The 57,671-nt window shown below is 33.1% G+C and carries 59 protein-coding genes and 1 other RNA gene (2 of these 60 cut by a window edge); 58 read left to right on the top strand and 2 right to left on the bottom strand.

Features of this window, described 5'->3' with window-relative positions; genetic code table 11:
* The 7 genes from BLS22_RS05720 to rpoD form a co-directional block, all read left to right on the top strand.
* Positions 1-680, top strand: partial view of a zinc metallopeptidase gene (locus tag BLS22_RS05720; protein WP_090551844.1) — the 3' portion only. It extends 22 nt beyond the left edge of the window; the window shows 680 of its 702 coding nt (coding positions 23-702); its start codon lies beyond the left edge, outside the window; the stop codon is at positions 678-680.
* 448 nt (positions 681-1,128) lie between these two features.
* Complete coding sequence (locus BLS22_RS05725; protein WP_090551847.1) at positions 1,129-2,364, top strand: MerR family transcriptional regulator; 1,236 nt, start codon at positions 1,129-1,131, stop codon at positions 2,362-2,364.
* Between the two features lie 229 nt (positions 2,365-2,593).
* Entirely contained in the window at positions 2,594-4,387 is a 1,794-nt protein-coding gene (locus tag BLS22_RS05730; RefSeq protein ID WP_090551852.1) for an FAD-dependent oxidoreductase, read from the top strand.
* Between the two features lie 200 nt (positions 4,388-4,587).
* On the top strand, positions 4,588-4,764 hold the full coding sequence (locus BLS22_RS15055) for a hypothetical protein (RefSeq protein ID WP_176762072.1): 177 nt from the start codon (positions 4,588-4,590) through the stop codon (positions 4,762-4,764).
* Between the two features lie 493 nt (positions 4,765-5,257).
* Positions 5,258-6,277, top strand: coding sequence for a deoxyguanosinetriphosphate triphosphohydrolase (locus tag BLS22_RS05735; protein ID WP_090551854.1), 1,020 nt, complete (start codon positions 5,258-5,260; stop codon positions 6,275-6,277).
* Between the two features lie 200 nt (positions 6,278-6,477).
* Complete coding sequence (gene dnaG / locus BLS22_RS05740) at positions 6,478-8,319, top strand: DNA primase (protein WP_090551857.1); 1,842 nt, start codon at positions 6,478-6,480, stop codon at positions 8,317-8,319.
* Positions 8,316-9,434, top strand: coding sequence for an RNA polymerase sigma factor RpoD (gene rpoD / locus BLS22_RS05745; RefSeq protein WP_090551860.1), 1,119 nt, complete (start codon positions 8,316-8,318; stop codon positions 9,432-9,434). The genes dnaG and rpoD overlap by 4 nt, the downstream gene beginning before the upstream one ends.
* Before the next feature lie 53 nt (positions 9,435-9,487).
* On the opposite strand, the gene BLS22_RS05750 is transcribed toward rpoD, so the two are convergent.
* Complete coding sequence (locus tag BLS22_RS05750; RefSeq protein WP_090551863.1) at positions 9,488-9,688, bottom strand: hypothetical protein; 201 nt, start codon at positions 9,686-9,688, stop codon at positions 9,488-9,490.
* Positions 9,689-9,806: 118 nt separating this feature from the next.
* On the opposite strand from BLS22_RS05750, the gene BLS22_RS05755 reads away from it, so the two are divergent.
* From BLS22_RS05755 to BLS22_RS05790, 9 genes are all read left to right on the top strand, one after another.
* Entirely contained in the window at positions 9,807-10,508 is a 702-nt protein-coding gene (locus BLS22_RS05755) for a tRNA (adenine(22)-N(1))-methyltransferase (RefSeq protein ID WP_090551865.1), read from the top strand.
* Positions 10,493-11,611, top strand: a complete 1,119-nt coding sequence (locus BLS22_RS05760) for a Nif3-like dinuclear metal center hexameric protein (RefSeq protein ID WP_090551871.1) — start codon at positions 10,493-10,495, stop codon at positions 11,609-11,611. The genes BLS22_RS05755 and BLS22_RS05760 overlap by 16 nt, the downstream gene beginning before the upstream one ends.
* Before the next feature lie 20 nt (positions 11,612-11,631).
* Positions 11,632-12,030 (top strand): ribonuclease HI family protein, encoded by a 399-nt coding sequence (locus BLS22_RS05765; protein WP_090551875.1) that lies wholly within the window; start codon positions 11,632-11,634, stop codon positions 12,028-12,030.
* Between the two features lie 77 nt (positions 12,031-12,107).
* An RNA gene (gene rnpB / locus BLS22_RS05770) (RNase P RNA component class A) lies at positions 12,108-12,499 on the top strand.
* A 322-nt stretch (positions 12,500-12,821) separates the two neighbouring features.
* Complete coding sequence (locus BLS22_RS05775; protein WP_090551879.1) at positions 12,822-14,948, top strand: ATP-dependent helicase; 2,127 nt, start codon at positions 12,822-12,824, stop codon at positions 14,946-14,948.
* Positions 14,949-15,070: 122 nt separating this feature from the next.
* Positions 15,071-15,577 (top strand): dUTP diphosphatase, encoded by a 507-nt coding sequence (locus BLS22_RS05780; RefSeq protein WP_176762073.1) that lies wholly within the window; start codon positions 15,071-15,073, stop codon positions 15,575-15,577.
* A 209-nt stretch (positions 15,578-15,786) separates the two neighbouring features.
* Positions 15,787-19,152 (top strand): BREX-1 system adenine-specific DNA-methyltransferase PglX, encoded by a 3,366-nt coding sequence (gene pglX / locus BLS22_RS05785; RefSeq protein WP_090551888.1) that lies wholly within the window; start codon positions 15,787-15,789, stop codon positions 19,150-19,152.
* A gap of 119 nt (positions 19,153-19,271) precedes the next feature.
* Entirely contained in the window at positions 19,272-19,424 is a 153-nt protein-coding gene (locus BLS22_RS15060; RefSeq protein WP_176762074.1) for a hypothetical protein, read from the top strand.
* Positions 19,425-19,496: 72 nt separating this feature from the next.
* Complete coding sequence (locus tag BLS22_RS05790; protein ID WP_090551892.1) at positions 19,497-19,997, top strand: PH domain-containing protein; 501 nt, start codon at positions 19,497-19,499, stop codon at positions 19,995-19,997.
* A gap of 20 nt (positions 19,998-20,017) precedes the next feature.
* Here the strand turns inward: BLS22_RS05790 and BLS22_RS05795 are convergent, their stop codons facing one another.
* The gene (locus BLS22_RS05795; protein ID WP_090551895.1) at positions 20,018-20,632 is read right to left on the bottom strand and encodes an NUDIX hydrolase; all 615 of its coding nucleotides are present in this window, start codon (positions 20,630-20,632) and stop codon (positions 20,018-20,020) included.
* Positions 20,633-20,885: 253 nt separating this feature from the next.
* On the opposite strand from BLS22_RS05795, the gene BLS22_RS05800 reads away from it, so the two are divergent.
* From BLS22_RS05800 to BLS22_RS06000, 42 genes are all read left to right on the top strand, one after another.
* Positions 20,886-21,302 (top strand): MaoC family dehydratase, encoded by a 417-nt coding sequence (locus BLS22_RS05800; protein ID WP_090551897.1) that lies wholly within the window; start codon positions 20,886-20,888, stop codon positions 21,300-21,302.
* 149 nt (positions 21,303-21,451) lie between these two features.
* Positions 21,452-21,985 carry a cob(I)yrinic acid a,c-diamide adenosyltransferase gene (locus tag BLS22_RS05805; RefSeq protein ID WP_090551902.1) on the top strand — a complete coding sequence of 178 codons (534 nt, stop codon included), beginning with the start codon at positions 21,452-21,454 and terminating at the stop codon, positions 21,983-21,985.
* Positions 21,986-22,020: 35 nt separating this feature from the next.
* Positions 22,021-22,560: a hypoxanthine phosphoribosyltransferase gene (hpt, locus tag BLS22_RS05810; RefSeq protein WP_334292612.1), complete on the top strand. Its 540-nt coding sequence runs from the start codon at positions 22,021-22,023 to the stop codon at positions 22,558-22,560.
* Between the two features lie 94 nt (positions 22,561-22,654).
* Entirely contained in the window at positions 22,655-22,819 is a 165-nt protein-coding gene (locus tag BLS22_RS15065; RefSeq protein ID WP_090551910.1) for a hypothetical protein, read from the top strand.
* 182 nt (positions 22,820-23,001) lie between these two features.
* Positions 23,002-23,265 carry a YkuS family protein gene (locus tag BLS22_RS05820; protein ID WP_090551913.1) on the top strand — a complete coding sequence of 88 codons (264 nt, stop codon included), beginning with the start codon at positions 23,002-23,004 and terminating at the stop codon, positions 23,263-23,265.
* Positions 23,266-23,458: 193 nt separating this feature from the next.
* Positions 23,459-24,463, top strand: coding sequence for a restriction endonuclease (locus BLS22_RS05825; RefSeq protein WP_176762075.1), 1,005 nt, complete (start codon positions 23,459-23,461; stop codon positions 24,461-24,463).
* A 131-nt stretch (positions 24,464-24,594) separates the two neighbouring features.
* Positions 24,595-25,173, top strand: coding sequence for a phosphate propanoyltransferase (gene pduL, locus BLS22_RS05830; RefSeq protein WP_090551919.1), 579 nt, complete (start codon positions 24,595-24,597; stop codon positions 25,171-25,173).
* A 208-nt stretch (positions 25,174-25,381) separates the two neighbouring features.
* Positions 25,382-25,945: a YhcN/YlaJ family sporulation lipoprotein gene (locus BLS22_RS05835; RefSeq protein ID WP_090551923.1), complete on the top strand. Its 564-nt coding sequence runs from the start codon at positions 25,382-25,384 to the stop codon at positions 25,943-25,945.
* Between the two features lie 103 nt (positions 25,946-26,048).
* Positions 26,049-27,203 carry a hypothetical protein gene (locus tag BLS22_RS05840; RefSeq protein WP_090551927.1) on the top strand — a complete coding sequence of 385 codons (1,155 nt, stop codon included), beginning with the start codon at positions 26,049-26,051 and terminating at the stop codon, positions 27,201-27,203.
* 87 nt (positions 27,204-27,290) lie between these two features.
* A complete protein-coding gene (gene lgt, locus BLS22_RS05845) occupies positions 27,291-28,031 on the top strand; it encodes a prolipoprotein diacylglyceryl transferase (RefSeq protein ID WP_090551930.1) in 741 nt (246 codons plus the stop codon).
* 252 nt (positions 28,032-28,283) lie between these two features.
* Positions 28,284-28,433 (top strand): hypothetical protein, encoded by a 150-nt coding sequence (locus BLS22_RS15070; RefSeq protein ID WP_176762076.1) that lies wholly within the window; start codon positions 28,284-28,286, stop codon positions 28,431-28,433.
* 216 nt (positions 28,434-28,649) lie between these two features.
* Positions 28,650-29,081, top strand: coding sequence for a division/cell wall cluster transcriptional repressor MraZ (gene mraZ, locus BLS22_RS05850; RefSeq protein ID WP_090551932.1), 432 nt, complete (start codon positions 28,650-28,652; stop codon positions 29,079-29,081).
* A 15-nt stretch (positions 29,082-29,096) separates the two neighbouring features.
* Complete coding sequence (gene rsmH / locus BLS22_RS05855) at positions 29,097-30,032, top strand: 16S rRNA (cytosine(1402)-N(4))-methyltransferase RsmH (protein WP_090551934.1); 936 nt, start codon at positions 29,097-29,099, stop codon at positions 30,030-30,032.
* A 39-nt stretch (positions 30,033-30,071) separates the two neighbouring features.
* Positions 30,072-30,557, top strand: coding sequence for a cell division protein FtsL (ftsL, locus tag BLS22_RS05860; RefSeq protein ID WP_090551938.1), 486 nt, complete (start codon positions 30,072-30,074; stop codon positions 30,555-30,557).
* A 14-nt stretch (positions 30,558-30,571) separates the two neighbouring features.
* Complete coding sequence (locus BLS22_RS05865; RefSeq protein ID WP_090551942.1) at positions 30,572-32,743, top strand: stage V sporulation protein D; 2,172 nt, start codon at positions 30,572-30,574, stop codon at positions 32,741-32,743.
* A 185-nt stretch (positions 32,744-32,928) separates the two neighbouring features.
* On the top strand, positions 32,929-34,392 hold the full coding sequence (locus BLS22_RS05870; RefSeq protein ID WP_090551946.1) for a UDP-N-acetylmuramoyl-L-alanyl-D-glutamate--2,6-diaminopimelate ligase: 1,464 nt from the start codon (positions 32,929-32,931) through the stop codon (positions 34,390-34,392).
* Complete coding sequence (locus BLS22_RS05875; RefSeq protein ID WP_090551949.1) at positions 34,389-35,774, top strand: UDP-N-acetylmuramoyl-tripeptide--D-alanyl-D-alanine ligase; 1,386 nt, start codon at positions 34,389-34,391, stop codon at positions 35,772-35,774. Before BLS22_RS05870 ends, BLS22_RS05875 begins: the two co-directional genes overlap by 4 nt.
* 4 nt (positions 35,775-35,778) lie before the next feature.
* The gene (mraY, locus tag BLS22_RS05880) at positions 35,779-36,774 is read left to right on the top strand and encodes a phospho-N-acetylmuramoyl-pentapeptide-transferase (RefSeq protein ID WP_090551953.1); all 996 of its coding nucleotides are present in this window, start codon (positions 35,779-35,781) and stop codon (positions 36,772-36,774) included.
* Between the two features lie 16 nt (positions 36,775-36,790).
* Positions 36,791-38,158 (top strand): UDP-N-acetylmuramoyl-L-alanine--D-glutamate ligase, encoded by a 1,368-nt coding sequence (gene murD / locus BLS22_RS05885; RefSeq protein WP_090551956.1) that lies wholly within the window; start codon positions 36,791-36,793, stop codon positions 38,156-38,158.
* 1 nt (position 38,159) lies between these two features.
* Positions 38,160-39,278, top strand: coding sequence for a stage V sporulation protein E (gene spoVE, locus BLS22_RS05890; protein WP_090551960.1), 1,119 nt, complete (start codon positions 38,160-38,162; stop codon positions 39,276-39,278).
* 5 nt (positions 39,279-39,283) lie between these two features.
* Positions 39,284-40,384, top strand: coding sequence for an undecaprenyldiphospho-muramoylpentapeptide beta-N-acetylglucosaminyltransferase (gene murG / locus BLS22_RS05895; protein WP_090551963.1), 1,101 nt, complete (start codon positions 39,284-39,286; stop codon positions 40,382-40,384).
* A 142-nt stretch (positions 40,385-40,526) separates the two neighbouring features.
* A complete protein-coding gene (gene murA, locus BLS22_RS05900) occupies positions 40,527-41,777 on the top strand; it encodes a UDP-N-acetylglucosamine 1-carboxyvinyltransferase (protein ID WP_090551966.1) in 1,251 nt (416 codons plus the stop codon).
* A gap of 226 nt (positions 41,778-42,003) precedes the next feature.
* Complete coding sequence (locus tag BLS22_RS05905; RefSeq protein ID WP_090551968.1) at positions 42,004-42,792, top strand: cell division protein FtsQ/DivIB; 789 nt, start codon at positions 42,004-42,006, stop codon at positions 42,790-42,792.
* On the top strand, positions 42,789-43,514 hold the full coding sequence (locus tag BLS22_RS05910) for a DUF881 domain-containing protein (RefSeq protein WP_090551971.1): 726 nt from the start codon (positions 42,789-42,791) through the stop codon (positions 43,512-43,514). Before BLS22_RS05905 ends, BLS22_RS05910 begins: the two co-directional genes overlap by 4 nt.
* A gap of 24 nt (positions 43,515-43,538) precedes the next feature.
* On the top strand, positions 43,539-44,261 hold the full coding sequence (locus BLS22_RS05915) for a DUF881 domain-containing protein (RefSeq protein WP_090551974.1): 723 nt from the start codon (positions 43,539-43,541) through the stop codon (positions 44,259-44,261).
* 3 nt (positions 44,262-44,264) lie between these two features.
* Positions 44,265-44,606, top strand: coding sequence for a small basic family protein (locus tag BLS22_RS05920; RefSeq protein ID WP_090551976.1), 342 nt, complete (start codon positions 44,265-44,267; stop codon positions 44,604-44,606).
* A gap of 296 nt (positions 44,607-44,902) precedes the next feature.
* Positions 44,903-45,997, top strand: coding sequence for a cell division protein FtsZ (ftsZ, locus tag BLS22_RS05925; RefSeq protein WP_090551979.1), 1,095 nt, complete (start codon positions 44,903-44,905; stop codon positions 45,995-45,997).
* Between the two features lie 235 nt (positions 45,998-46,232).
* The gene (spoIIGA, locus tag BLS22_RS05930) at positions 46,233-47,132 is read left to right on the top strand and encodes a sigma-E processing peptidase SpoIIGA (protein WP_090551983.1); all 900 of its coding nucleotides are present in this window, start codon (positions 46,233-46,235) and stop codon (positions 47,130-47,132) included.
* Between the two features lie 64 nt (positions 47,133-47,196).
* Positions 47,197-47,901, top strand: a complete 705-nt coding sequence (sigE, locus tag BLS22_RS05935; RefSeq protein WP_408633663.1) for an RNA polymerase sporulation sigma factor SigE — start codon at positions 47,197-47,199, stop codon at positions 47,899-47,901.
* 162 nt (positions 47,902-48,063) lie between these two features.
* A complete protein-coding gene (gene sigG / locus BLS22_RS05940; RefSeq protein WP_090551989.1) occupies positions 48,064-48,837 on the top strand; it encodes an RNA polymerase sporulation sigma factor SigG in 774 nt (257 codons plus the stop codon).
* Between the two features lie 104 nt (positions 48,838-48,941).
* Positions 48,942-49,274, top strand: a complete 333-nt coding sequence (locus BLS22_RS05945; protein WP_090551992.1) for a YlmC/YmxH family sporulation protein — start codon at positions 48,942-48,944, stop codon at positions 49,272-49,274.
* A 111-nt stretch (positions 49,275-49,385) separates the two neighbouring features.
* On the top strand, positions 49,386-49,853 hold the full coding sequence (gene nrdR / locus BLS22_RS05950; protein WP_090551995.1) for a transcriptional regulator NrdR: 468 nt from the start codon (positions 49,386-49,388) through the stop codon (positions 49,851-49,853).
* A gap of 237 nt (positions 49,854-50,090) precedes the next feature.
* Positions 50,091-50,912, top strand: a complete 822-nt coding sequence (gene pgeF, locus BLS22_RS05955; protein WP_244269479.1) for a peptidoglycan editing factor PgeF — start codon at positions 50,091-50,093, stop codon at positions 50,910-50,912.
* A 138-nt stretch (positions 50,913-51,050) separates the two neighbouring features.
* Complete coding sequence (locus BLS22_RS05960) at positions 51,051-51,740, top strand: response regulator (protein WP_090551998.1); 690 nt, start codon at positions 51,051-51,053, stop codon at positions 51,738-51,740.
* An 8-nt stretch (positions 51,741-51,748) separates the two neighbouring features.
* Positions 51,749-53,509: a two-component system histidine kinase PnpS gene (gene pnpS / locus BLS22_RS05965; RefSeq protein WP_090552000.1), complete on the top strand. Its 1,761-nt coding sequence runs from the start codon at positions 51,749-51,751 to the stop codon at positions 53,507-53,509.
* 175 nt (positions 53,510-53,684) lie between these two features.
* Complete coding sequence (locus tag BLS22_RS05970; protein WP_090552003.1) at positions 53,685-54,410, top strand: DUF1614 domain-containing protein; 726 nt, start codon at positions 53,685-53,687, stop codon at positions 54,408-54,410.
* Positions 54,400-55,575 carry a stage II sporulation protein P gene (gene spoIIP, locus BLS22_RS05975; protein WP_090552006.1) on the top strand — a complete coding sequence of 392 codons (1,176 nt, stop codon included), beginning with the start codon at positions 54,400-54,402 and terminating at the stop codon, positions 55,573-55,575. The genes BLS22_RS05970 and spoIIP overlap by 11 nt, the downstream gene beginning before the upstream one ends.
* A gap of 14 nt (positions 55,576-55,589) precedes the next feature.
* Complete coding sequence (locus BLS22_RS05980; protein ID WP_090552010.1) at positions 55,590-56,510, top strand: YIEGIA family protein; 921 nt, start codon at positions 55,590-55,592, stop codon at positions 56,508-56,510.
* Positions 56,511-56,548: 38 nt separating this feature from the next.
* The gene (locus BLS22_RS05985) at positions 56,549-56,743 is read left to right on the top strand and encodes a capping complex subunit for YIEGIA (protein ID WP_090552013.1); all 195 of its coding nucleotides are present in this window, start codon (positions 56,549-56,551) and stop codon (positions 56,741-56,743) included.
* A gap of 9 nt (positions 56,744-56,752) precedes the next feature.
* A complete protein-coding gene (locus BLS22_RS05990; protein WP_176762077.1) occupies positions 56,753-57,025 on the top strand; it encodes a DUF3189 family protein in 273 nt (90 codons plus the stop codon).
* Positions 57,026-57,053: 28 nt separating this feature from the next.
* On the top strand, positions 57,054-57,509 hold the full coding sequence (locus BLS22_RS05995; RefSeq protein ID WP_143011258.1) for a DUF3189 family protein: 456 nt from the start codon (positions 57,054-57,056) through the stop codon (positions 57,507-57,509).
* A 115-nt stretch (positions 57,510-57,624) separates the two neighbouring features.
* Positions 57,625-57,671 carry the start of a DUF512 domain-containing protein gene (locus BLS22_RS06000; protein WP_244269480.1) on the top strand. The gene runs 1,285 nt beyond the window's last position, so only the first 47 of its 1,332 coding nucleotides appear in the window; it begins with the start codon at positions 57,625-57,627; its stop codon lies beyond the right edge, outside the window.

Raw genomic sequence — 57,671 nt, forward strand, 5'->3', positions numbered from 1 at the left:
GGGGATTTGATCCAACAGTGATTATTTTAATTCCCGCCATTATTCTTACTCTCTATGCTCAAGGAAGGGTAAAATCCAATTTTACTAAATATTCGAGAGTTCCAACACGAAAGGGATACTCAGGAGTTCAAGTTGCTAGGGTGCTTTTAGATCAACATGGGTTACAAGATATACCTATTGAAGTGACAAGGGGACAACTGAGTGATCATTACGATCCAACTAAACGTGTCGTAAGGCTATCAGGAGAAGTTTACCAAGGAAACTCTATCGCCTCAATTAGTGTAGCTGCCCATGAGGTAGGACATGCAATTCAACATGCAAATGGATATGCCCCTCTATCTCTAAGAAACATGGTATTTCCTATTGCAAGATTTGGATCTTCTGCAGCTTGGGGGTTTATAATGGTAGGGTTACTGATTCCTAGCCTTGGTGGGCTAATGGATATTGGTATATTACTCTTTGGAGCTGCTGTAGCTTTTCAGTTGATCACCCTTCCGGTAGAATTTAATGCCAGTAGCCGGGCTTTACGATTACTTAATGCTAATGGTTTTATTGTTGGAGAAGAAGCAACAGGAGCACAAAATGTACTTCGAGCTGCAGCCTTAACCTATGTAGCCGCTATGGCAAGTGGAATCGCACAACTAATGAGATTGATTTTGATTAGAAATAGAAGAAGATAGAACAATATATGGTAGTAAAAAAATAATTATCAAATACACGATTAAAATACGTTCCATAATAGTAAAGATGGAGATTGGGCCTTAATGATAGAAGTACAGGCGCCTAAAAAACATCCAAGAGCAACTAAATAATAAAGCAAATAGTATATGATAGCTGAAAAATCCTGATAGAGTGGTACTTGAGACTATCTGTGCTATAAAAAGTATAGGGTATTGCACTTAATTTCATTAGTGACTTTAAGTGCAATATCCTGTTTTTATTTAAAATATACTATGGGTTTTTTACATATAAAAAATTAAGAATACATAGGAGATTTATTTCATATAAAATAAATAGGTTTTTTTGATTTTATAAGGGAAAACTGCTAAAATATTACCATGATTCATTTATAATCAAACTATAATTGTCAACAAATAGATATTTAATATATTGGGAGAAGAAGAGGAGATGAAGATGAGAATTGGTGAGTTTGCCAAAAAGCATGGAATCACTCAGGATACAATCCGGTATTATCTAGATATTGGCTTATTAGTTACAGAAAAAAAGGGTGGTCAGTATAAGTTTACTAAAGCGGATAGTGAGGATATAAAAAAAATAATAGAGTTAAAGTCAATAGATTTTTCATTAAATGAAATTCAAAGCATACTGATATTTCAGCGCTTAAGTGGCACAAATACAGATGTGTTTCGAAATTTATACCTACCATTTTTAGAATCCAAGAGAAATGAAATCACAAATGAACTTGCAAAATATAATAGAATGAATGATTATTTAAATTCTAAAATTAATGAGATAAAATCTGCAGAATTAAGAGCAAAGCAAAGGCTAGGTTTACCTATGGCGGCATTAAGTATATTAGTATGCCCAATCTGTAAAGCTTCTTTTAAAATATCCGATGGAAGCATAGAAGAAAGTATGATTATTGATGCAAATATAAATTGCAGCTGTGGCTATAATGCTATTATTCAAGAGGGGGTTTATATTGATAGAAGTGCTCCCCGCACAAAAATGATAAATGGGAAGAAAATGCCCACTAAAGAGGAATTTTTATCTGAATGCTCTTACACCTTTGTTAACTTTCTGTACAAGGGAATGGCTACAATAATAGAATATATAAACAAATATAAGGAAGAACCTAAATACATTATGGAGCTGGATAATTGTGTAGGATTTTTTCTTTTACAATATATAAAAGACCTACCCCCTACCTCCACCTATATAGTTATTGATTATGATAAAGAGAGAATACTTAAATTGAAAAATAATCTAGAGATGTATTATGATCATAAGAACTTTATATTTTTATGCTGCGATTTTCATAAACTACCAATTACACAATCATCCATGGATATTGTAGTTGATTTTGGTATGAGCAAAACCTATTTGGAGTCTGAAGGGAAGTTTTTACTTGATATGATATTACCACTATTAAAAGAAAAGGGTATTATTAGCGGCGCATATCAATATATAGGGCAAAATGAAAAAGCTAAGGAAAATATACAATTAAAAAATGAGGATCTATTTAGCAGAAGTAAAATCTTAAAAATATTAGATTCCCTAGACATTACAATATTGGATCTAATAGATATAGGGCCTGTTTTAAAGGATCTTCAACATAAGGGTCCAATGAAGAGTACTGAGGTATATAAACTAGCTTATGTAGGTAGGAAAACAAAAAAATGAGTAAAGGCTAGAGGTAATATATTTATATAAGGATAAAACATAAAAACCTTGAGTTAGCACAAGGTTTTTATGTTTTATTTTGCATATACATGGATTTTAGTATATTGACACAGTCCTAACTCAAGGAAGTACAATTAAATTAAATGCTATAGTTAGTCAATTAACAAACTTTAGATTGTTTTACTTCTATAGCATATCAAATGCAATAATAAAAATTAGGAGGTATAGTATGAAGGGAAAATCTATTAAAGTGTTAAGTGTTTTATTATGCTTAGCTATGATTGTTGGTTTAGTTGGATGTTCTCAGCCTAGCACAAATCAAGTAGATGCTATTTATAAAGCCGGTACTTATATAGGAACAGCTCAGGGGCACAATGGAGATGTGAAGGTGGAAGTAGAATTTAGTGATACAGCCATTGTATCTGTTAAGATTGTAGAGCACAGTGAGTCAGAGGGTATTAGTGACGTTTCAATTGAACGTATACCTCAAGAGGTTGTAGATGGCCAAACATTAGCTGTGGATTCAGTATCAGGAGCTACCGTTACCTCTAAAGCTATTCTTGCTGCTATAGAAGATGCTGTCAAGCAGGCGGGTGGTGATGTAGAAGCTCTAAAGGGCAATAAAGTTTCTAACAATAGCGGGCAAAATGCCATTGAAATGACAACTGATGTGGTAGTTGTAGGTGCTGGTGGAGCCGGTCTAGCAGCAGCAGCTTCAGCCCATGAGCATGGAGCAAAGGTTATTGTTTTAGAAAAGCAAGCAAATGTAGGTGGTTCTACAGCTTTATCTGGGGGAGGTATTTCTGCTACCGGAACAAGATTCCAAGAGGAGAGAGGTATTAAAGACAGTAAACAATCCTGGATGGACCTTTGGAAAGAGCGGCAGGCTACAAGTAACCCAGATGGCAAATATCCAGATTATAATTTTGTAGATAAGTTTATGGATGCGGCAGTTGTTACTACAGAGTGGCTAGTAGATTATATAGGTCATGCCTATGGAAGTATAGCAGGATTTGGACTTGATCCAGTAGAGAGACTACATTTCTCTGAGACGGATGGCAGTACAAATGGTGGAACTGCTTTAACCCGAAATATTGAGAATTTCATTTTAGGTGAAGGAATTGAAATATTGACAGAAACTCCAGCTAAGGAGTTAATGACTGATGAGAATGGTAATGTAATAGGTGTCATTGCAGAAGGAAAGAATGGAAAAGTAACTATTCATGCAAAAAAAGTTGTATTAGCAGCTGGAGGATATGCTAAGAGCGAAGAGCTATTGGAAAGATTTATCCCAGAGGCTGCTGGAACTGCAGATATAAGTGCAGCAGCAGCTGGTAGTACTGGTGACGGTATAATCATGGCAGAAGAAATAGGAGCAGCATTATATGAAGAGCCTTGGGTGATAGGTCTTGGTGTAGGAACTAAAGTTCCAGGAACCGAAGGTCTGATGATGGATTGGACTAAAGTTTATGTTAATGAGAAGGGCCAGCGTTTTACAAATGAAGAAATACATTATTCAATAGCAACAAATAAAATTTTAGAGCAAGAGTCACCATGGGTAATTTTAGATTCTAATGATGCAAATGCAAATATTGCTGGAGCTCTTGAAGATGCAATAGCATCGGATGAAGTAGTAAAGGCAGATACATTTGAAGCATTAGCAGAAGCTATGGGTGTACCAGTAGATGCTTTTGTTAAGACAATGGAAGCCTTCAATGAAGGGGTAAAAACTGGAAATGACCCAATGGGTAAGAGTAAGGATTATTTAGTTCCAGTTAATAATGCTCCTTACTATGCAATTAAACTATATGGCAAAACTATGGGAACTTTTGCAGGGGTTAAAACCAATGAAACCTACCAAGTTCTACGGGAAGATGGTTCAGTGATCAATAATTTATATGCTGCTGGGGAAAATGCAAATAAAGTATTATATAATCAAGTTTATATGTCTGGCAGTGCGGTACAGTTTGCGTTAACCAGTGGACGTATAGCTGGTGAACATGCAGCACAAAACCTGAAATAAAGGCAAAATAGATTAAAGATGAAGGTTCTTTTGAACTGTTAAAAAACATAAAAAACCCTCAATACACTGATAAGGTGAACTGTACCATAAATGACTGGGGTATTTTGTCTGCACTACCTTTAGCAAAAAATCACTACGAATATTATATAACTCTGTGGTAGATACTATTTTTGAATACATTATAAAAGGAGGTGCAACATATGCCAGGAAAAGCTAAACAGTATGTTGACCAAGGTATGTCATCAGTACAAAATACTGTTAACACATTACAACAAGCCCTTAATTCTGCAGAAAAACCAGACAATAAAAACAAGATTCAACAAGCAATAAACTCTCTTAATGCTGCACAGCAACAATTATCAGGATATCAAGATTAATAAATATTAAAAATATTACTATGAAAATCCAAAAAACACTTTACCCTGATGAATTCAGAGTAAAGTGTTTTTTAAATAGGATACCCATCTTATATCTTATATTAAGGATTCTATCAATAACTAATAATATTATTAACAGAGGAAATGCAGTGAACATAATTGGGTGTAATTAGAAGTGTTTCATAATAGTAAAAAATAGGAATTAGTCTATTATAATAGCAGTAGTTCAGATGGTTATTACTAATAAAAAACAATTTTCATAAAAAATGGAGAACCTCCCTCCATTTTTTATTTCCTCTAATCTACTTTTGGGTTATCTATTTTTTATAGGGTATAAGGGGTATATAGCAATAATATAATGTAGTGTATAGAAAATAGTTAAATGTCAAAATTACTTAATAGTGAACAATCCTTAGAAATAGGGAGAATTTTAGAGGAATTATAGAATAAATGTAGTATATATACATTAACAATATAAGGAAGGTTGGAAAATATGGGGGAAAAACTAAGACAAATCACAGAGGGTCTTGAGGAAAGATATTTATCATCCTTTGCTCAGTTAAGTGTAAATACTAGGGGTCGTAGTAATACAGAAGAAGAGTGTGATGTTCGAACCCCATATCAGCGGGATCGAGACAGAATTATCCACTGCGAATTCTTTAGAAAGCTAAAGGGCAAGACGCAGGTTTTTATTGTAAATAATGATACATTTAGAACAAGATTAACCCATACCTTAGAAGTCAGCCAAATATCTAGAACCATTGCGAGGGCATTGAGGCTAAACGAGGACCTTGTAGAAGCTATAGCTTTAGGCCATGATTTAGGACATACCTGCTTTGGTCATAGTGGTGAAGAAATACTTAATGACGTTGCAGAGTCCTTTAAACATAATGAGCAAAGTTTAAGAATAGTAGATAGGTTAGAAAGAAAAGGAAAGGGTTTGAATCTAACCTTTGAGGTAAGAGATGGTATATTACATCATACAGGAGAAGGAATTCCTGTAACAATGGAAGGAAAATTAGTAAAATTGGTGGATCGTATTACCTATCTTTGCCATGATATTCAGGATAGTATCACAGCTGGTATATTGAAAAGAGAAAATATTCCTAAAAACATTCTAAAAGTTTTGGGGGATGTTCATAGTCAAAGGGTTAATACCTTTGTAAAGGATGTTATCAATGAAACATTAAGGCAACTAGACCTAGGTAATGATAACAATATTTATCAAACAGATACTATTTATGAAACTATGATGGAATTAAGAGCTTTTATGTTTAAAAATGTTTATAATTCAGAATTGTGTATTAGAGAAAAAGAAAAAGCGACTTATATTGTAGAGTTTCTATTTGAATACTTGACTAAAAAACCAGAGGAAATGTCTTCGTTTTATCTTGATATAATAGAAAAAGAAGGATTATCAAGGGCAGTTGTAGATTATATAGCCGCCTGCACTGATAATGATGCCATTAAATTATTTCAAGGAAAGGTCATTCCTTCACCTAAATATTTCTAAAAGCATAGTATTAAAATAAAATTGTCAGAATTTATTTATTTTAATAGATAAGAAGGAATTAAAGAGATTTATGTCGAAATTACTTCGACAGTCCTTATGAGACAAATAAATTTCACTAGGAAGATGATGATTATAAGAAGGAAATTTAAAATTAAAAAAGAATTATATATTAAAAAGATATAATTAGCTAGGTGGTATAAATGGAAAACTACTTTCCTGATGAACTTATTCAAGAGGTAAAAGATAAAACTGATATTGTAAGCGTCATATCCCAATATGTAGATTTAAAAGCTTCTGGTACATCCTATAAAGCCCTATGTCCTTTTCATAACGAAAAAACACCATCCTTTATGGTAAATGGTGAAAAACAGGTATTTAAATGCTTTGGATGTGGTGAAGGTGGAGATGTGATTGGCTTTATCATGAAGAGGGAGAATTTAGACTTTGTTGAAGCTGTAAAATTATTGGCACAACGTGCCAATATATATATAAATCAAGCAACTACCTCAAATGAAATAAAGGAGAATCGGAAAAAACAAAACAGCTATTATGACATAAATAGACGTGCAGGAAGATGTTTTTATGATAACCTAGTACAAAGAAAAAATGAAGCCCTAGACTATTTAATAAAGAGGGGATTAACAATTAAAACAATTAGATCCTTTGGGTTGGGTTATGCTTTAAATGGTTGGAATCATTTAATGAATTATTTAATTAAGGAAGGTTTTAAAAAGGAAGATATAGAAAAATCAGGATTAATTGTTGAAAACAAGCAAAAGGATGGACACTATGACCGATTTAGAAATCGTATTATGTTTCCTATATTTGATATTCGTGGAAATGTAATAGGATTTGGAGGAAGGGTATTGGATGATTCTCTTCCCAAATATCTTAACTCTCCAGAAACATCCTATTTCAACAAAAGAGAAGTGTTGTATGGGTTGCATATAGCAAGAAAACACGCTGAAAATAAGCAAGGAATTTTAGTAGAAGGCTATATGGATGTTATTATTCTTCATCAATATGGCTTTAAAAATACTATAGCAACCTTAGGCACCTCCCTAACAAAAGATCATGCTATGCTACTAAAAAGATATTTTAATGAGGTTGTTATATGCTTTGATGGAGACAAGGCTGGCACAAAAGCAACCCTAAGAAGTATAGAAATACTGCAAAATGTCGATATAGATATTAAAGTAATAATATTACCAGAAAATATAGATCCTGATGATTTTATTAACAAAAATGGCAAAACTGCTTTTGAAGAAAAAATTCAACATGCTCTGAGCTTTATAGATTATAAAATTTATTTATCTGAACAAAAGTATGGTTCAGGAAGCTTAGAGGATCAGGTTAAATTTGGAAAGGCAATAGCAGCCATTATAAAGGAAATAAAAAGTCCAATTGAACAAGAAGCTTATATAAAAAAGATTGAGGAAAAATTTCATATCTCTAAAGACGCTATCCTCAGAGAAATATATGGTAGAAAGACTAACGTAAATAAAGGCAATAATACTAAGTATAGTTCCAATTACAAAAGAAATAATAAATATATAGAAGCAGTGCCGTTACCTGAACAGAAGGGTCAGATCATTGCTGAAAAGCAATTGTTAAACTATATGTTAACAAACTATGAAGTCATTCCAAATATTCTACAAAGAATTCAGGTAGATGATTTTGTGCTTGAGCACCACAGAACTGTTCTTCAATACATTATAGAGAATCATCATAACATAGTTCAGCTTCAACAAATAAAAGAGGATTTATCCTATATAGCTGAAGAAATAAATGATATATTGCATATGAGCACTCAGCAAATGGATATAAATAAATCATTAGAGAAGTATAAAGTGAATATGAAGAAATACAAACTCCTCTATCAAAGGAAAGAACTTAAAGAAGAACAAAGCGCTATTATGAAAAAGGAGAATTTAAATAAGGAAGAGGTTGAAAGACAATTGTTAAAGCTAGGTGTAAAAATGATGAAAATCAATATAGAACTACAAAAGCTGCAGTTGGAGGAAAGGAGGGAGCAAAATTGAGCAATCTTAAAGAAAATAAAGATAAACAAGAGTCAGTAAAAAAATTAATAGAAAAAGGTAAAAAGAGAGGTATGATTACCTATACAGAAATTATGGATGCTCTAGAGGATATTGATATAGATAAGGATCAAATTGATGAAATTTATGAGCATTTAGCTACGATGGGTATAGATATAGTGGGAGAAAAGGAAGATGATTTAGATATAGATGTGGACGACATCGAATTAGAAAGTGATATTGTAGTTGAGGAACCCATAGAAGATGATGTTGCCTTACTAAAGGGTGTTAATATAGATGATCCCGTAAGAATGTATTTAAAAGAAATTGGAAAAGTTGCGTTATTATCTGGCGACGAAGAAATCCAATTGGCTAAAAGAATGGAGCTTGGAGATGAAGAAGCTAAAAAACGGTTGGTGGAAGCTAACTTAAGGCTTGTTGTAAGTATTGCAAAAAGATATGTGGGTAGAGGGATGTTATTCCTGGATTTGATTCAAGAAGGAAATTTAGGTTTGATCAAAGCAGTAGAGAAATTTGACTACACAAAGGGATATAAATTCAGTACCTATGCTACATGGTGGATTCGTCAAGCTATCACTAGAGCCATTGCAGATCAAGCCCGTACCATAAGAATTCCTGTACATATGGTAGAAACTATTAACAAGCTAATCCGAGTTTCTAGACAATTATTACAGGAATTAGGCCGAGAACCAAGACCTGAGGAAATTGCAGAAGAGATGGATTTATCAGAAGATAAAGTTCGTGAAATACTAAAAATTGCTCAAGAACCTGTATCCTTGGAAACACCAATCGGTGAAGAAGAAGACAGTCACTTAGGAGATTTTATTCCTGATGATGATGCTCCAGCACCAGCTGAAGCAGCAGCCTTTTCCCTATTGAAGGAACAGCTAATTGAAGTGTTAGATACATTGACACCTAGGGAACAAAAAGTTTTGCGCCTACGTTTTGGTTTAGATGATGGAAGAGCTAGGACGCTAGAGGAAGTAGGTAAGAAGTTTGAAGTAACTAGGGAGCGTATACGACAAATAGAAGCCAAAGCCCTTAGGAAATTAAGACACCCTAGCCGTAGTAAGAAATTAAAGGATTATTTAGAATAAATAGAGTAAAGACAATAGATTCGCACATTGCGAATCTATTGTCTTATATAACACTACCAATATTGTTTTTGTTTACCATATTCTATTTTTTTCTTTAGTTCTTCTTTGCTTTCTTGGTTGTCTAGCTGGTCTTGTAGGGTATGCATAATTTGATCCGCCTCTTCCTCCCATTCTTGGGTACGACCACCCCAGCTAAAATGAACCATTTCACTAGGTGGTACAAGCTTTCTCTTTCTTTTATTTGTGTTAGACATAGCTATTCCTCCTTTTCCTTAGTGTAGGAGAAATTTCAAAAAATATGAGGTTATATTTTAAAAGAAAATAAATTTACTAAATGCAACAAATTTATAACAGGAAGGAGTGAATCCTATAATGAAGGTAAAATTAACTCCGAGATTAGAAAAAATAGCTGAGTTGGTATCAAAAAACAGCAGAGTAGCAGATATTGGCACTGACCATGGCTATATAAGTATTTATCTTTTGGAAAAAGGGGTATCCTCTCATATTATTGCCAGTGATGTTAATAAGGGACCACTGGAGACTGCCCGCAAGAATATAGAGGAGCATGGTTATAAACAGGAGGTAGACCTCCGTTTAGGAAGTGGCCTAGAGGTTTTAAGGCCTAAGGAGATAGATACGGCTATTATAGCAGGTATGGGGGGTATCCTTATAGGGGAACTACTCCAGGCTAACCCAGAGGTAACCAATAGTATAGATACCTTTATTCTACAGCCTATGCAGGCCCAGGAGGAACTAAGAAGATATCTAGTGACCAATGGCTTTAAGATACAGAAAGACCTATTGATAAAAGAAGATTTCCGTATATACGAAATTCTTGTAGCTAAGAAGGGTACACAGGAGGTAAAAGATAATATATTCTATGAAATAGGATTTTTCCTTAAAGACAATCCAACAGACTTGGCGACAGAATTTATAGAGGGAAAAATAAAGGTTCAACAAGAGATTATTAATCATGTAAAAAAACAACAGTCCTTAAGTGCTACCCAAAAGCATCAACAATCTAAAGATAAATTAAAGAAGCTAGAGGAGGTGCTACAATGGCTGAAAAAGTAAAAAACATTCTTGAAATTATGGAAGAACTTGCCCCTAAGGGATTGGCCATGAAATGGGATAATGTAGGATTATTAGTAGGAAGCTATGAAAACTCAGTGGATAAAATTATGGTATGTCTAGATATTACTGAAGAGGTACTACAGGAGGCTATAGAAAAAAAGGTTAATTTGATTATAGCCCATCATCCTATGATCTTCTCCCCCCTTAAAGTTGTAATAAGAGAAGATTATAAGGGAGCTTTAGTCTTTAAAGCAATTACCAACAACATCAATATTTATGCCACCCATACAAATATGGATATTGCACCAAGGGGACTAAATGATTTTGTGGCGGAGAAATTGAAACTACAAGATGTACATGTTTTAGATATAATCCATAGGGAGAAATTATATAAAATTGTCATATATGTACCTGTAGGACATGAAGATAAGGTGGCGGATGCCCTGAATCAGGCAGGAGCAGGACATATAGGAAACTACAGTCATTGTAGTTTTAGAACAAATGGAACAGGTACTTTTAAACCATTAGAAGGTACCAATCCATTTATTGGGACAATGGGGCAATTAGAGAAAGTACAAGAAATTCGTTTAGAAACAATTGCTTCCCAAAGTTGTCTACAGCAATCAATCAACAATATGATCCAGGCCCATCCCTATGAAGAGGTTGCCTATGATATTATTCCTCTTGATAATGAGAACAATCCAATGGGATTAGGGCGCGTAGGCAAATTGGAAAAACCTATAAAATTAGAAGAATTTATAGACAACATAAAGACTGTTCTTCAGTTGAAGCAAATAAAGTATTCTGGTAATCCTAAAACCTTGGTAAAAAAAATTGCTGTAGTTAACGGTAGTGGAGCCGACTATATAGAGATGGCTAAAAACAAAGGTTGCGATTGTCTTGTAACAGGAGATGTTAAATATCATGATGCCCAGAGGGCTATAGAGCTAGGCATTAATGTTATAGATGCTGGCCATTTTGAAACTGAAATTGTTTTTGTGGATTTGGTTACACAATATTTAAAGAAACAAATGAAGGAAAGAGACATAGATGTAGAAGTGATTTCATCTAGCACAAACATAAATCCATTTAATATACTATAATAGAAGGGTGTGGGATTTTGATGGAGGTAATTATTTATACAGATGGAGGCTCTAGGGGCAACCCTGGGGAAGCAGGAATAGGTATTGTTATAGAGGATGCTGAAGGCAATAGCATTAAAGAAATTAGCCAATATATAGGGACTCAAACTAACAATGTGGCTGAATATAAAGCATTGAGCAGGGCTTTAGAGGTGGCGGTGGACATGGGAGCAACAAATGTTACATGCTACTTAGACAGCGAACTGGTAACTAAACAGATTAAAGGAGAATATAAGGTAAAGAATGAAAGAATGATTCCCATGTACAATATGGTGATGCCATTAGTAAATAAATTTGATAAATTTCATATAGAACATATTAGAAGAGAAAAAAATAAAAAGGCAGATGCATTAGCAAATAGAGCAATGGACGAAAAGTAATTTACAAATATTAACTTTTGACAGGATAGAAAATTCATGGTATGATATTATTCTTGATTGAGAACAATAAAATATAGCGAGTAAGTCAGATGATCGCGGACACAGTTATCTGTGGACGAGGAAAGTCCGAGCTCCATAGGGCAGGGTGCTGGGTAATACCCAGTGGAGGTGACTCCAAGGAAAGTGCAACAGAGAGATACCGCCAGACCCCTTGTTCAGTAGCAATACTGAATTTGTGGTGAGAACAGCTTTTAAGCTGTCTGGTAAGGCTGGAAAGGTGAGGTAAGAGCTCACCAGCAGTTAGGCGACTAGCTGGCTATGTAAACCCCATCTGGAGCAAGACCAAGTAGGGACTAAAAAAACGGCGGCCCGTCGTGTCCCGTGGTAGGTTGCTTGAGCCGTCTGGTAACAGCCGGCCTAGATAGATGATCATCCACGACAGAACTCGGCTTACCGACCTACTCGCTTAAATTTAAGTATAACCATTACAAACACTAGTCTTGATGACTGGTGTTTTTGTATTAATTGTAGTTTTATGCTCATGTTAAATTTCATTATTGATTTTAGACTGAATTGTAACTTTAGTATAAGCCGTAGCGGTTTGTTATTCTTCGTTATCCCTCAGGATGACTGGGCCCTAGCATTTCCATATTTTTTTAAATATCAATATTTATCATTAATACAATCAAAATTAAAGCAAAATATCAAGGGAGAGGAAAAATCTAGCCATCAAATGTTATAATATAAAAGGACTAGCAATTATGTATATTTCTCTTAAAGGATGATGACACATGTTTGAAATTCAATTGAATGAACAGCAAAAAAACGCATCTTTACATAAGGATGGGCCAGCCATTGTTCTAGCTGTTGCCGGAGCAGGAAAAACCACCACTTTGTGTACTAGGATAGCTAATCTTATTATCAACTATAATGTAAATCCTAAAAAAATAAAAACAATGACCTTTTCACGGGCTGCTGCAAGGGATATGAAGGAAAGATTTATTAAATTGTTTGGGGGACAAATACCCAATATACATGATGTTGAATTTAGCACAATACACTCCTTTGCCTATTCTGTGATAAGGTACTATTATAGACAAAAAGACTTGCCTCTAATTATCATAGAGGATGAAAAGGAAGAAACCAATAAATACCGTATACTCAAGGATATCTTTAAAGAGACAAATAAGGAATATATAACCGAAGAACAGTTAGAGGAGCTTTTGGCCAATATAACCTATATAAAAAATATGATGTTAAAACCAAAGGAAATAGAAGAACTTAAAAATAGCATAAAAAATTTCAGTCTTATATTTGAAGCCTATGAGAAAATAAAAAGGGAAAATCATTATATAGATTATGATGATATGTTGACGGTGGCCTATCATATCCTCCTGAAGGAGCCCCAACTTTTAAGAGGACTGCAAAACAAATATGATTATTGGCAGGTTGATGAATTTCAAGATACCAGCAGGATACAATATGAAATACTTAAATTACTGGTAAAACCTAATAATAATCTGTTTTGCGTAGGAGATGATGATCAAACCCTGTATTCATGGAGGGGAAGCTATCCCAAAATATTATTGGAGTTTCCTAAGGAATTTAGGGGTGCTCAGGTATATTTTATGGAAGAAAACTTTAGGAGTACACAGGACATCATTAACCTGAGTAATAGGGTGATCTCTTTAAATAAGCAACGATATAAGAAAAATATTTTTACTAAAAAGGATAAAGGTTTACCGGTTTTCATTGAGGAATTTAATAATGAAAAAACTCAAATAGAGACAATTATACAAGAAATTAAGGCAAAGAGTCCATCCAATGAAGTGGCGATTTTATTCCGTAATAATTTCTCCGCCCTTCCCTTTATAGATAGTTTTCATGAAATGAACATTCCCTTTTATGTAAGAGAACACAAAATGTCTTTTTTCAAACACTGGATTGTAAAGGATATTATAGCTTTTATTAAATTTACCTATAGGCCCTGTAGCCTGGAGCTGTTCAATAATATTTATTATAAGTTAAACGCTTATCTATCAAAGCAATCAATTGGGTATGTTGCACAGCAATTAAAGGAAATGGATGCCAAAGAAAGAGAAAATATAAATATTTTTGACCTGTTACTTACCTATCCAGCCCTTAAGGAATACCAAAAGAATAGAATAATTCGGTTGAAATATGAATTTGACGTTTTTAAAAAAGAAAACACTAGTAACTTTATGGAGTTTATTAGAAGACGTTTAAGCTATGATGAATATTTAAAAAATCAAGATCTAACCTCTGAAGAAGTAGTAAATAATACTATGGGAGTTTTAGAACACTTAGCTAGAAATGTGACAACAGGATTACAATTTATCGATAAAGTAGAAGCATTAAGGCTTTTTACTGAAAAGGCAAGCCATAATAAAATCAAGACTATAGTTTTATCTACTATCCATGCTGCAAAAGGCTTAGAATTTGATGATGTTTATATTATTGATGTAATAGAGGATGTTTTACCTAGTGCTTCAAGTTTAAATCTATTACAAAAAAATCAAGATGTCTCTGAGCTTGAGGAAGAAAGACGAATTTTTTATGTGGCATTAACTAGGGCTAGGAGTCAGTTGAAAATATGCACAGTGAAAAAAAGGTTCAACAATAGCGTAGAGGAGTCTATGTTTATTAAAGAAGTTAAAAAATTCCTTAACATCACTTCACCCAAAACAAGGCCAATACCAAAATCCCAAAAACATAAAGTAAACCCCAGGGAATTAGATATAAGTATTTATAAAAAAGGTACATATCTAACCCATAAATTTTTTGGTAAAGGTTATATATCAATGGTAAATCAGGGGATTGCAACAGTTGACTTTAAGAGTTTTGGTGTTAAAAAAATAGATATAAAAACCTGTATGGAATATAAGCTATTGAGTTAATTATAAGAAGTTAAAAAGGTTGTAAGAATATAATATATTTACAAATCCTCAAAAATAGGTATAATTATATTATCAAGTATTATTACTAGGTACTAATAATATATTTTAGAGAGGGAATGATTATGGACTTACAGCATTTATTTAAAATACAAAGCATTATAGAAAATAGTATCATGCAAATAAGTGATATAAAAGAGGACGCGTTGGGCAAGGAAAATGTTTTTGACTTAAGATTTTTAGCCTTGCAAATAAAAACAGGAGAGATAGCAAACTTAACTAAGTGCTATAAATATTCTAAAGAACAAGAGAGTATTCCTAAAGATAAATTGTTTGTTAGGTATCTTGACGCCATGAAATTTTTATTATCTATAGGCAATGTTCATGAATTTAATATTATTGATAAATATGCCATTGAAGCTTTAGAAAGGGAAGAAAATATTATAAAATTATTCTCATCTATTTATGATGGTATAAGCAATCTCAAGGAAGAAATCCTTCAAAACAACTATATTGGTGCTTTGTCTATCTATACAAAGCTATTTGCAAAATATGTAAATTTAGGGGAAGTTCTTGGATTAAGCTTCGATGAAGTGTATGCTTATTATACAAAGAATTATATGGCCTCTTAAGATTAAAGAAATCTAAACTAAAGTATTAAGAAAATATAAGCCCTCCTTGTCTATTGACAGGCAGGGTTTTTGTATTACAAAGAAGGTTTATTTATCGATGTTTTTAAGCACTGGGATGGATCATTTACTGGAAAAACAAGTTTTGTTATAATAAGATAACAGAAAATCAGCATAGAGGTTTGATGACCTATATATCAGGGGGTAGGGAAATGGACAAAAACGTCTTAAAAAGCTTTGCCATAAGAGGAAGACAAAAAATGATAAATGGTATTATGAAAAGGGCCCAGCAGTTAGGGGTTACAAAAGATGAGATAAAAAAAATGAAACTTTCTGAAAATGGATTTATATTAGACGAAAAAGATAATAATATAGTTTTAAAACAATATCAATTTAAACAACGGCAACAACTAGTAGGGAGAATTAAGGAAAAGGGCTTTGAGGAAGTGATAGAAGAGGCGGCCTATATTTGGTTCAATGGCTTAATAGCTTTAAGGTTTATGGAGGTTAAAGGATACCTTCCTACAGGTGTGAGGGTGTTGTCTTCTATAGAAGAAGGTAAAAAAGAGCCGGATATTATTAGAGCGGCATTACATATTGATTTGGATTTAAATAGAGAAATAGTAACTAGCTTAATAAAAGAAAAGGACATTGAAGATCTATATAGGTATCTGTTAGTAAGGCAGTGTAATCAGTTAGGAAAAATCATACCAACTATATTTCAAAGGATAAGAGGGTATATAGAGCTTTTATTACCCGATGATTTACTTGCGAGGGGATCAATTATTGATGATCTAGTCTTTTCTGTTAAAGAAGAAGCCTTTAGAGAAGGGATTGAAGTTATTGGCTGGCTTTATCAATATTATATTTCTCAGGAAAAGGATGAGGTGTTTGCAGGAGTAAATAAAAATCAAAAAATTATGAAAGAAAACATTCCTGCTGCTACACAAATTTTTACACCAAAATGGATTGTACAATATATGGTGGAAAATTCCCTAGGAAAGCTTTGGAGGGATATTAATCCTGATACAAAGCTGATATCTAAGTGGAGGTATTATTTAGATGAAGGTCACCAGGGGATAGAAGTAAAACAACAACGATATGCTCCTGGTAATAAAAAATTAACCCCTGAGGACATAAAGTTACTAGATCCAGCAATGGGCTCTGGACATATACTGGTTTATGCATTTGACCTCCTCTACGACATCTACTTAGAAGCAGGGTATAGGGAAGAAGATATATCAAAGCTAATTTTAGAAAAAAACCTCTATGGATTAGATATTGATGATAAAGTAACTCCATTGACCTCTTTTGCTTTAATGATGCAGGCAAGAAGCAAAACCCCTGATATATTTGATAAAAAAGTATCGTTAAATATTTACGCTATACAGGAAAGTATCGACATTTCTCAAGAAGCAATGGATTTCTTTATAGCTCCACAAAAGGACTTGAAAGATGAAGTACAGTATCTAATGGACATATTTCAAAATGCTAAAGAATATGGTGCTATGCTAGAGGTAAAAAAGATAAATTTTGATGCAATTGAGGGAAGAATAGAAGAAATTCGAGAAGCTGACATAGAAGACCTTTTTATGCTGGAGTACAGAGAAGCTATATTAAAAACAATACCTCCATTAGTGAAACAAGGAAGGCTGATGAGTGACAAGTATGATGTGGTAGTGGCTAATCCCCCCTATGGAGGTTTAAGAAAATTAAATCCTAATCTTAAAAGGTTCCTAGAAGATAATTATAAGGATTATAAATATGATCTATTTTCGGTATTTATCATCAGAAACCTTAGCTTTACTAAAGAATATGGTTATACAGGTTTTATGACACCAAATGTATGGCAGTTTATTAATTCCTATGAAAAACTTAGAAGGGTGATAATGAATAACTATCAGTTGGATAGTTTGATTCAATTAGAGGATGAAGGCTTTCAAGATGCATCTGTATCCATAAGCACCTTTATTATCAACAAGTGTCCTTTGTTTAAAAAGGCTATTTTTATTAAGCTACAGGCCAGGGGAGATGTTCAAGCCCAAAGGGCTGAAGAGGCTATTAAAAGTAAGGATGGAAATAAATATGTGGTAGAGCCAACTATTTTTAACGATATACCCAATCACAAAATAGCTTTTTGGATATCCTCCAGTACCCTTGATACCTTTAAAAGGGGAGAGAAACTTGAGACTATTGGCAAGCCTCGACAAGGCATGGCTACTTCGGATAATAATAGATTTTTAAAATACTGGTACGAAGTAAGTTTTCCTACTATTAAATTTGGTGCCACAAGCTCAAATGATACAGCAGGCTATAAGTGGATTCCCTATAACAAGGGGGGCGGCCATAGAAAATGGTATGGTAACAATGACATGGTTATCAATTGGGAGAAAAATGGTTATGAAGTAAAAAAATATGCAGCACAGCTTTATGGTAACTATTCCCGAACCATTAAAAATGAAGGCTTATATTTTAAAGAAGGAATAACCTATACCTTCATAGGAAAAGATATGGCACCTAGGCTTTCTCCGAAGGGGTTTATTTTTGATGTAGCTGGATCTATGATATTTGTAGAGGAAGAATGGATTTTTTATATTTTAGCTTTAATTTCAACAAATTTATCTAGACACTATATGGATATTTTAAATCCAACCATTAACATTCAAGTGGGAGATATTAAAAATATCCCCGTTATTAAAACCGAAGATAGAAAAACTTTAGAAAAAATTAATCGATTAGCATTAGAGAATATTGATATAGCTAAAAAACACTGGGATTCCTTTGAAACCTCTTGGGATTTTGAAAAACATCCTTTTTTAATTCACCGGCACAATACATGTTATATTAAAGAGGCCTACAACCAATGGGAAAGCTTTACAGAAAACCAGTTTAATCGATTGAAGGCTAATGAAGAAGTCTTAAATAAAATGTTTATTGAAATATATGGTTTACAGGATGTATTAACTCCAGAGGTAGAGGAGAAGGAAATAACCATAAAAAAAGCTAATAGAGAGAGGGATATAAAATCCCTTATCTCCTATGCTGTAGGATGCATGTTTGGTCGATATTCTTTGGATGCAGATGGATTAGTTTATGGTGGCGGAGATTTTAACATCAATCAATATAAATCCCTTCAGGCCAGTAAAAATAATATAGTTCCTATTGTGGAGAATGAAAGCTTTGAAGGAGACATTACAAATAGATTTGAAGCTTTTCTAATAGCAACCTTTGGACAAGAGGCTATAGAGGGTAATCTAACCTATATTGCTGAGACTTTAGGAATGAAGTCCAATGAAACATCTCGACAGACCATTAAAAGATACTTTCAAAAATACTTTTATAAAGATCATATAAAAACCTATAATAAAAGACCTATATATTGGCTATTCAACAGTAAAGATACTTGTGACTTTAAAGTCTTGACTTATATCCATAGACATAATGAATTAATGATGAGTATAGAAAATAGGGAGCTAAGAATAGATATAGATGATGGGATTCTAACAAATTATAGGGGGCTTCAAGGCAAAGAAGTAAACTTGGGACAAGGAAAATATTTGCTGGCAGCTATTGAATAAAGAAAGACAATATTTTATAGGATTCATATTTTAAAAATAAGGAGGAAAAGTTTAGACGATAGGTTTTTGCTAATATTTCAAAAAAAACCTATAAAAAAGCTTTTGTTGATGGATTAACGTTGTTGGATATTGCTACAACAAACAAAATGCTGAAGAAAATCCATGAAATTCCCAACTATACAAAACTTCAAAAAGTTTTAATGGAAGAGTTTAGTGTGGGAGGTATAGATAAGTACGAATTGGTTAAAATCTTTAAAAACTATGGTTTGTAGACTATCATTCCTATGCATAATAATAAAAATGTATGATATAATAGAAGAAATGTTAGAGGTAGGTGATATACAATGAAGATAAAAAAGATAATAGCTATACTACTAATAACCCTACTCTTTTTAATTGGCTGTGCTTCAGATTCATCACCGGAAGCAAATGATTTTTTAGACACTAACGAAACAGATGAAGAAATAAACTATACAGCTATAGAAGTCAACCAATTTACAGACAGTCAACAGCTAAAAGAAAGACTGATAGAGTCAATTGCAATAGAATTGAAGAATACAGAAAACATCACCATAGGTATGCTACAGGAAAGAGAGCAAATATTGAATCTAGTAGAAAACTTATTTACTTATACTGTAAAAGAAGAGTATACTGTTACTGAACAGACGGATATTGTAGGTCCTATTAATTTCTATTTCTCTGATGGCAATGATATTTATGGTTTGATGAACAATAAGTATATTTACATAGAAGGTTATTATTTTACCATTGATACTAAAACATCTCAACAATTACAAAACTTTTTTAGGGCTAATATAGCTCCAGCGCCTGTTCCAGGAGAATAAACAAGCACCGGGATCTTCAGTTAGCACTTAATAATCTCTAAAAAATTCTTAAGGATTTTTGCTGTGATGCCCCAAATAACATAGTCTTGATACTGATAAAAATAGACGTGGTAATCACTTGTCCTCCAATTATACTCTTTTCCTTTATGGATGAGATGAAAGGGAAAGTTTTTATCTGGTGCTGTATTTACCTTTAATTTATGGGCTAAAGGCTGTTGTAGCATTAGTTCCTTTAAAGGAACAGTAAAGATAGAATCCACCTCCACCCTATTAAAGTCAATGGCTTCAACTTTAATATTATGAAGGAATCCACAAAAAGGATAAATAATCATATTAAAGGTCGTGACAATAGGGTCTAATTTTCCGATGATCTCTATATTTTTAGGTAAAATATTTAGTTCTTCAATGGTTTCCCTTATTGCTGATTGTTGAAGAGTCTCATTGTTTTCAACCTTGCCCCCTGGAAAGCAGATTTCTCCTGGTTGCGTATTCAGCTGATGAGAGCGAACCTGAAACAACACGTGCAAATCATCTTTTATTTCTACAAGAGGAACTAACACGGATGATTTTAATAGGGGATTAGAAGTTGATTTTTTCTTATTATGAAATGAATTTATTATTTGCTTATAGTTCATTCACATATACACCTCTATGCTATAATTATAATTTCTTAAGAAAAACCCAATAGTTGTAAAACAATCTTTACCTTATCATCCTATCATATTCTTATAATATATACAAAATTATAAATAGATAGAAAAAAAGAATCAAAAATACGCTAAGTTTAACAAAATAAAGGAAAAGCACTTTATATAACGAAGGTTAACAAAGTAAAGGTTGAAGTTAATTAAATATATAAACAAATCAAAAGGTTGGGAGGAATAATAAATGATTGGAAAAAATATAACACAAATAAATCTTGGTGACAAAGCAAGCTTTGAAAAAACCATTACTGAAACAGATGTATATCTATATGCAGGTATTACAGGGGACTTAAATCCTGCCCATATTAATCAGGTGGCGGCAGAAAAATCTATGTTTAAAGGAAGAATAGCCCATGGCATGTTAACAGCTGGATTAATTTCTACTGTTTTAGGCATGTATTTACCAGGACCTGGAACCATTTACCTAGGGCAGGAATTAAAATTTTTAGCCCCTGTCAAATTTGGTGATACTATTAAAGTAGAGGCTGAAGTAATAGAGAAAAAAGAAGAAAAAAACCGTATCAAGCTTAAGACCATTTGTACAAATCAAGATGGGGTTATAGTGTTACAAGGGATTGCTACAGTTATGCCTCCTAAATAATATTCTATGAAGCCTATAATCCTGATTAATTAGCTATAGATTAAATTCTATTCCATAATTTAACTTATTAATACTTTTTTAAAAAAAGGTATAATAAGAAAGAAATCAGTACAATAGATATAGAAAATTATTGAAGGAGGTGTAGTAGAATGAAGATTTATACTAAAACCGGTGATAGAGGAGAAACAAGTTTATATGATGGAAAAAGGGTATCAAAGGACGATATTCGAGTAGAAAGCTATGGTACAATAGATGAACTGAATTCTACCCTAGGTTTAGCTAGAAATTTTGTGAAGGATGAAAAAATTGTTGGTATTATTTATAGAATACAAAGGGAATTATTTGATGTAGCTGGAGAGTTAGCTACTCAGGATAGAGAAAAGTTTCCTGAAAAGATTGAAACCCAGCATGTAGAATTTTTAGAGGAAGTCATAGATACATATATATCTAAAATAGAAGAAGTAAATGCATTTATAATTCCAGGAACCAGTAAAGCTTCTGCAGGCCTACATGTAGCTAGAACTGTATGCAGAAGAGCAGAAAGAAGAATTTTAACTTTAAGCAGGGAGGAACATGTTAACCCAATACTTATGAAATATGTTAATCGTTTATCCGATGCTATTTATACAATTGCCAGATATTTAGAAGGTGAACTAAAATATATAACTTTTAACAAACAATAGTTATACATGAAGAGAGGGCAAAGAATTTTATGAAAATGGACATTGAAGAAATTTTATATACAAAAGAACAAATAAGCTGCAAGGTAAAGGAACTAGGTCAACAAATCACAAGAGATTACAATGGAGAAGAAGTCATTGTTATTGGCGTTTTAAAAGGTGCAAACATCTTTCTAGGAGATTTGATAAGAGAGATTAACTTACCCTTGTACATTGATTTTATGGCGGTATCCAGTTACGGTTATTCAACACAAACATCAGGGGTAGTAAAAATATTAAAGGATCTAGATCTAGAAGTTGAAAACAAGCATGTATTGATTATTGAAGATATTGTAGATACTGGATTGACTTTAAAATATTTAACAGAAAATTTGAGGTCTAGAAAGTTAGCAAGCTTAAAAATATGTACTTTGTTAGATAAACCATCTAGAAGAAAATGTGATTTGTATTTAGATTATGTTGGTTTTGATATACCAGATGAATTTATCGTGGGATATGGAATTGACTATGCAGAAAAATACAGAAATCTTCCATTTATTGCTACACTAAAACCAGAAGTTTATGAATCTCTTTCATAAAGGGTAATAAAAAAAACAGAATAAAAAAATCGTATAGTTCCACAAGGAATTCTCCATACTATAACTAAATCCATAGTTAAGGAGGATTTAACACATGGTAAATTTTCAAGAAGTAAAGCAACGTTTTATTCAAGCAGACGTAGATGGGAAAATTGAAATTTACACAACAACTCAAGGCCTAAGTGTGGACCAATTTAAAGAGCTTCTTAAGCATTTTCCATTACAACACCTTGATAAATTAGAAAGAGCTATGGGCTAGGAAAAATAAATACTGTACAAAAAACCTTCTTATTATCTTTATAGAATATAAGGAGGTTTTTTAGTCAATAAGAAATTCACAAATTGTTTATAATCTTAGATGATTTTCATGAAGGATGTAGAGAGAATTTTTTGCTTTAAATAGCATTTAAAAGGTTAAAATATTGATGGAGGTGGAAAGCAATGAAAAATAAACTGATAGCAATTCAGGAAGGACTACATGGGGCCACTGAAATTTTAAAAGAAAAGGGATATAGGATTACCACAATAGACAAAGCAAAAGACCCTATTGATGTAATTGTATACTCTAGTAGTAACAATAATTATCTAGCCCACAATATGACAGGAGAAATAAGTATACCCTCCTACAATCAATTTGTAAAAATGATTAACCTTGATGAAATTGGAATAGAAAATTTAATTACTACTATAGAAGAATTAGAATAAAAACTATAGTTTAAAATCCATAGGAGAAGTATACTATGGATTTTTTTGGTAAAAACTATTAAATATAAAATAAGACTTAATTCATAAGTAGATCCCCAAAATCTATGGTTTTGTGATAGTCGCTTAGTTTGTTCACCTATCAGAAGTAGAGGTCTTAACAATATATCGAAGGATAAATATGGGAGGGGTTCCAATGAAAAAAATAGGATTCCTATGGATAGACTTAAGGGAGAAATACAAAAATTATAAGAAGGATAGATCCAATAGTAGAAGATTTAAAACCTTTTATAGTACTACAAAAGAAGACAAAAGAAGTGATTTAGCTAAAGTGATTGATTATGTTTTGTGGAGAATTTTTATTTTTTTTAGCATATTATTGATAATATACTTTATAAAAACAAACTTATACAGAGCTACTATGATAGCAATAGTAGGCCTAAGTATATATCATATCATTTCTATAAAAATCCGAAATGATAAAATAATAGATTTTAAAAATGACAAGCGAAAAACTGTAGCAACCCAAAGAATTTATAAAGAAATCCTAAACAAAACAGTAGAAGAGATGAGAGAGTATATTATAGATATATTTTCTAAAAGGGGCTTTACGAAAATACAGTATGTCAATAATGATCATAAGTCTATTTTGATGAAGGCAAATTATAACCAAAGCAAGATAATGATTTGTTGTTATATGTACAAAAATGATTTTGATGTTGAATTAAAGGAATTGAAGGAATTTTTATGTCAATTAACCCAACATGATATAAAAAAAGGTGTATTTATTACAACATCGGATTTCACTCAAGATTGCTATAATTACTTAGATAAATTAAACGAAAGCTATAGGATGATTCTAATAAACAAGGATAAACTACTAAATGTTATTCAGTTAAATGATATGTTCCCTACTGAAGAAGAAATCGATGAAATAATAGAAAATCAAATTAGTAAAAGAAATAGGAATTGGACAAAATACAAGTCAGAGGCATTTTCAACTAAAAAAATAAAAGGGTACCTTTTGTTAAGTATTTATCTTACTATTACAGCCTTTTATATACCTTATACAGTTTATTATATGATAATGGCTAGTATATGCCTATTTTTAGCACTAATCACCATAATTTTCTATTTTAGAGATAAAAATCATCAAGAAGAAGATTGGAAAAAAACAGAAGATATTTTTCAAGGCTTGTAGATAACTAGATACCATAAGTTTACAAAAGATTATTCAACAAAAATTTGATTTTTGTATCTAAAAGTTTTATAATATTGCTTGTATAAGGAAAAATAATAAATTAACAAACCTATATAAAAGGAGGAGCTAAGATGGCTAAAAAAATGTTGCCAATTGCTTTATCTAATCGACATTTACATTTGAGTCAACAAGATATTGAAATATTGTTTGGTGAAGGGTATGAACTAAATAAATTTAAGGATTTATCTCAACCTGGGCAGTATGCTGCTGCTGAAAAAGTTGATATAGCAGGGCCTAAAGGAATATTAAAGGGTGTTCGTGTTTTAGGACCAGCAAGACCTAGTACACAGATAGAAGTATCTTTAACGGATGGATTTATATTAGGAGTAACACCTCCAGTAAGAGATTCTGGAGATATAGCAGGAAGTCCTAGTGTAAAAATCATAGGACCTAAAGGAGAAGTAGAGCTAAAAGAAGGAGTTATAGCTGCTGCTAGACATATACATATGCACACAGATGATGCAGAGAAGTTTGGTGTTGTAGATAAGCAAAGAGTAAAGGTAAGAACAGAGGGAGATAGAGGAGTAGTTTTTGAAAACGTTTTAGTAAGGGCTCATCCTACTTTTGCTCTAGAAATGCATGTGGATATTGATGAAGGAAATGCTGCAGGAGTTAAAAACGGAGAAATGGTTGAATTAATTGTTGAATAAGATAGCTAAAAAATAGATATGGTTATAGCCAAATAGATATAATTATATAGCATTAAATTTTGATGCTACTGAAATGGATGTTAAAAAAGCCTATGTTCTTTTGAACATAGGCTTTTTGGATAATAAATGTTAAATTATGATAATCTATGAAAAAAGTAGTTAAATAAAAAAAATACTCCGAGACAAAATATACTTAGGAGGTGATAATTTGAAAAACAAAAAAACATTATTAATGATATGCATCTTTCTTGTTGTAGCAATTGCTATTACAGGTTGCAGGCCAGCTAGAAGACCGATGCCACAAGAGCCTCAACCTATGCCAGAAAGACAGGAGCAAATGCCAGGAGAGCAAGCAGATGATGGTATGCTTCGAGATACAAGAATTCCTGGAGATGATAGAACTGCTCCTAGAAACATGCAACCCAACGAATTAGAACAAGATTTAACTGTTAGAGCTGATAGAATTGTGAATGAAATTGTTAGATTAGAAGAAGTTAGGAGTGCAACTGTAGTTATTTCCGAAAATACAGCCTTAGTTGGTGTGACATTAACCGGTGCTGGAGAAGGTGAAATGGATAGAGACGTAGAAAGAAAAATTGAAGAGACAGTAAAAGAAACCGATAGAAACATTGACAGAGTAGCTGTAACAGCAGATCCTGATTTGTTTACAAGAATAGAAAATATTGCTAGAGAAGCTGGTAGAGGTAGACCGTTAAGTGGATTTGGTCGGGAGATCGAAGAAATATTTAGACGAATCACACCCAAAGCATAGCATAAAATGAATAAAGATGGAGGCGACCTCCATCTTTATTCATTTTATCATAGATATTTTCATATTATTTAAGAAAATAGATTTTAATATAAGGATGGATAATATGAAAAGTTTTATAAAGGTGACGTTTATAACGATAATATTTACTTTAGCTTTAATATTAAATGGAGTTATAGAACGGACTTTATGGGTGATAAGTACTGGATTACTGAGTATGACATTTATAACATATAAAAAAAATCAGTATAGTCATAAAAACAATTACAAAACTGTGGTAATGGCAATTGTATTAGGCTATATTTTAACCATCGGTTTATTATTAGGTTTTCAATACTCACTAGAAGAGATTTATATTGGTAGAAACTATGTCCCTAATAATAAGACGGCTATTGTAGTAGTATTTCAAGGAGAACCCTCTACTTATAATATTCCATTAGCCATAAAAAATGTTAGACAATATAATTCTTTATGGAGTAGGATGTTCCTACCCTTTCATTTGTTTAAGCAAAAATTAAACTATGAAAAAATAGAAGGTTTTTCCTACATATATCAAGGTACAAGATTAAAGCATCAGTTAAGAGAAGCATTGAATGAAGAAAATAATTTTTATGTTGCATATTTATATGATAAACCCTATTTATCAGATACCATAAATGATGTGATACTGGAGGGAAACCAAAAAATTATTATAGCACCTGTTTTATTATCAGAGACCCAAGATTTCATCAATATACAAAACAAAATTAACAAACTTAATCTTCAACAATATAGGATAGAGGTAAAAAATACAGGTGTATTATGGAACAGCGAATTAATGGCGAAGTCCTTTGTAGATCAAATTAATCATTTCAAGCATAGTCCCCATAAACATAATATAGGAATCATATTAATAGGGGAGGAGCTTAAAAAGGGTCAAGAGAATTCACCTGATATTAAACAGGATTTGTTGTTTAGGGAAAAAATTCGAGAATTTTTAATTAGGGATGGATACAATAACAATAAAATTAGTTTAACATTTTTTAACAAAAAAAATATACATGATGAAATCCATCGTTTAATGGAGTATGGGGTAGGAGAAATTATGTTAGTTCCTACATCAACTACTTTACAGCAAATTTCCCATCAATTAATCCTACAGCAACTACCATCAAACATTGAAGCTCCCTATACGGTTATGATCCACGGAATTGATCCATGGAGTTTTAATGACACCCTTGGAAGAGAACTAATAAATAGAATACACTTGTTAAGTCTATAAATTTGACTTTTGGATAGAAATTCACTATAATTTATTTCAAGCTCCTTAGCAATAAAGGAAAAATTTACTTAGTAAAGGATGGTTTAGATGGATCCAATAGCTTTTAGCATATTTGGCATAGAAGTAGCATGGTATGGCATTATTATTTCGATTGGCATCTTTTTAGGAATTTTTATTGCTATTATTCGTGCTAAAAAAGAAAATTTATATGAAGATGTTATTTTAGATTTATCCCTTATTGCTGTACCTATAGCAGTGATAGGTGCCAGAGTTTATTATGTTATTTTCAAATGGGATTATTATGGACAAAATCCTGGGGATATTTTAAAATTTCGACAAGGGGGTCTAGCTATACATGGGGCTATTATAGCTGGTGTACTGGCGGGCTACATCTTTTGTCGTTATAAAGGAATTAGATTTTGGAAAATGGCAGATATTTGTGCTCCAAGTATTATTTTAGGCCAAGCTATAGGAAGATGGGGAAACTATTTTAATCAAGAGGCCTACGGCACACCAACGGATTTACCATGGGCAATTGAAATAGACGGAGTCATGGTACACCCAACTTTTTTATATGAGTTTATATGGAATTTTGGCGTGTTTATATTTCTTTTAGCCTACACAAAGAGAAAGAAATTTGAAGGTCAAATTTTTATCTATTATTTAATATTATATTCTATTGGAAGGTTTTTTATAGAAGGACTACGAATTGACAGTTTAATGATAGGACCATTAAGAACCGCCCAAGTCATCAGTATCCTTACTATCGTAGGAGGGCTTGCTTTAATAAAGATATTAAAAAGCAGAAAAGGATATAAACCCAGCTAAAACTTATATATACTATATATAGTGGATACGATTGATAATTAGCAGAAAACAAACCATATATTGATATACCCCCAAAAAACAAATAACACTAAAAACTAGAGAATTTATGAGAAAAAGATAGAAAATATTTGATAAATTGTAAAATTTTGAAGTCTCTATCCTTTGACAAAATATACTATTTTCGGTTTAATTAGTATACAAGTCTTTAATAAAAGACATAAAAATTACTAAAATATAACTGGGGTGAAACTCATGTCTAGGGAAGAAATTCAAAAGCTACAACAACTTATAGAAAGTATTGACATAGTTGAGGAATCAAATACAGAGGATATATTTAAGGTCAGCAATAAACTTGATGAAGCTTTATTTTTATACCACCAGAAGATGTTATCCATAAGATAAAACGTGTAATATAGATAACTGTCATACTAATATGGCAGTTATTCATATTTTTTGAGGCCTAGGGCCTTTTTTTGTTGAAAAATGTCTATAGAACTATAGTACTATAAAAAAATAAATTCAATATTTTAGAAGGAATTTCTAAAATACTATAGAAATAATATAAAAAGTGGTGCAAAGTGGTATAGAGTGGGGAGAAGTCCCTAAGGTGGGGTAGAGATGTTTATTGGTGAATACAATCATACTATAGATACAAAGGGGAGAGTCAGTATTCCCTCTAAGTTTCGAGAAGAGCTGGGGGAAAGCTTTATCGTGACGAAGGGGCTGGATAACTGTCTATTTGTTTATTCTATAGAAGAATGGAAGGTATTAGAAGAAAAATTAAAACAACTACCCATGACCAATAGGGATGCCAGAGCTTTTGTAAGATTTTTCTTTGCGGGAGCTACAGAATGTGAATTAGATAATCAGGGAAGAATAAGAATACCCAACAATTTGAGGGAGCATGCTCTCCTAGAAAAAGAAGCTGTGATTATAGGTGTGGCTACGAGGATCGAGATATGGAGCCATGAACAATGGCAGCAGTATAATAGTGATGAAAACCTAAGCTATGATGACATAGCTGTAAAAATGCAGCAGTTGGGAATATAAAAAGTAGGTGATTAAATGGAATTTCAACATACATCAGTTTTATTAGAGGAATGCATAGAAAATTTAAATATAAAAGAAGATGGTATCTATGTAGATGGTACATTAGGTGGAGGAGGTCACTCAAAAGAAATCGCAAAAAGTTTAGGCAAAAAAGGATTGTTAATAGGTATTGATCAAGATACAAATGCAATCAATGCAGCTACTAAAAGATTACAGGAGTATACCTGCAATATAAAGCTTATACATAATAACTTTAGAAATCTTGAAGAAGTTTTACAAAATTTACAAGTCAATAAAATTGACGGTATATTGATGGACTTGGGAGTGTCATCCCATCAATTAGATGAAGCTGAGAGGGGTTTTTCTTATATGCAGGATGCTGCCTTGGATATGAGAATGGACGCCAGTAATCCTTTAACTGCAAAGGATGTAGTAAATCAATATTCTCAAGAGGAACTAGCTAGAATCATGTGGCAGTATGGTGAAGAAAAATGGGCAAAGCGGATAGCTGAATTTATAGTGAATCATAGAAGGCAAGAAGAAATTAAAACCACCTATGAATTAGTAGATATCATTAAAAGAGCCATTCCTAAAGGGGCTCGGAGAGAGGGGGCTCATCCAGCTAAACGAACTTTTCAAGCCATTAGAATCGAAGTTAATCAAGAACTTGATATTATAGAAGAAACAATTAAAATCGCTACTAACTATTTGAATGAGGGAGGACGGATATGTATTATTACCTTCCACTCTCTAGAAGATAGAATTGTTAAAAACACATATAGGGAATTAAATGATCCTTGCACATGTCCACCACAATTCCCTATATGTCAATGTGGCAATAAAAAGCAATTAAAAATTATTACTAGAAAACCTATTATACCTACAAAAGAAGAATTGGAAAAAAACCCACGTTCCAGAAGTGCAAAATTAAGGGTAGCTGAAAAAGCATAATAATACATTTGTTCTAAAGAGAAAGGAGGATGAATAAATTTGGTAGTAGCGAAAAGGAAATATGACTATCTAGAACCACAGGAACAACAACAGCAAAAGCCTATACAGAGACAAAAACCTAAGAAAAATTATAGGTTTGAAAAAATAATGATGGGATTCGGAATAATAACGGTTTTATCTATAAGTTTGGTGTTATTAATAAGATTTGCTACTATTACAGAAGCAAAACATAGAATTCATCACCTTCATAACCAATTAGAGCAATTGGAAACTCAAAAGGAACATTTAAGGGTAGAGGTGGAAAGGGTATCAAAATCTAGGTGGATTGAAAGGGAAGCAAAAGATCGTTTAAATATGCAATATCCATTACCAGAGCAAATCATATATATTAGCGTAGATCCTATAGAAACAGCTATGTTAAGAAATCAATTAAATAATAACGAGGAAGAGATCTACGACAAAGGTGGCTCTGGCGATACCTTTAACAAGATATTTAGTAGGTTTGTAGGTTTGTTCAAAATTTAAAGGGGGAAATCCTAGTGTCACAACCTAGTATTTCTAGCAAAAGACGGCTCATATTTATATTCACTGTTGTATGTGTAACAATGACTCTTCTAATCATAAGATTAGGATGGATACAAATTATACAGGGTGAAAAATACAAAGAACTAGCCAATGCACAGCAGACAAGGGATATTCCGATTCCTTCAAGAAGAGGAACTATTTATGATAGGAATGGTAAAGAACTAGCTATCAGTGCCAGTACCAATACTGTTTGGGCTAGGCCTAGGGAAATAGAAGATGCTGAAGTAGCTGGAAAAGTTTTAGCAGATATATTGGACTTAGATGTAGAGGATACAATAGAAAAACTTAAAAACACCAGATATGGATTAGTAAGGATAGCCCGTTGGATTGATGATGATTTAGCCGACAATATCCGGGCTCAAAGAATAAAAGGTGTATGGATTGCAGAGGATAATAAACGGTATTATCCCTATGGTAATTTTGCTGCTTATATATTAGGTCATACCACCGATGATAATAGGGGGGCGGCAGGAGTAGAGTTAGAATATGAAAAGTATTTAAGTGGACTGCCAGGAAGGTGGATTAAAAATACTGACGGTGGAGGAAGACAACTAGCTTTTAGTGTAGAGAGGTATTATCCACCAGAGGATGGCCTGAATTTAGTGTTAACTATTGATGAGGTGATACAGCATTTCGTTGAGAAGGCTGTTGAAAATGCTTTACAAATCCACAAAGCAAAACGGATAAAGGTAATTGTCATGGATGTAAAGACTGGGGATATATTGGGAATGGCTGCTAAGCCAGATTATGATCCCAATGAACCTAGGGTGCCTTTAGATGAAGGGTTAAGACAGCAACTAGAGGAAATGAAGGATGAAAAAAAATTAGAGACATGGTTTAGTATGTGGAGAAATCCAATTATCAATGATACTTATGAACCAGGCTCTACCTTCAAATTAATTACTACAGCCGCGGCTCTTGAGGAAGCAGCCACTAGTCTTAATACCGCCTATTATTGCAGAGGAACTATTAATGTAGCTGGGCAGACTATAAGATGCTGGAGACATTATAATCCCCATGGTCATCAAACCTTAATAGAGGCTGTGCAAAACTCTTGTAATCCTGCTTTTGTTGAAATGGGGCAAAAGATGGGGACAGAGACCCTGTATAGTTATTTGGATGGATTTGGGATTTCAGATACTACTGGGATTGATTTGCCTGGAGAAAGAAAGTCAATTATGCATAATTTAAATAATGTAGGACCTGTAGAGTTGGCCACGATTTCCTTTGGGCAAGGTATTTCTGTCACACCGATTCAGTTGATTACTGCTGTATCAGCTATTGTAAATGATGGTAGGTTGATGCAGCCTCGAATTGTAAAAGAACTAGTTGATGGTGAGGGGAAAGTGGTTCATCGTTTTGATGAAATCATGGTAAGGCAGGTTATATCTCAAAAAACCTCAGAAGAAATGAGAAACATTATGGAATCAGTTGTTTCAGAGGGTTCTGGAAAAGCTGCTTATATTCCTGGATATAAAGTTGGAGGTAAAACTGGAACAGCACAAAAAGTTGTAAACGGAAGATATGCTCAGGGAATTTATGTATCCTCCTTCATAGGGATTGCACCCAGTGATGATCCCCAGTTGGCAGTTCTAGCTATTGTGGATGAACCAGGGGGATACAGTCACTTTGGTAGCGTTGTAGCAGCACCGATTGCAAAGGAGATACTTGAAGAAAGCTTAAGGTATTTAGACATCAAACCTAAATATACAGAGGCAGAGGCAGAGGCATTGGTACAGAATGAGGTAGTTGTGCCTGAAGTAAGGGGTTTAACAGTCAAGGAAGCCTCGCAAATACTATTGCAGACCAAGTTAGAATATGGTACATGGCCTGAATACATTGGAGATGGCAATGCTATTGTTGCTGACATGTTTCCTAAACCAACGGCAAGAGTGCCAGAAAAATCAATCATTATGTTATATACCAAGGTTAATGAAAATCTCCCAGTTTCTGTTTCAGTACCTAATCTAAAAAATAAAACAATTAGAGAAGCCAATGCGATACTAAGTGCTATGGGTTTAAAGTTAAAAATAACTGGCAGTGGTTTAGCTTATAGTCAAACACCAGAGGCAGGAACAGATGTAGAACCTGGTACGATAATCAGTGTTGAATTTAAGCCCGATTAAGACAGAAATTGAATTTAAAAAACTAGATATTTTTATAGGCAACTTATAATTAAAAGGGCAACTGAAATTAAAGAAATTATACTTTAATTTTAAGTTGCCTTTTAAAAAGTTTAATAAATGGAAATAAAAGATAGATAGAGGAAAAAAGTTAAGGGTAAATAGTGGTGTTAGTCAGGAGGATATGTATGTTATTAAAGGAGTTATTACAAGGACTTGAAATAAAGAAAATTTCAGGAAGACAAGAAATAAGTATTGAAAATATTGTTTATGACTCCCGAAAAGTTACAAAAAACAGCCTGTTTATTTGTATTAAAGGTTTCAAAACAGATGGTCATTTATACATAAGGGATGCTATTGAAAAAGGCGCTTCAGCTATACTTGTTGAAGAGGAAGTAAATTTAGGAGGAGCCACTGTTGTTGAGATAGAAAATACAAGGAAATCAATGGCAATTATAGCTAATCGATTTTATGGAGAGCCAAGTAAATCCCTAGACTTAATTGGCGTCACTGGCACCAATGGCAAAACCTCCACAACCTATATGATCAAAAAAATATTAGAGACCAGTGGTAAAAAGACAGGACTTGTTGGCACGATTTCCAACTGGATAGGGGATGTGAAGATAGAAACTGATAGAACTACTCCTGAATCTTTAGACTTACAAAAACTATTTAAACGTATGCTACAGGAAAATGTAGACTGTTGTGTCATGGAGGTTTCATCTCATTCCTTAGCTTTAGACAGGGTAGAGGAGTGTCAGTTTAAAGTAGGGGTTTTCACCAATTTAACACCAGAACATCTAGATTTCCATGCTACTTTAGAAGATTATAAAAATGCCAAGAAAAAGTTGTTTTATAAAACTGTTTTATGTAATATTATTAATATCGATGATGAAGTTGGGAAAACCATTTATCAAGAATTACGAAGATCGACCACCCCAATGCTAACCTATAGTATAAAAGAAAAGGCCGATATAATAGCTGAAAACATTGTCCTAAGTATAAAGACTGTTACTTTTGATTTAATCACACCTAAATATAAAGAAAAAGTTGAGATAAATATTCCTGGAATATTTACTGTCTATAATGCTCTAGCTGCTATTGCTGTTTGTTACAGCATGGATATTGGAGCTAACCATATAGTAGAAGGGCTCAGAAGTATAAAGGGAGTAGCTGGAAGGCTGGAGCCGATAGAGGAATTTGCGGACTTTGCTGTAATTGTTGACTATGCCCATACACCGGATGCTTTAGAAAATGTTCTAAAATCTATAAAAAAATTTGCAAAAAACAAACTTATAACTGTATTTGGATGTGGTGGTGATCGAGATCAAACCAAAAGACCTATAATGGGGGAGATTTCTGGAAGCTATAGTGATTTAACCATTATTACTTCAGATAATCCCCGAACAGAAAATCCTATGGAAATTATAGCTATGGTAGAAGATGGTATAAGAAAAACTTTAGGGAAATATGATATAATTGAAAATCGGCGAGAGGCAATTCGGTTGGCCTTAAAATATGCTGAAAAAGGTGATATTATCTTAATAGCTGGCAAAGGTCATGAAACTTATCAAATTATTAATGATAATGTTTTTGAATTTGATGATAGAAAGGTAGCTGTTGAAGTTGCTAAGGAGGAAGGATTAATATGATAAAACAATCTATTGAAGCTGTTATAGGTGCATGTAACGGCAAAGTAATCTGCAAAGGGATAATAGAGTATATAAATGGTGTATCCACAGACTCTAGAAGGATTGAAGAAAATAATCTCTTTATTCCTTTGGAAGGTGAAAGATTTGATGGTCACAAATTTATAGAAGTTGCTAAAAACAAAGGAGCGTCTGCTATTCTCTATAAAAAAGGGAAGCATATTCCTATGGAGGGTTTGAATAATGTTTACATTATAGAAGTAGAGGATACTCTGAAAGCTTTACAGCAGATCAGCAAGTATTATAGAGACCTATTTTCTATACCTTTTATAGGCATTACCGGCAGTACTGGCAAAACCTCTACCAAGGATATGGTCAGTAGTGTACTGGCTTGTAAATTTAACATTCTTAAAAATATTGGAAATCTAAATAATGAAATAGGTCTACCATTAACAGTATTTAACTTAGATAATCAGCATGAAATAGCAGTTTTAGAAATGGGCATGTCAAACTTTGGGGAAATATTAGATTTAACAGAAATTGCACGACCTAATATTGCAGTTATCACTAACATAGGTTTATCTCATATTGAACATTTAGGAAGCAGAGAAAATATTATGAAGGCTAAAATGGAAATAGCCACCTATCTAGGAGATGATGATTATTTATTATTAAACGGTGACGATGACCTTTTAAGGACCCTAAAAAATCAAAAAAGTTCCTATAAAAAAATCTTTTTTGGTTTTTCACCAGAAAATGATATTTATCCTAAAAATTTGATGGATTTAAAGGAAGAGGGTTTTACCTTTGACATTGAAATTGATGGGGAAGACCATCATTTTCAAATTAATCAACCAGGAATACATAATGTATACAATAGCTTAATAGCTATATGGATTGGACTTTATCATAACATGACAATAGAAGCTATCCAAAAGGGGTTAGAAAGCAACATTCCTTCAAAAATGCGGCTGGAGATTTTAAAGCTTAAAGATATTAAGGTGATTAATGATGCTTATAATGCTAATCCTGATTCTATGAAGGCGGCTTTAAGGGTACTAGAAGGAGTAGAGGGTGGTAGAAGGATAGCTGTTTTAGGTAATATGTTTGAAATGGGAGATTTTGCAGAAGAGGGACACCGAAGGGTGGGAGCTTATAGTGTTGGAAAAATAGATATATTGATTACAGTTGGCGATATGGCTAAATGGATAGGAGAAGAAGCTATTGCTCAAGGAATAAAAAACAAAGTTTATACAGCAGAATCTAATAAAGAAGCGATAGAAATCATCAAAAACATTATAAAAAAAGATGATGTTATTTTAATCAAAGGCTCTAGAGGTATGATGATGGAGGAGATCGTTGATTATTTACAAGAGAGGAGTTAATTAGATGCTACAACAAAATCAACTAGTTTACACAATAATTATTGGATTTTTTATTACACTACTATTGGGTCCATTGATCATTCCGTTTTTAAGAAGATTAAAGGTAGGGCAAACCATTAGGGAGGAGGGACCCCAAAGCCATATGTCCAAAAGTGGGACACCCACTATTGGTGGAATTATTATTATTCTATCAGTTATCATTACCTCCCTTACTGCGGGAATAATCAATACAGACTTATTGGTTGCATTAGGTGCTACAATTGCTTTTGGTTTAATTGGTTTTATAGACGATTTCATTAAAGTAGTATTAAAAAGAAATCTTGGATTGAGGGCTTATCAGAAGCTACTACTACAAACTATTGTAGCAGTTCTGTTAGCAATTTATCAGTCTAATACATCCAGTGTCGGAACAAAAATTATTATACCTTTTGTAGATGGAAGTCTACAATTAGGAGATTTTATTATACCTGAATATATAGATTTAGGAATTTTCTACATTCCTTTTATCGTATTTGTAGTGGTGGCAACTGTGAATAGCGTTAACCTAACAGATGGATTAGATGGCTTAGCATCGGGTGTAACCCTTATTATTACAGCTTTTTTTAGTTTAGTAGCCATGAGCTGGGGTTATACTAGCCTAGGGATTTTTTCCAGTGCCATAACAGGAGCATGTTTAGGATTTTTAAGATATAATACCCATCCTGCCCAGGTATTCATGGGGGACACAGGCTCATTAGCTCTAGGAGGTGCAGTAGCAACCCTAGCTATATTAATGAACATACCTTTGATTATACCCATTGTAGGCGGTATTTATTTTGCAGAATCTGTATCGGTTATTTTACAGGTTATTTCTTTTAAAGCTACTGGAAAAAGGATTTTTAAAATGAGTCCACTACATCATCATTATGAACTCAGTGGTTGGGCAGAGACAAAGGTTGTTACAGTATTTTGGATTGTAACAGTTGTTTTATGTTTAATAGGTATATTAGCATTAAACTAAGAAAGCAGGTGTCAAAATGAATTTAAAAAATAAAAGAGTTTTGGTTATAGGACTAGCTGTAACTGGCGTACCATTAGTAAGGACCTTAGTAAAGTTAGGAGCCCATGTAATTGTTAATGACATAAGATCAGAAGAAGTACTGACAGATAGTCTTAAAGGGTTAACAGATTTTAAATATGATGCTATCCTAGGTAAACATCCTGTTGATCTTAATGAATTAGGTCAATTAGATTTAGTGGTGGTATCTCCAGGGATACCATTAGATATACCTTTTATTAGAAAAATTCAGGAGGCAAATCTTGAAATAATAGGAGAAATCGAGTTAGCCTACCGTCTAAACAGGGCTCCTATTGTTGCTATTACTGGAACCAATGGTAAAACCACCACTACAGCCTTGACAGGAGAGATTTTTAAAAATGCCAGTAGGAACACCTTTGTAGTAGGAAACATAGGTATAGCAGCTATTTCTAAAGCATTAGAAACCACTGATAAAGATACTATGGTGATGGAGGTTAGTAGCTTTCAGTTGGAAAGCACTGTAGATTTCAAACCAAAGGTAGCGGCCATATTAAATTTAACACCTGATCACTTAAATCGTCATAAAACCATGGATAATTATAGAGATGTTAAGTTCAATATCTTTAAAAATCAAGATACTAATGATTATGCTGTTATTAACTATGATGATATAAGCTGTAGAGAAGCTAGTAAAAATTTACAGGCTAAAAAAGTATATTTCAGCAGAAAAGAAAAACTTAATGAGGGAGTTTTTGTGGAAGACCAGCATGTTGTGGTTTTGCTAGCAGGTAAAAAGCAGCAGGTTATACATATAGATGCTATAAAAATACCTGGGAAACATAACTTAGAGAATGCATTGGCTGCCACAGCTATGGCTTTTGTCATGGGAGTAGATATTAAAGTAATTAAAACCTCTTTAGAAAGCTTTAAAGGGGTTGAACATCGTATTGAGCATGTAGAAAAAATAGATGGCATTGATTTTATCAACGATTCAAAAGCTACTAATACCGATGCCGCAATTAAAGCAGTAGAAGCGGTTAGACCTCCTATTCTTTTATTAGCTGGAGGGATGGATAAGGAAAGTGAATTTCAAGATTTTATTCAAGCCTTTGATAATAAAGTAAAAGAGTTATTTGTTTATGGAGAAACAGCAGAAAAAATTTATCATACTGCAAAAAAATTAGGATTTGAAAAAGTAATGATAGTAGAGGATTTACAAGATGCAGTGAACAATGCATATAATATAGCAGAGGAAGGTGATTCTATCCTGCTATCTCCAGCCTGTGCCAGCTGGGATATGTATAAAAATTTTGAAGAAAGAGGTAATCATTTCAAAGAAATTGTAAGGAATCTAAGGAGGTCTTAAAATGGGAAAAAAAAATCCCTATGACTTCACAGTTATTATTACTGTAGCTATGCTGGTGGCTACCGGTATTATTATGGTATTTAGTTCCAGCTTTTCCTATGCTATGGTAGTACTGGGGGATGGATATTACTTTTTAAAAAGAATTATGATTTGGGCAGTTATTGGAACCTTTTCTATGTACTTTTGTGCTAAGGTAAACTATTGGACATGGAAAAAATATGCAAATATCATGTTGTTAGGCAGTATCATTTTATTAATATTAGTCTTGACGCCTCTAGGTAAAGAAGTAAATGGTGCCCAAAGATGGATTGGAGTAGGGTCCATTACTGTTATGCCCTCAGAAATTGCAAAATTTACTGCTATTGTTTTTGTAGCAACTAGTCTTACTAGAAAGAGGGAGGATTTACAGAAATTTTTCCAAGGGGTAGTTCCCTATTTATTGTTGGCAGGGATGTTTTTTGGTTTTATTTATGCACAACCAGATTTTAGCACAGCATTTGTAGTGGTTATAATTATTATTTCTATGGTTTTTGTAGGAGGAATGAAGCTTTCACATTTTGTTGGATTAGTTGGAGCTGGATCGGTTGCTCTGGCCTCCATGATAGGCTATATATTTATTGCTGGCAAGGGATATAAAGCCAAGAGAATTACAGCTTTTTTAGACCCATGGGCAGATCCTACTGATAGTGGATTCCAAGCTGTACAATCTTTACTGGCCTTAGGATCTGGAGGAATTTTTGGTAGAGGACTGGGACGAAGCGTACAAAAACACTTTTATCTCCCAGAGCCTCAAAATGATTTTATTTTTGCAATAATAGGAGAAGAACTAGGGTTTATCGGTGGTGTTATGATAATACTACTTTTTATGATATTAATTTGGCGGGGAATTCGTATTGCTGTTAATGCACCAGATTTTTTTGCCTGTTTAATGGCAACGGGAATTACAACAATGGTGATTGTTCAAGTAGTAATCAATATTGCAGTGGCTACTTCATCTATGCCAGTTACTGGTATGCCTCTACCCTTCATCAGCTTTGGAGGGAATGCCCTAGTCATATTTATGGCTTCAATGGGTATCTTATTAAATATCTCAAAACATACAAACATGAACAGGAGCTGAAAAATATGAGAGTAATTATAAGTGGTGGGGGAACTGGAGGTCATATTTATCCTGCTATTGCTATAGCAAATAAAATAAAAGAAATTAATCCAAACTCCAATATCTTGTTTATAGGTACAGAAAAGGGATTGGAGAGTGATATTGTACCAAAGGCAGGATATGATTTCAAAACCATAACCGTTAGTTATTTAAGAAGAAAAATATCTTTTCATAATGTTAAAAGTGCTGGAATGCTTTTAAAGGGTTTATGGCAGGCAAGAAGCATTATTAAAGATTTTAAGCCAGACATTGTTATAGGTACGGGGGGATTTGTCTGTGGACCTGTAGTTTATATGGCAGCAAAAATGAGGATAAAAACCATTATTCACGAACAAAATGTTTTTCCAGGTATCACAAATAAAATTTTAGGCAATTATGTGGATAAAATTGCTATTAGCTTTGAAGAAGCAAGGAAATATTTCAAACAAAAGGAAAAATTAATTGTCACAGGCAATCCAGTAAGACAAGAATTTTTTAAGGTTTCAACTAAAGAGGCGGACTTAAAATATAAGTCCCAACAAAATAAACCTCTAGTGCTAATTGTAGGGGGTAGTGGAGGATCAGCTAGTATTAACAAAACTGTTACCCATATGTTAATGAAGTATTCTAAAAATCCTTTCGAAATTTTATTGGTTACGGGAAAAAGCCATTACACAGAAGTAAGAAATAACCTCTTACAGCACAAGGAAGTCTTTGAACATAATCGTATTATGGAATATATCAATGATATGCCCCATGCTTTAAAGGCTTGTGACTTAATAATTTGTAGTGCTGGTGCTATTACCATTACGGAAATTAATGCTGTAGGAAAGCCATCTATTTTAATACCCAAAGCCTATACTGCTGAAAATCATCAAGAATATAATGCTAGGGCTTTAGAAGCTAGGGGAGCTGCTATTGTTATAAGAGAACAGGAGCTTAACGGGGATGATCTGTATAATAATATAAACAAATTATTAAATGATAAGGAAAAATTAAACACTATGAAGAAGGCCAGTTTAGATGCTTCTAAAGCTCAGGCTACTGATGTGATTTATAATGAAATTAAAAACTTAATAAAGAATTAAACAATTAGATTTTAAGGCACACCTTTGGAACTTTTGCATATTATGGTTATATACTTGTTTTATAATACCTATTTTATCAATTAATTACTTTAATAAGTAAAGTTTCTATAAATATATTTATAAGTTCTGGAGGTGGCTTACGGTGAGAAAATTAGTAGTGCATGGAGGATATAAGCTTCAAGGTGAATTAAAGGTCAGTGGTGCAAAAAATTCTGTGTTACCTATATTAGCAGCTACTGTATTAAACGGAGGATTGAATGTTATTGGCAATATTCCAAAACTATCAGATGTAGATGTTATGGTGAAAATTTTGCGGGCAGTAGGGTGTGAAGTAAAAAGGGAAAATGGCACTGTTATTGTAGATTCTAGCAAGTTAAACAATCATAGAATTCCGGAGGAATTAGTAAGGGAGATGCGTTCCTCCATTGTAGTTTTAGGGGCTATGTTGAGTAGATGTAGTGAAACAATTGTTAGTTATCCAGGAGGCTGTGAAATTGGACCAAGGCCTATAGATTTACATTTAAAATCTTTACGGGAACTGGGAGCCATTATTGAAGAAAAGCATGGGTTTTTGATATGTAAAGCCCAAAAGCTAAAGGGTTGCGAAATACAATTGGATTTTCCGAGCGTAGGTGCTACTGAAAATATTATGTTAGCAGCAACCTGTGCTGAGGGAGTGACGGTTATTAGAAATGCTGCAAGAGAACCAGAAATTAAAGATCTTGAAGATTTTATTAACAAAATGGGAGGGAAAATTTCTGGAGCGGGAAGTGCTACAATTAAGATTCAAGGGGTGAAAAACCTTCATGAGGTGGAACACACCATTATTCCTGACAGAATTGTAGCAGGAACCTACTTAGCAGCTGCAGCTATTACAAAGGGAGAAATTTTACTGAAGAATGTGGTTCCAGAACATCTACAGTCGGCTATATATAAATTAAAGGAATGTGGTTGTAGGGTATTATATACCAATGACAGTATAAAATTGGTAGCACCAAGCAGATTACATGCTATAGAATCTATTAAGACTATGCCTTATCCGGGTTTTCCAACGGATATGCAATCCCAAATAATGTCTTTAATGACAGTTAGTGACGGTATTAGTATTATAACAGAAAATATATTTGAAAATAGATATAAACACGCCTATGAGTTAATTCGAATGGGGGCAAACATTAAGATTGATGGTAGAGTAGCAATTATTAAAGGGGTACCAAAGTTAACAGGAGCAAATGTAACTGCCAATGATTTAAGGGGTGGAGCTGCTTTGATTTTAGCAGGATTAGTGGCAGAAGGTACTACAATTATCGAAAATACAAAGCATATTGAAAGAGGATATGATAACATAGAAGAAGCTTTAAAAAGTGTGGGGGCCAAAATCCAAAGGTTATAACCTCCTTTAATATATTGAAACACCTTTCCAATAGTGGACATTTAGATTATAATGAAATTAGCATCTATACCTAGATTAGGATATAGTATATTATAATAAGTTTTTTTGCTTCTAACTATAAAGATAGTACGGGATCATTACAAACAAATATTTTAAGTAAGCAGCTATACAGCTGCCCTTAAAATCCAGAAAAAAAGTACAAGCTATAATAAGGCAGGAGTAGGCTATGGATTATAGAGAGATTAGAAGAGAGAAAAAAATAAGAAATAGGAAGGTTAAGAGAAGTATTACTATTGTTTTTTTTGTTATTATATTTTTGTTATGGGGAATATATTATTTACTTCAATCGGACTTATTGAATTTAAAGGAACTTGAAGTTTATGGAAATCACATGATAACCAAGGAAGAAATTCTACGCACTCCTGAACTCTCCATAGAAAGAAATATTTTTCAATATAAACCCTCCCATATAAAACACCAAATAGAACTACATCCCTATGTTGAAGAGGCCCATATCAAAAGGAAATTGCCTGCAACCATTATTATTACTGTGAAGGAAAGAGAAAAATATGCTATAATACCCTATATGGGATCATTTATTTATATTGATCACAATAAAGTAGTACTAGAGGTTTCGGATGATTACCTAGCTGAGGATTTAGTTTTAATTACAGGTGTAGCATTTAATAGCTTTAAGATAGGTGATAAACTGGATATAAGTAATGAGGAATTATTAGATAGAGCTATGGAGTACATTGAAGCATCCAAGATAGTGTCTATTGCCGACATAATTTCAGAAATCAACATTGATCAAGAAGGTTATATAAAGCTCATTACCTTTGATGGTATCGAATTCTTATTGTCCAATAGGGAAGATCCTGCGTATACGATATTAGCATTAAAGGAAGTATTAACAAATTTATATGCAACCAATAAAAAAAATGTTATAGTTGATATGCGTTATAAAGGACAAATATCTATAAGAAGTAGAGAGCAATGGGAGGAAGATAGATGAATTTAAAAGGTAAGGTTGCTATAGGATTACTTTGTGGTATATTAGGGCTCATTATATCTATGCAATTTAATGTTGTGAGAAATACAACTGGTAGTGGTTTTTTATCTACACAAAAAGCCCAACAATTGGCTATGGAATTGAGGAACTTAAGGAATGAAAAGGAACGATTGAATGAAGAACTTACAAATTTAGAAAAACGTTTAAAGGAATATGAAATGTCTGAGGCCGATGAAAACTTAATTATTAAAAATCTCAAAAGAGATTTAGAGAAATATCAATTATTGGCAGGATACAAAGAAGGAGAAGGACCTGGGGTTGTGGTTACAATTGATGATCCTCCAAATGAGTATTTTATGGGGGGAGAAGGCAGCTTTATTATGTATAACTATGATCTTTTATTAGAGATAATTAATATGTTAAATGCTGCTGGAGCAGAAGCTATAGCGATTAATGATCAAAGATACATTGCCTCAACTGAAATATACTATTCCTCTGACAATCTTCTTGTTAACTCTGTGCCTGTAAGGCCTCCATTCGTTATTAAAGCTGTAGGGAATCCGGAAACATTAGAAGCAGCACTGAATATACGATATGGTGTGGTGTGGGGTATGAGACAATATTATAATTTACAAGTTAACATAAGAAAAGAAAATTCCGTAACGATGCCAAGATATAGTAGGGTTATTCAATACCAATATGCTAAGCCGATAGAGTCTCCTTAGAGAGATTGAGAAGAGGTGGAAGTTATGAAATCTTTATATGAAAAATTTGTTATTCTATTTATGTTTTTGATATTAGGCTTTACTATTGTATTGCAATTTAGAAATGATGTGGAGGACTATAGTTTTGTCAGTTTAAAAACAATGAGTGACTTAAATGGTGCCATCAATAAGGAAAGAGAAGAAATAGGGAATTTAAGGGGATTAATAGCTTCTCAGGAAAACAAACTTAAGGAATACCAACGGGCATTAGAAGAAGATGGCAGTATTAAAGAAGTACTAAGTAATGAAATCAACACAATGAAGCTAATAAGTGGCTTCATGGATGTAGAAGGACCTGGAATTATTATTAAATTAAGTGATAGCGAAAGAGAGCTTTATGAAGGAGAACGTCCAGATGATCTAGTTGTTCATGATGGAGATGTGTTGACCATCTTGAATGACCTAAAAGTAGCTGGGGCTGAGGTATTATCTATTAACGGCCAGAGATTTTTAAACACTTCAGAAGTCAAGTGCACGGGGCCAACAATAACAATTAATAACTATAGCTATGGACAACCCTTCGTGATTAGAGCTATAGGTGATCCTCAAACATTAGATGCGGCTATAAAGGCACCAGATTCCTATGCTTTGGGTTTAACTGAAATCTATGGTTTGAATGTAGAGTCCTATACGAGTGATAAAGTAAGAATATCCAAATACCGAGGGGATATAGCTTTTAAATATATAAAACCAATGGAAGGGGAGTAAAAAATGTTATTTGCAATCATTGGTCTAATGTTGGGAGTTTTTTTAGGTTTATATTTACCCATCACTTATCCAGCCACCTATTCTCTATATATTTCTGTAGCGATTTTAGCAGCACTTGACTCTGTTTTTGGAGCCTTAAGAGCCAGTGTTGAAAATAAATTCAATACAAATATTTTTGTTTCTGGTTTTTTCGGCAATGCTATATTGGCTGGATTTTTAGCATATATAGGTGATCGCTTAGGGGTACCCCTATATTATGCAGCAATTTTTGCCTTTGGTGTAAGGTTGTTTCAAAACTTTGCTATTTTGCGGAGACATCTATTGGAAAAAATACAATCCCGATAAGTATATAAATTTTTGAAAAATTTATATACTTATTTATAAATGAAAAAAGGAAAAATAAAGTTTTTGTTGAATTTATAAATTATAAAGGGTTTCCGTATTAAGATAAGATAGAATGAGGTGCTATATTGACAAGCTATTCTGTCAATATAGCTAATCTATAGATTTTATATTAATTATAGCCCTACGACCTATGGATAAAGAAAGAAAATTATGGTAAAGTTGAAAAAATTACATTTATTAACGAAATAACAACTGTGATCAAAACAGGGTATTTACATAATTAAGGGGGTAATATTGTGTTAGAATTTGACGTAGATATGGATCAATTTGCTCAAATTAAAGTAATTGGCGTTGGAGGAGGAGGTAACAATGCTGTTAATCGCATGATAGAAACAGGACTTAAAGGTGTTGAATTTATCGCCATTAACACAGATAAACAAGCATTATTTACCTCGAAGGCTGAACATAAAATACAAATAGGCGAAAAATTGACAAGAGGATTAGGAGCAGGGGCCAATCCTGAAATTGGAAAGAAGGCTGCTGAAGAAAGTAGAGAAGATATTCATAAATTACTCCAAGGAGCTGACATGGTTTTTATTACTGCTGGCATGGGTGGAGGAACAGGTACAGGTGCTGCTCCTATTGTTGCCGAAGTAGCTAAGGAGTTAGGTATCTTAACTGTTGGTGTAGTAACAAAGCCCTTTACTTTTGAAGGCAAGAGAAGAATGCTCCATGCTGAACAGGGAAGTCAAGAGTTAAAGAATAGAGTAGATACTTTAGTAACAATTCCAAACGATAGATTGTTACAGGTAATAGAAAAAAAGACAACGATGTTAGATGCCTTTAGAATAGCAGATGATGTTTTAAAGCAGGGTGTCCAGGGGATATCGGATTTGATTGCTGTTCCTGGATTAGTAAACCTTGACTTTGCAGATGTTAAAACTATTATGAAGGAACAGGGCTTAGCCCATATGGGAATAGGAAGAGCTAGTGGAGAAAATCGAGCTGCAGAAGCAGCAAAGCAGGCTATACAAAGTCCGTTACTAGAGACCTCTATACAAGGAGCTAAAGGGGTATTATTAAACATTACTGGAGGATCTAGCTTAGGATTATTTGAAGTGAATGAAGCAGCAGAGCTGGTAACTCAAGCTGCTGATCAGGATGCTAATATTATTTTTGGTGCTGTTATTAACGAAGAGTTAAAGGATGAAATAAGAATTACAGTTATAGCAACAGGCTTTGAGCAAGGCCTAGTTAAAAATCCCGATAATCCAAACAGAAGCACTTTACAGGAAGCTACTAGTAATAAAGAAGTGGCAGCAGGGGAAAGTAAAGTAAAACAAGTAGATGAATTGGATATCCCTATCTTTTTAAGACGCAATAATAAATAAATAAAATTAAACTGTACAAATAGAAATAGACCTGTAATTTACAGGTCTATTTCTATTTGTACAGTTTTGAGAATTTCCCCCATTACATTTTTCTTTATAAACCTTAGAACAAACAACTTTTTCGACTTCACAAAATGACAAAAAAACTAATATATATTTTATATAATATACATAAATCACCTTGAGAGTGAATATTTGTATATTAACAGAGTTATGTCTCTTAGGAGGAAGTAGAATGGTAGTTTATGCAGAGTATGTTTTTTTAGAAAATTTCATTATGAACTTTATAATATTATCCCTTACATCTAAGTTTGGGAAATATCCAACAAAAAAAATAAAACTACTGATTGCTTCATCTATTAGTGCTTTGTATGCTTTTATAATTTTTTTTCCATCCTTACATTTTTTGTTTTCTATTATTATGAAAATAGCCTGTTCTATGATTATTATCGTTTTAGCATTTACTCCTTATAAATTCAAAGATTTTTTTAGATTGGTGGGGGTTTTTTATACAATCACCTTGATTTTTGGTGGGGCCGGATTTGCTATTTTTTACTTTACCAATTTTAATGGGATTATCAGTAATGGAATTTTTTATATTACCAATATTTCTATAAAAAATATTTTTATTGCCGGTGGAGTAGGTTATATTCTTATTAATTTTTGTTGGGGTTATATACAAAAACAGCTGTCTAAAGAAAAAATATTGATGAAAATAAAAATTGAAATTGATGGTATAATGACAGAACTTACTGGAATGGTGGACACAGGGAATTCTTTGGTAGATCCCATAAGTCAGTATCCAGTAATCATTGTAGAATACGATGCTATTGTGGATTTATTGCCTATAGAAATACAGAAAATATTTAATTGTGCTGGAACCCCAAATTTTACTCAAATAGCTGTATTGTTAAATAGCAGCAGTTGGACAACAAGACTTCGAATGATTCCCTATAATGCGTTAGGAACTGAAAATGGTATGCTCATAGGCTTCAAACCTGATTATGTTTCTATTCAGCAGAAAGAAAATATGAAAAATGTTAAAGATATAATTATTGCTGTCTACAACAGAAAATTATCCAAAGCAGGAGAGTACAGAGCACTGTTACATCCTGATTTAATAGAAACATATTAGAAAAGTTATTAAGGAAACCTAGGAGGTATACAAAATGAAACAATCTTTCATAAAATACAAGCTAATGTACCGATATTACTCTATTAAAATTTTAAAATATCTAAAATTATTTTCTGAAGAAACGATTTATTATATTGGTGGGAATGAGACTTTACCCCCTCCGTTGTCTAATGATGAAGAAAATTTTTTGATTGAAAAATTAAAGGATGATAAGAGTACGGTAAGAACTATTTTAATTGAAAGAAATTTAAGATTAGTAGTTTATATAGCTAGAAAATTTGAAAATACTGGTGTAGGGGTGGAGGATCTGATTTCCATTGGTACTATTGGTTTAATCAAGGCAGTTAATACCTTCAATCCAGAAAAAAATATTAAATTAGCAACCTATGCTTCAAGATGTATAGAAAATGAAATTTTAATGTATTTGAGAAGAAATAGCAAAGTAAGGATGGAGGTTTCCTTTGATGAACCCTTAAATATTGATTGGGATGGTAATGAATTGCTTTTATCAGATATATTAGGAACGGATAATGATATTATTTATCGATTTTTAGAAGAGGAAATAGATAAAGAACTGTTAAAAGTTGCATTAGATAAATTATCCAAAAGAGAAAAAAGAATTATGGAACTTCGTTTTGGTTTAAATAATGGAAAGGAAAAAACACAAAAAGAAGTTGCAGATATTTTAGGAATTTCACAATCTTATATTTCTAGACTAGAAAAAAGGATTGTATCTAGGTTGAAAAAAGAAATCAATCGTATGGTTTAGAAGGTATTTGTTAAAGCGACATTTGTCGCTTTTCTTTATGATGATGCAATTTTTAATTTATATAAATATTTTATATAAATTACATCTGCATAAAATTAGTTAATAAGTCAATAATCTTAATATTAAAGGGGTAATTCAAAGTGAAAGGACTGAGATTTTACAATGCATATCAATAAAGTAGAAATTTGCGGAGTAAACACATCAGAATTACCAGTGCTGACCAACGATAAAATGTATCAGCTGTTTAGTCGTATTAAACAGGGGGATTATGCCGCAAGAGAAGAATTTATAAGAGGTAATTTAAGGTTGGTATTAAGTGTTATACAAAGGTTTAACAATAGAGGAGAACATGTGGATGATCTGTTCCAAGTAGGTTGTATTGGCTTAATTAAAGCCATCGATAATTTTGATTTAAGCCACAATGTAAAATTCTCTACCTATGCTGTTCCGATGATTATTGGGGAAATAAGAAGGTATTTACGAGATAATAATTCTATTCGTGTTAGTAGATCCTTGAGGGATACTGCTTACAAAGCATTACAAATAAGAGATCAACTAATTAATAAAAACTCAAAGGAACCAGTTATTTCTGAGATTGCACAACACTTAAACCTACCTAGAGAAGATGTAGTTTTTGCTTTAGATGCTATTCAAGATCCTGTTTCTTTATTTGAACCTATTTATCATGATAGTGGCGATGCTATCTATGTTATGGATCAAGTCAGTGATGAAAAAAGTGAAGACGAAACATGGATTGACGGAATAGCCATAAGAGAAGCTATGCAAAGGTTAAATGAAAGGGAAAAGCTTATTTTAAACTTAAGATTTTTTGAAGGAAGAACCCAGATGGAGGTAGCAGAAGAAATTGGTATTTCACAGGCTCAAGTTTCTAGACTAGAAAAAACAGCAGTAAAACATATGCGAAAATATATTTAAAATCACCCCCAGGGGTGATTTTATTTTTTTTAGTCATAAAATAGGAGGCAAGTCTATAAATATGTTGTATAGTACTTAAGATTATAAAATTTGGAGGGGAGAATATGATTAGAGCATCTGATTTAACGGAAAAGGAAGTTATTAATATAACTGATGGAAGAAGGATAGGGTTAATTACTGATATAGATGTAAATTTAGAAAAAGGAAAAATAAATGCTATTATTGTACCAGATAATGAAAAAGTTTTTGGATTGTTTGGTAAAGAACTGGAAAATGAGATTACTTGGGCTGAGATTAAGAAGATCGGCATAGATGTTATTTTAGTAGAAGTAAAAGGGAACATAGAGCCCCATATAGGGTCTTATATGAAAGAGAATGATATAGATAACGATAATACATCTAAATATAATGGCTTTGAAAAAAATAATAAAAAGTAAAAATAGCTATATTGTAAAAATAAAAACAAAATTAATTAGACATATTATCACCCATCGATTATAATAAAATATAATAAAACCATGGAATGATAATATGGGGGTGAACAAAGGATGAATTGTCCCTTTTGTGGTCATCATGAATCAAAAGTAGTGGATTCAAGGCCGACTGACGAAGGTCAATCGATTCGTAGAAGAAGAGAGTGTATTGACTGTGGTCGTAGATTTACTACCTATGAAAAGGTTGAAGAACTACCTTTGATTGTTATTAAGAAAAGTAGAAACAGAGAGGCTTTTAATCGTAATAAGTTATTAAATGGTATTATTAAGTCTTGTGAGAAAAGACCAGTAGCTCTACAGGATATAGAAAAAATTGTAGATGAGATTGAAAAATATCTTTATAATTCTATGGAGAAGGAAATAAAGACAGAGTTTATTGGGGAATTAGTTATGGACCAGCTTAAAAAGTTAGATGAAGTTGCCTATGTTCGATTTGCATCTGTATATAGGGAATTTAAGGATATTAATACCTTCATGGGGGAATTGAGAAAACTATTAAAAGAAAAAACCCGGGAGTTTTAGTAAAAAGAGGAGGTTAAATTTAACTTCCTTTTTTCTTTAGAAAAAAATCCTTTATCTTTTACAACAAATCAATAACTATAGGGAATAACTATTAGATAAAACGGGACTTAATTCATAAGTAGACAGCTAAAAGTTTGTTTTTTAACCTTCGTGTTAGGTACTTAGTCTATTTATTTATAAGCAACGGCAGTCTTAGCAATAGACCTAAGGATAAATTTTATAAATTCAATTGAGGGAGTGAGAATACTGGGCTTTAAAATTATTGAAGAAAAAGGTACAAAAGTTGTAATCATGGAAGAATTTGAAAAAACAAATATAGTTAAACATGGCTTTAGCACAAGGTTAGGTGGAGTAAGTAAAGGGGCGTATACTACATTAAACTTAGGATTAAAGACTAAAGATAACAAAGAAGATGTTATAAAAAATATAAATTTTTTTTGCAAAACAATAAACACAAGTTTTTGCAACCTAGTTTTGGCAGATCAAGTACATGGTGACAGCATAAAAATTGTAACACAGGAGGATAGGGGGAAGGGTATTCATTATAAAAGAGATTATGAAGGGATAGATGGACTTATTACCAATCAACGAGGTTTAGCACTTATGACCTTTCATGCTGATTGTGTACCCTTGCTATTTTTAGACCCTGTGATGAAGGTAGTGGCTGCTTCCCATGCTGGCTGGAAGGGTACGATGATGAAGATAGGACAAAAAACCGTTGCTAAGATGATAAAAGAGTTTGGTTCTAATCCTCAAGATATTTTGGTGGGCATAGGACCCTCCATCGGTCAGTGCTGCTATGAAGTATCGGAGGATGTAATTAAAAAGTTTAACACAAATTTTACACAACCCTGTAACTTTGCTATTGCAACTACTGGGGAGAAATACTTGTTAAACCTGTGGGAGGCCAATAGACTCCAATTGGAGGAAATAGGGGTATTACATAGAAATATAATAGTGAGTAATATGTGTACTGCTTGTGGGGAGGATTTATTTTACTCCCATCGCAGGGATAAGGGACTTACCGGCAGGATGGCTTCTATTATTCAGTTAATATAAAATGAGACTTAATTCAGAGGGAGTTTTTACCCCTCTGAATTGTAGCCAAATTTACTTCGAGGATGTAGTGCTTGATCTGCCGCTTGCAGAAGCCGGCGTCTTAGCAATACACGGAAGGATAAATTAGGAGGGAGATGCATGAGTAGAAGGACTATATTGGTGGTTGATGATGAAGAACATATCCTAGAGTTAATTAAGTTTAATTTAGAGAAAAATGGCTTTGAAGTGTTGACCAGTGACAATGGAGAACAAGCACTGGAGTTGCTTCAAAATAATGTTGTTGATTTAGTGATCTTAGATTTAATGCTTCCTGGAATAGATGGATTGGAAGTTTGCAAAGGAATTAGGCAGATAGATAATTTTAAGAAGCTGCCAATTATTATGGTTACAGCTAAGGGAGAAGAAACCGATAGGATTTTAGGTCTTGAGTTGGGTGCAGATGATTATGTTACAAAGCCCTTTAGTGTCAGGGAATTAGTGGCTAGAGCAAAGGCTGTTTTGCGTAGAGCAGAGGATACAATAAAGGATAATATAAAAACTTTAAAGTTGAAAGATATTGTTATTGACCTAGAAAAACACGAAGTAACAGTAAATGGACAACTGGTGGTACTTACCTTGAAGGAATTTGAATTACTAAAGATTTTAATGAAAAACAAAGGAAGGGTTATGTCTAGAAATGTGTTACTAGATGAAGTATGGGGATATGATTATTTTGGCGAAACGAGAACTGTAGATGTTCACATAAGACATTTAAGAAGAAAAATAGGCGATGATGAAACCGGAAAATACATAGAAACCATAAGAGGTGTAGGCTATAAAATGAAGTAGGTGAGGAAATGCAAAAAAAAATATTTGTTATTTTTTTCGTAATTTTATTAGTAGGAATATTACTAACAGGTTTTTTATCTTTAAGCCTTATACGTTCCAGCTATATTCAGCAATTGGAACAAAAATTAATTTCAAATGGTAGATTAATTGAAGAGTTTATAATAGCAAATGATCTTCAGTTGCTTTCCCAACAATTCCAACAGAAGATGGAGGATTTAGGAGATCAAATAGATGCTAGAATAACTATTGTTGATAGTAAAGGTATGGTTTTGGTTGAAACCTTTAAACATGAAGGATATATTGAGAATCATAGAGATAGGCCAGAAATTCAACGGGCTTATGATGGAGAAATTGGTAAAACTATACGTTATAGTAGCACTGTAGATTTAGATATGCTTTATGTAGCATTGCCAGTACAATTGGAAAAAGAGATAATCGTTGTAAGGTTAGCTGTAAATTTATTAGAAATTAAAAAAATTAATCAAACACTGTTCTATTATATAGCTATGTCTATAGCTTGCGGTCTTATAATTTCTACTTTAATAGGTTATCGATTTATTGATAAAATCATGGATCCTATTAAAGAAATAACAGAGGCATCCAAAAAAATGGCTTTAGGACGGTTAGGAGTTCGAACCCATGTTACTTCTAAGGATGAAATAGGAGAATTGGCAAATCATTTTAATCATATGGCTGATAGATTAGAGGAAACAATAGAAAAGCTATCGGATAGCAACACAAAGTTTAAAGGACTACTAACTAGTATTATTAATCCTATTGTTGCTATAGATAACAAGAAAAATATTTTATTACTAAATGCTGCTGCTGAAAAGTTATTTAATATAAAGGCGAAGGATGCTATAGGAAAGCATATTTTAGAGGTTGTTAGAAATAATCAACTGGATGAAGAAATTGAGAGGGTCTTTAATAACAATATAGAAACTCAAATAGAAATTAACATGAAAGATCCCATCGATAAAATATTAAAAGTCTACACAAATCTAATTAAGTTAGAAAATGACCCTACTAAAATGATTGGTCTCGTTGCTTTAATGGAGGATGTAACAGAAATAAGGAAGTTAGAAAAAATCCGTTCTGATTTTGTAGCTAATGTTTCTCATGAGTTAAAAACACCATTAACGTCTATAAGTGGTTTTGTAGAAACCCTAAAATCAGGAGCCATAGAGGATGAAGACACCAAAAACCGATTTTTAGATATTATTGATATAGAAACCCAAAGACTGGCGAGATTAATAGATGATATTTTAACCCTTTCAGAGATAGAAAGTTCTCAGCACAAAATGTTAAATCAACAAATACTTTCTAGTGAGGTATTAAAAGAAGTAGAAGAAATGATGGAACCAATTGCCAGTAATAAGGAAATACAGTTAACCTTTACAATAGATACAAATCTGCCAATGATTTATGGTAACAGAGATTGGTTTAAACAAATGTTCATTAACTTGATCGATAATGCTATTAAATATACCCTTAGTGGGGGAAAGGTTCAATTGACAGCCTATAAAAAATACAATAATATCATAATATCTGTGAAGGATACAGGAATAGGTATTCCTAAAAAGGATATACCGAGACTATTTGAGCGATTTTATCGTGTAGATAAAGCAAGGAGCAGAAAGGTTGGAGGAACTGGTTTAGGGCTGGCCATCGTAAAACATATTGTACTATCTTTAAAGGGTAAAATAAGAGTAAATAGTGAGCAAGGAAAAGGCACTGAGTTTACCGTGATTATACCAATTGAAGGTTGAGATATTCTTAATTGAATATCTCTTTTTTAATTTTGAAAATTATCCTTAACTTGGATACTTAGTAAACTTATTCTAAAGCTTTAGATAGATTAGGTTTTTGAATAGTTTCATAAAGTGAAGGGAAATATAAAAACAAGTCAGGATAATACTAACTTTAAAATAAGGAGGAAAATTTATGTCAATAGGACTGATTCTATTAATTATAGTGTCGATATTGATTTTTGCAGGTGTAGCAGAAAGGGTATTGGATCGATTAAGGTTGAGTGATAAAGCAGCCATAGCTATTATTATTGCAATTGTTGTTTCAACCATATTTATTCCTAATATCAATATCACACAAAATGTATCGATTAACATAGGAGGATTCGTAATTCCCGTAGCATTGGCCATATACCTATTCATTAAGGCTGATACAGGGAAAGAAAGATGGAGAGCTGTTATAGCAGCAGTAGTGGCAGGGGCTGCTATCTATGGAACTCAAAGGTATATTTTGCCAGCAGAACCTGAGGCTCAAAATATAGATCCTAATTATGTATATGCTATATTAGCTGCCATTATAGCTTATGTTTTAGGCCGTTCTAGAAGAGGAGCCTTTATTGCTGGAGTAATGGGTGTTGTTATCAGTGATGTAATACAAATGGTATTAAATAGTATTAATAATATACCAGCTCCTACTAGGTTTGGGGGAGCAGGTGGTGTAGATACTACTGTAATAGCAGGTGTAGTGGCGGTCTTATTAGCTGAGATCGTAGGTGAAGCTAGAGAACGGTTACAGGGAGGAACAGCTAAAAAGGACTTGCATTTTGAAAAGGGTCATTTTGTTAGCACATTAGGCAAAGACGAAAAAAATTCCCATGACAAAAACACAAAAGATGAGAGAGGTGATAAGGATGAAAAATAAAACTACTTTATTACTTATACTGTTAGCAGTTTTACTAGCTACACCAACAATCTATGCTGATGATTGGTACAGTGAATATGGTAATTATTATAGAGTGTACAATGTAGAAAACAATCAATTGTTATTTACAACTGCCAGAGAGGTTTCAAGAGGTGATCAATATTTAAGTAGTGATAATAAGATGTATCGTGTAGTTAGAGTAAATGGAAGAAATCATTTGGCCTATGCAGAATTTATGGAGGATGTCCAACTACCCAAAATCAATCAGCAGGCATTACAGGAAATTCAACTTGCCTTACAAGAAGGAGGATTAGATACTTTTCTTTTAGCCCAAGAGAATGGAGAAGAGGAAGGAAATATAGAAAGAAGAGTAGGCTTATATACCACCCATAGTGCAGAAGCTTATGTACCCACAGATGGCTCAGAGAGTATTGAAGAAGGTGGAGGAATCAAAAAAGTAGCAGAACAATTAAAGAATAGCTTTGAAGCCAATGGTGTAGAGGCAATTTTTGATAATACAAATCACATACCCCATGATGCAGGAGCTTATAAGCGTTCAAGAAGAACAGCAACCCAATTAATGAGGGATCATGGTGTCGGCGCCCTTATTGATGTCCATAGAGATGCTGTTCCTGTAGAACAGTATGCTACAGAAATAGAAGGTGAAGAAGCTTCTTTAGTGAGATTAGTTGTAGGAAGGCGGAATCAAAACTTTGCAGCAAATGAAGAATTAGCAGTACAGGTTAAAGCAGTAGCTGATGAGATGAGACCTGGCCTTATCAAGGATATATTCTATGCAAAGGGTGACTATAACCAAGATCTAACCCCTAGGGCTATGTTAGTTGAGATGGGGACCTACCAGCAACCTAGGCAACTTCCTGAGAGATCAGCTGGGTATTTAGCAGAGGTAGTGACAACTGCTTTATTTGGGGGGGTTGTTGAAGATACAGAGGCTACTGAGAAAGGTGCTGCTCCTCGAGAGACGCCAGGAGCCCAAGCAAGTAATCGAGGTGGAGGAATCGGAACAATAGGCCTTATCGCTGTTGTGGCCATAGGTGGATTTGCATTTTTATTCTTAAGTAGTGGGGGGAAAGAATGGAAGTCAAAACTATCTAATTTTAAACAAGAATTTGCTAACTTCCTAGGGAGAAGAAAAAGAAAATAGGTGGGTGCTTTGAATTGGATAAACATTTTATTACAATTGCCATATCAATAATTATGGGTGTTATAGCTAGAACCTATATGATGAAAATAGATTATAGGCAGTACCCCACCTACCCTCAGGCCTATTTATCTCATTTTACTTTAGGGGTAATAGCAGCAGGACTAGGTGCAGTGGTTATTCCGGCAATTACTGAAAAAGAGTACGTTGCAATTACGTTTCTAGCTATAGCAGCTCAGCATTTTAGAGATGTAAGAAGTATGGAAAGAGAAAGTTTGGATAATATTGAACCTACAGAACTTGTTCCAAAGGGAACTGCATACATAGAAGATATTGCTAAAACCTTTGAAGCAAGGAACTATATGGCGATTATAACAGCAACAGCAACAGGAACAGCCATGTATTTAGGAAATTTATTAGAATTTTCCATTTTAATGAGGGTTATACTGGGAGTTATTGTTGGCGCTATTGTGATTATATTACTAAATAGAATGCTTCAAACACGACTTGTTGAGGATATTGCAGATGTAAAGGAAGCAAAGATAACCTTTGAAGGACCTATTCTAACAATAGCTGGTGTAGGTGTAATGAATATAGGGTTAAAGGAGTCTAGAGAAATCTTTTTAAAAAGTGGTATAGCGGTTGAAATTATTCCAAGGGATAAAAATGCAACAGCAGTTTTATCGAATGCCGGCCAGAGACAAGCTATACAACATAATGCTGCTATTCAACTAGGAATACGAAAAGATATGGATGAACCTGATTTTACCCCTATAGCAAGACGGAACCCTAACAACGGCAATATCGTAATGGCTATCGTAGCTATGGAACCTAATATAGAGTGCTTAATTGAAGCTGTAAACAGAACCCCTGTACTAGAGTCATCAAAACGAAAGCCGCTGGATTCATATGTAGGTAAAAAAGTGAATTACAAATAAATTTTTTAAAAGCTACTGAACAACGGGAGGCTATATTTATGGAAATTGGTATTAAAGAGTTTATTATAGCAATTGTTACAATGAATAAAGAAATGGTAAATAGTTCTGGTGCACCTATATTTTATGCTAGTGATGAAGAACAGCTAGAGAGGTTATCTCTATTAATAGCAAAAACTACAAGAGGTATGGTCCATGATCTAGAGGGAGGAACATATATCATTGTAAAACATTAGGTGATGCATATGAAAATAATTTATACTTATAAAAAGGATGTTTATGCAGCCTATAGAGCTGCATATCTTCATTTAAGGTTAAACCCTAGTTTAATACCTAAACCTATTAATAAACTGAAGGATATGAATAAAGAAGTAAAACTCTATTATGCAGGTTTAGATGAGGAATTAAATGAAGTCTATATAGCTAATGGTGGAAGAAATATTACTATTTTTAATAATGTTATTAAGGGGGTAGGAAATATTTATCAAGAGGAGATAAAAATTATTAATTTTGATTAATTTTGATAAAAGGACTGATAATATTTGTATGAATATAATATATAGTTGCTTTGGAGGTGCCCATTCTTCTATTGTGACAGCAGCTATCCACATGGGATACTTACCTATAGATAGACTACCATCACAAAGGGAAATATTAGGAGTTCCCTTTTATGATAAAGCCCAAAATGAAGAAATAGGAATTCCTCTTCATATGGGAGTAGACGAGAAAAACAATGTTATCTATATAATGGGGCTAGGACACAACCGAGATTATTACACTAAAATGACTTATGAGTTTTATAATGAAATAATGCCCTCATCTAAAAAAAATCTTCTAATTATCAACGTTACTTCTTTGCTCAATAATTCTACTAGACTTGGGGGCTTTATGTCTAGACGTTTAAATTTAATAAATATAGGAAGACCTTTAACTGTCCATGGTATTCTGAAAAATTACAACTATTTCACAAAATTAGTGAAGGAGGTAAAGGGAAAGATTTAGCAAAAGGTTCTTGACCATCTTTGAAACAAAATGATAATATTATTTGATGGTAAAAAAAGTTTTTTATGATATAATATTAGCATCAGGTACTAAAATAATAAAAGTAGGTGTTGTTTTGAAGGAATCAACGGAAAAAAATATCATTAGTAAGGTTTATCCTGA

It is taken from the genome of Natronincola ferrireducens (genome assembly GCF_900100845.1).
GTDB classification, from domain to species: Bacteria; Bacillota; Clostridia; order Peptostreptococcales; family Natronincolaceae; genus Natronincola_B; species Natronincola_B ferrireducens.

Bases quoted from the DNA above. Each gene is read 5' to 3' on its own strand.
- BLS22_RS05725 (WP_090551847.1), top strand. From the start codon at position 1,129: ATGAAGATGAGAATTGGTGAGTTTGCCAAAAAGCATGGAATCACTCAG.
- BLS22_RS05730 (WP_090551852.1), top strand. From the start codon at position 2,594: ATGAAGGGAAAATCTATTAAAGTGTTAAGTGTTTTATTATGCTTAGCT.
- BLS22_RS15055 (WP_176762072.1), top strand. From the start codon at position 4,588: ATGCCAGGAAAAGCTAAACAGTATGTTGACCAAGGTATGTCATCAGTA.
- BLS22_RS05735 (WP_090551854.1), top strand. From the start codon at position 5,258: ATGGGGGAAAAACTAAGACAAATCACAGAGGGTCTTGAGGAAAGATAT.
- dnaG (WP_090551857.1), top strand. From the start codon at position 6,478: ATGGAAAACTACTTTCCTGATGAACTTATTCAAGAGGTAAAAGATAAA.
- BLS22_RS05750 (WP_090551863.1), bottom strand. From the start codon at position 9,688: ATGTCTAACACAAATAAAAGAAAGAGAAAGCTTGTACCACCTAGTGAA.
- BLS22_RS05755 (WP_090551865.1), top strand. From the start codon at position 9,807: ATGAAGGTAAAATTAACTCCGAGATTAGAAAAAATAGCTGAGTTGGTA.
- BLS22_RS05760 (WP_090551871.1), top strand. From the start codon at position 10,493: ATGGCTGAAAAAGTAAAAAACATTCTTGAAATTATGGAAGAACTTGCC.
- BLS22_RS05765 (WP_090551875.1), top strand. From the start codon at position 11,632: ATGGAGGTAATTATTTATACAGATGGAGGCTCTAGGGGCAACCCTGGG.
- BLS22_RS05775 (WP_090551879.1), top strand. From the start codon at position 12,822: ATGTTTGAAATTCAATTGAATGAACAGCAAAAAAACGCATCTTTACAT.
- BLS22_RS05780 (WP_176762073.1), top strand. From the start codon at position 15,071: ATGGACTTACAGCATTTATTTAAAATACAAAGCATTATAGAAAATAGT.
- pglX (WP_090551888.1), top strand. From the start codon at position 15,787: ATGGACAAAAACGTCTTAAAAAGCTTTGCCATAAGAGGAAGACAAAAA.
- BLS22_RS05790 (WP_090551892.1), top strand. From the start codon at position 19,497: ATGAAGATAAAAAAGATAATAGCTATACTACTAATAACCCTACTCTTT.
- BLS22_RS05795 (WP_090551895.1), bottom strand. From the start codon at position 20,632: ATGAACTATAAGCAAATAATAAATTCATTTCATAATAAGAAAAAATCA.
- BLS22_RS05800 (WP_090551897.1), top strand. From the start codon at position 20,886: ATGATTGGAAAAAATATAACACAAATAAATCTTGGTGACAAAGCAAGC.
- BLS22_RS05805 (WP_090551902.1), top strand. From the start codon at position 21,452: ATGAAGATTTATACTAAAACCGGTGATAGAGGAGAAACAAGTTTATAT.
- hpt (WP_334292612.1), top strand. From the start codon at position 22,021: ATGGACATTGAAGAAATTTTATATACAAAAGAACAAATAAGCTGCAAG.
- BLS22_RS15065 (WP_090551910.1), top strand. From the start codon at position 22,655: ATGGTAAATTTTCAAGAAGTAAAGCAACGTTTTATTCAAGCAGACGTA.
- BLS22_RS05820 (WP_090551913.1), top strand. From the start codon at position 23,002: ATGAAAAATAAACTGATAGCAATTCAGGAAGGACTACATGGGGCCACT.
- BLS22_RS05825 (WP_176762075.1), top strand. From the start codon at position 23,459: ATGAAAAAAATAGGATTCCTATGGATAGACTTAAGGGAGAAATACAAA.
- pduL (WP_090551919.1), top strand. From the start codon at position 24,595: ATGGCTAAAAAAATGTTGCCAATTGCTTTATCTAATCGACATTTACAT.
- BLS22_RS05840 (WP_090551927.1), top strand. From the start codon at position 26,049: ATGAAAAGTTTTATAAAGGTGACGTTTATAACGATAATATTTACTTTA.
- lgt (WP_090551930.1), top strand. From the start codon at position 27,291: ATGGATCCAATAGCTTTTAGCATATTTGGCATAGAAGTAGCATGGTAT.
- BLS22_RS15070 (WP_176762076.1), top strand. From the start codon at position 28,284: ATGTCTAGGGAAGAAATTCAAAAGCTACAACAACTTATAGAAAGTATT.
- mraZ (WP_090551932.1), top strand. From the start codon at position 28,650: ATGTTTATTGGTGAATACAATCATACTATAGATACAAAGGGGAGAGTC.
- rsmH (WP_090551934.1), top strand. From the start codon at position 29,097: ATGGAATTTCAACATACATCAGTTTTATTAGAGGAATGCATAGAAAAT.
- BLS22_RS05870 (WP_090551946.1), top strand. From the start codon at position 32,929: ATGTTATTAAAGGAGTTATTACAAGGACTTGAAATAAAGAAAATTTCA.
- BLS22_RS05875 (WP_090551949.1), top strand. From the start codon at position 34,389: ATGATAAAACAATCTATTGAAGCTGTTATAGGTGCATGTAACGGCAAA.
- mraY (WP_090551953.1), top strand. From the start codon at position 35,779: ATGCTACAACAAAATCAACTAGTTTACACAATAATTATTGGATTTTTT.
- murD (WP_090551956.1), top strand. From the start codon at position 36,791: ATGAATTTAAAAAATAAAAGAGTTTTGGTTATAGGACTAGCTGTAACT.
- spoVE (WP_090551960.1), top strand. From the start codon at position 38,160: ATGGGAAAAAAAAATCCCTATGACTTCACAGTTATTATTACTGTAGCT.
- murG (WP_090551963.1), top strand. From the start codon at position 39,284: ATGAGAGTAATTATAAGTGGTGGGGGAACTGGAGGTCATATTTATCCT.
- BLS22_RS05905 (WP_090551968.1), top strand. From the start codon at position 42,004: ATGGATTATAGAGAGATTAGAAGAGAGAAAAAAATAAGAAATAGGAAG.
- BLS22_RS05910 (WP_090551971.1), top strand. From the start codon at position 42,789: ATGAATTTAAAAGGTAAGGTTGCTATAGGATTACTTTGTGGTATATTA.
- BLS22_RS05915 (WP_090551974.1), top strand. From the start codon at position 43,539: ATGAAATCTTTATATGAAAAATTTGTTATTCTATTTATGTTTTTGATA.
- BLS22_RS05920 (WP_090551976.1), top strand. From the start codon at position 44,265: ATGTTATTTGCAATCATTGGTCTAATGTTGGGAGTTTTTTTAGGTTTA.
- spoIIGA (WP_090551983.1), top strand. From the start codon at position 46,233: ATGGTAGTTTATGCAGAGTATGTTTTTTTAGAAAATTTCATTATGAAC.
- sigE (WP_408633663.1), top strand. From the start codon at position 47,197: ATGTACCGATATTACTCTATTAAAATTTTAAAATATCTAAAATTATTT.
- sigG (WP_090551989.1), top strand. From the start codon at position 48,064: ATGCATATCAATAAAGTAGAAATTTGCGGAGTAAACACATCAGAATTA.
- BLS22_RS05945 (WP_090551992.1), top strand. From the start codon at position 48,942: ATGATTAGAGCATCTGATTTAACGGAAAAGGAAGTTATTAATATAACT.
- nrdR (WP_090551995.1), top strand. From the start codon at position 49,386: ATGAATTGTCCCTTTTGTGGTCATCATGAATCAAAAGTAGTGGATTCA.
- BLS22_RS05960 (WP_090551998.1), top strand. From the start codon at position 51,051: ATGAGTAGAAGGACTATATTGGTGGTTGATGATGAAGAACATATCCTA.
- pnpS (WP_090552000.1), top strand. From the start codon at position 51,749: ATGCAAAAAAAAATATTTGTTATTTTTTTCGTAATTTTATTAGTAGGA.
- BLS22_RS05970 (WP_090552003.1), top strand. From the start codon at position 53,685: ATGTCAATAGGACTGATTCTATTAATTATAGTGTCGATATTGATTTTT.
- spoIIP (WP_090552006.1), top strand. From the start codon at position 54,400: ATGAAAAATAAAACTACTTTATTACTTATACTGTTAGCAGTTTTACTA.
- BLS22_RS05985 (WP_090552013.1), top strand. From the start codon at position 56,549: ATGGAAATTGGTATTAAAGAGTTTATTATAGCAATTGTTACAATGAAT.
- BLS22_RS05990 (WP_176762077.1), top strand. From the start codon at position 56,753: ATGAAAATAATTTATACTTATAAAAAGGATGTTTATGCAGCCTATAGA.
- BLS22_RS05995 (WP_143011258.1), top strand. From the start codon at position 57,054: ATGAATATAATATATAGTTGCTTTGGAGGTGCCCATTCTTCTATTGTG.